Genomic DNA, 52,708 nt, shown 5'->3' with positions numbered 1-52,708 from the left:
CATGGCGCTTCATGAGGAACACCTGCAGGCCCGCGGGCGCATCACGCAGCAGTACCACGGTGGCTGCCGGACGCGGCGGGGTGGTGACGGTTTCGAGGTTGAGTTCCATGGTGGCTTTCAGGGGGAGGCGGGGCGGTCCATTACAGTACAGCCTAGGCTATCAGACTTGCCTCGGACCAGGCATCACCAACACGACAAGGACAAGCAAATGGGGATTGATTTCAAGGGCCGGGTGGCCATCGTCACAGGCGCAGGCGGCGGGCTGGGCCGGCAACATGCACTGGCCCTGGCCAGGCGCGGCGCAAAGGTGCTGGTCAATGACCTGGGCGGCGCGCGCGACGGCTCGGGCGGATCGGTCAGCGCCGCCGACGCGGTGGTGGCCGAGATCCGGGCGGCCGGCGGTGAAGCAATCGCCAACGGCGCCTCGGTGACCGACTTTGCGGCGGTGCAGGCCATGGTGCAGCAGGCCATGGATGCCTGGGGCCGGGTGGACATCCTTGTCAACAACGCCGGCATCCTGCGTGACAAGAGTTTTGCCAAGATGGACCTGGCCGACTTCGCGCTGGTCATGAATGTGCACCTGATGGGCGCCGTACATTGCACCAAAGCCGTGTGGGACATCATGGCGGCCCAGAAATACGGCCGCATCGTGATGACTACCTCGTCGTCAGGCCTGTATGGCAACTTCGGCCAGTCGAACTACGGCGCGGCCAAGATGGCGCTGGTCGGGCTGATGCAGACGTTGGCCATCGAGGGTGCGAAAAACGACATCCGCGTCAACTGCCTGGCGCCGACGGCTGCCACGCGCATGACGGAAGGGCTGATGCCCGAGGAGGTGCTCCAGGCACTGCAACCCGAAGCCGTGGTGCCGGCCATGCTGGTGCTGGCGTCCCACGAGGCGCCGACACGCACCATTCTTTGCGCGGGCGCCGGCACCTTCGAGGCGGCCAACATCACGCTGACGCAGGGGGTGTATCTGGGCAAGGGCGAGCAGGTGCCGGAGGCGCTGACCGCGCGACTGGCCGAAGTGACGGAACGCGCCGGCGAGATGGTGCCGCAAAGCGGCGCTGCGCAAGGCAGCAATGAGGTCGGCAAGGCCATGGCCGGCAGTCTGTCCGACTAGACGCAGGACAAAAATGCAGCCGGGTCCGCTGGGCAATGTTCAGACGTTTCACCGAGGGGCGGAAGTCCGATACCTGTCTTTGTAGCGCGGAGCCCGGCTGGCACGTCTTCAGTGTTTGAGCTTGACGCAGACGCGAATGCAGGCCAGTGCTGACAACGCGTGTCAGTCGTTTCCTTCGCACGAGCTGCGGCCCGCCCTGACAGGGCGCGCGCGGGTCAGCACGCGTTGCTCCGACGCCGTGCTGCCGGGCTGTCCTACAGCCACACGCGACGGCTGCTCACCGTGGCATCAGACGGGGCAAATTAAGCTGACTCGCAGTCGGCCAACCGGTCGGCGTCCACCCAGGTCCCTCACCGGATTTTTGTCTCAAGGAACTCCCCATGAATTTCAACCGCACCCTCACCTCCGCCGTTACGGCTCTCGCACTGGTCGCCGCTGGCGGTCTGGCTTATGCACAGACATCGGCACCGTCGGGCACCATGCCTGGCGCTCCGGGCGAGACCAACAAGCAAGGTGCTGCCCAGATGAAAATCCCGACCGCTCCTGCTGCGAAGGCTCAGCCGCAGGTCCAGGCTCAGCCTGCAGCCAGCACCGGCGCGACCATGGGCACCACCACCACCATGCAAGCCGACACAACCCCCCCTGTCCAGCGCACCACCGTGGCCCGCAAGCCGCGCGCTGACCGCAACTAAATCGACTTTCTGGTGCGGGTTTCTGCGCAGATCCGGGTGGGCTCCGCCCGGATTTGTGGAGCCACACCCAGACAATCACTCTTGATCTGCTATCTTTCCGGCATGAACCGCACGCTCTCTTTCCGAACCGACGCCGCCCTCCAGGGCGCGGGCCTTTTTTTCGCGCTCGTGACCTTGTGTCTGCCTGGTCAGGTGACGGCAAAAGACAGTCCGAACGCTTCCTTCCCGGCCGTGACAGAGTCGGCGCAAGCGGCCGATCTGGCGTCTGAACCGGCCGCACCGGTGGTGCGCCAGATGGCAAACTGGGTGATGGCGTCAGGTAATCACGCAGGCATGCCTTTTGTGATTCTTGACAAGCAACACGCCAAACTTTTCGTCTTTCATCCCAATGGAAAACTCAGGGGCGCCAGTGCGGCTCTGTTGGGATCCGCCAAGGGTGACGATTCCGTGCCGGGAATCGGCGAGCGTCCGATGTCAGCGATCCGTCCGCACGAGCGCACCACGCCAGCCGGACGTTTTGAATCCAGCCCCGGGGTGAACATGTCAGGCGAGGACATCGTCTGGGTGGACTATGAAGCTGCCGTTTCCATGCACCGCGTGCGTGCAAACAACAAGAAGGAACGCCGGCTGGAGCGGCTCGCGTCAGCGACGCCGGACGACAACCGCATTTCTTTCGGCTGCATCAATTTGCCGGCCATTTTTTACGACACGGTGCTCAAACCGGCTCTGGGCGCCAGCCCCGGGGTGGTGTACGTCCTGCCTGAAACGCGGTCCCTGCAGTCCGTGTTCGGCGCCAAAGCCCCAGCGTCGCGGCCCCTGTAAACCAGAGGTGTTGCGCAGCGCCGGCGGCGACGCCTGACACGTTGCCGTGACGCCCGTTGATGGGCGCGTCAATCCACACTGCTTGCCCTTCCCTGGGTGAAAGTGCTGTTCCCGTCTCCCGGATCGCTTCGGGGGAAGCCGCTTGGAAGGCTGAGGCCCGGGCCGGCTGAGGCCTAGTTCCGGGGCACCCGGTAAGGGCGGGCCCTCGGGTCCTGCATGATCGCTTCTCCCGGCCCCGCGGCATAAGCCACCCTGCCTCCCGCCGAATCCCGGATATTGCTGCGCGTCAGGTTGACCGGCGGGCAAGAAGTGTCGGTGATGGAAAACACCATGTGTCCATCGGAAAAGACCGCGGGCAGGGTCTCGTGCAACTGGTAACGCATGTCCACCGGGGCCTGCGCGGCATGGTAGATCACCTGGTTGGCGCGGTTGTAGACGGTGTAGCAAGCCAGCGCCTGGCCGCCAGACAGGGCAGGCAGCAGGGCGGCGAGGGCGTATTTCAGGGCGGTGTTCATGCGCGGGCCTTTCAAAAGGCCTATGTTGCGCCCCTCCGCCGGCCCCTGGCGCAGGCGGGTGGCCGGTTGTGGTGTCAGCCGATGCGCTGGCCAGACAGGATCTGCATGTTAGTTGCTATGAAATATATAGCTGGTTGCGCATATGCAGTAAGGGCTGGAGGTATTTTTGATGCAAAAACCCGCACGGACCGGAAGACCGGGGCTCAGGCGGCCTGCGCCGCCGCCCGGTGACCACGTACGCGGTAGAGCAGGAACAGCACAATGCCGAAGTTCAGCAGGTTCCAGGCGATGCCGTTGATGAAGGCCGCGTGGTAGGAGCCGGTCAGGTCAAACACCTTGCCCGACATCCAGCCGCCCAGCGCCATGCCGACCATGGTGGCCATGATCACCGTGCCGACCCGCGCACCGGCCTCGGCCGGCAGGAAGTACTCGCGCACGATGATGGCGTACGACGGCACGATGCCGCCCTGGAACAGGCCGAACAGCGCCGCGATCAGGTACAGCGACACCAGCCCGTCGAAGGGCAGGAACAGCAGCAGCGCGAGGCCCTGCAGGGCCGAGCCCAGCAGCAGCGTACGCAGGCCGCCAATGCGGTCGCAGACCAGTCCTGACACCAGACGGCTGACCACGCCGCAGGCCAGCATCAGCGAGAGCATTTCGGCACCGCGCGCCGCGCCGTAACCCAGATCGGTGCAATAGGAAACAATGTGCACCTGCGGCATCGCCATGGCCACGCAGCAGGCCACACCGGCCACACACAGCAGGGTTTGAGCCTTGCCGGGTGACAGGCCGAAGGGCAGGTCGCTGGGGGTGGCCGAAAGGTTCTGGCGCGTCGCCGCTGCGACGGCCACCGGCGGACGCCTGCGCATCAGCAGGGCCAGTGCCGTCATGGTGACGAAGGAGAAAAGGCCCAGGGCGAGGTAAGTGTGGCGCCAGCCCTCGGTCGCCACAAAGTGCTGCACGACGGGCGGCCAGATGGCGCCGCCAATGTAGTTGCCGCTGGCGCACACGGCAACGGCAATGCCGCGGCGGCGCACAAACCACAAGGAAGTATCGGCCAGCAGCGGCGCAAAGGTCGCGGAACTGCCAAACAGGCCGATCAGGAAGCCATGCGCCAGCGTGAAGGTCCAGATGCTGCCGGCCATGGCCGCAGCGGCATAACCCAGGCCCAGGCTGACGGCCCCCACCAGCAGCGGCACCATCACGCCGAAGCGGTCGGCGAGGCGGCCCATCAGCATGCCGCCAATTCCGAAGCCGATCATCAGCAAGGTGTAGGGCAGCGAAGCGTCGGCGCGCGCCACGCCAAATTCGGCTTGAACCGCCGGCATGACCACCGCCACCACATACATGCCGCTGGCGCCGACGGTCATCAGGGCCAGCGTGACCATCAGCCGAAGCACGGCGTAACGCGAGTCGGCCAGTGCGGAGGGAAGGTGTGAAGCGGGTGCGGCGGGCGTGGCGGGGGTGGGGCGCATCGGGGCTACGGGTGGCAAGAGGCCTCAGGCCGGGCCCTGTTTCCGGGGTGGCGGGGCAGGCCTGGCGGCGCTACCGGGAACAAGTGTCACGGCAGCCCGGAGGGCTGGGTCGGCTGGAAGTCGGCGTGGACGCCCGATGCCGCTTCCTGGTCGATGCTGGCATCGCGCGCGGCAAACATGTTTTGCAGGTCCTTCAGGTCGCGCATCACGTCATCTTCGACGTCTGCGGCTGCTGCCGCCACGACGGCAGCGGCAGCAGGCACGGGCGCAGGGACCGCAGCAGGCACTTCAACGGCTGCGCCAGCACGGGCTGGCGCAGCCCAGATGGCCGGGTCGGGCATGTCGGGGTAGGGGCAGCTGTTCCCGACCTTGAACTCCCAGGAAATACCGTGCAGCCAGGTGGAGGACTGCGGCTCGAACTGGGTGATCGCGGCGAGCAATTCATTCTGGAAAGCGAAGGCGTAGGTCATCAGGCGCGCGTCCCACTGGCGCAGCACCAGCCGAACGTACATGCCCGGGCCGCGGCTGCGGCTGTTGACCACCAGCATCTGGCATTCCACCCAGTCGGTTGCAATGCCGTGCCTGCGCAGGCAGTCGCGCAGCAGCATCTGCACAAGCTGGCGGCGGGTGCCGTTGTCGGAGTTGTCCTCGATGGTGTGCTGGCTGTCCCGGTTGGCTGCCACCGACGGACGGGAAGCCGGTTTCAGTCCGGAATCTGTATGGCCGCCGGCCTTGGCCCTCAGCCCCAGCAGTCGCTCAAACACTTGTCTCATGTGGTCAACCCTTCACCGCCGGTCCCGGCCAGAGCGCTCTGGCCGTTCGGTGCCGGCTTGTCGATGGATGGTCGTTCAACTGGCAAGTCAAGTCAAGCCTGCGGCCCGGGCGGTGGTTCCGCCTGTCCAGGGGCGGCCGCAACGTGGTGACTCTTCCCCCGGAAAAAACGCCCGGGCCGCGGCGGGGCGGGCAGGGGAAGAAGATGCCTTGATGGGTGGGGAAATCGGGCCCCAGGCCGGTCGGCCTGCCATGGTTGCCGTGTCGGACGCGCCCACCGCCCGCCTGAAGCGGCCACGTCCTACCTGAGGATCAGCCTCGGGTGTCGCTGCCATCGCCCGGCGGGTGCTAAAACAGAAAGAACACCTCCTCGCGATTTCAGCGCCAATTCCCCGAAGGATTTTCATGGACAGCAGCAGCAGCGCCGCCTGGTACGCCCAGTTGAGCAAGCCCTTTTTTGCGCCACCGGCATCGGTGTTCGGCCCGGTGTGGACGGCTCTTTACGTCGTGATTGCCATCAGCTTCGGTTTTGTCCTGTTGCAATACCTCAAGCGCCGCCTGCCGTTTCGCGTGCTGCTGCCTTTCGTTCTGAACCTGCTGTTCAACCTGGCCTACACGCCTATCCAGTTCGGCCTGAAAAACAATGCGTTGGCCAGCTTCGACATCCTGCTGGTGCTGGCCACCCTGGTGTGGGCCATGGCAGCCATCCGGTTGCGGGCGCGCTGGGTGGTCTGGGTCAACATCCCTTACCTGCTGTGGGTTCTCTTCGCGACGGTGCTGCAGCTCAGCATCACCTGGCTGAACCGGGGCGCCTGATGGCGACGCGCCGGCCTCACATGTTGGGTGCGCTTGGTGTGCTGGCGGCGCTGGCCGTGCTGGCCACCACCGGCTGCGCCGCCTGGCGCATCGGGCAATCGGTGTCCCTGGCGCGGCAAAGCGAGCCTTTTGAAGCCTCGCCCGCCCCGGCCACATCCAGCCTGCTGGTGGTGGGCGACAGCACGGCAGTGGGAACGGGCGCTTCGTCGCCGGCCACCAGCATCGCCGGCCTGATCGCACGCGACCATCCCCAACTGACCATCGTCAACCGTGCGCGCGACGGCGCGCGGTTTGCCGACATCGCTGCCCAGCTGGAAGGCCAGCAACGCTTCGACGCCATCCTCGTCCTCGGCGGCGGCAACGATGTGATCCGCTTCACCGGCGATGCGCAGCTGGAGAATGACATCGCCCGCGCCGCAGAACTGGCGCGCGTGCGCGCCCGGCTGGTGGTGTTCATGCCTTCGGGCAATGTCGGCAGCGCGCCGTTTTTCTTTGCGCCCTGGTCCTGGCTCATGACGCGCCGCTCGGAGACGCTGCACCGCTTTGTGCGGCAGGCGGCCACGGACAACGGCGCTGTGTATGTGAACCTGTTCAAGGACAAGGCCGATGATCCGTTTGCGCAGCGCCCTGACGAGCTCAACGCCAGGGACGGTCTGCACCCCAGCGACGCAGGCTACCGCCTCTGGTACGACGAGCTCAACATGCAGGCCGGTCTGTCAGCGCGGCTGGCCGCGCTCAGGCGCTGACAGCGCAGGTTCACAGACCCAGCAGTTTTTTGGCGTCGCCCAGGGCTTTCATCGATTCGTCGTGTTTGCCGGCCTTGTGAAAGGTCTCTCCTTCGGCACGCAGGGACTTGACCTTGACCATGTCGGCGGCGGGCAGCTTGGGGTTGCTGGCAAGTCTGGCGTCTATGGCCTTCATCTCGTTGGGGCAGTTGTGGGCCAGGGCGAGTGAGGATGCGGCCAGGGCCGCGGCAGCAAGGATGAGTTTCATGGCGATCTCCCATGTTCAGTACGCGTCAGAAAATGCTGACTGAAAAATGCTAGCAAAAACACCGGTCCGGGCACAAGCGCACTTGCCCGCAGAGGTCCTAAAATCACCTCTTTGAACCTGCCGCATGAACCTCCGTGCGGCAGCCACCCCTTCCGCCCTCGCCACCGTCAGGTTCACCCATGTCTCTTGAAGTTACCGAAGCCCAGACCGGCGAGCAGCCTGTCGCCACCATCCTGATCATGCATGGCCTGGGCGCCGATGGCCGCGATTTTGTACCCGTGGCCGAGCAGCTCGATCTTTCCAGCGTGGGACCCGTGCGTTTTCTGTTTCCCCACGCGCCGGTGATTCCCGTCACCATCAACGGCGGCTACCAGATGCCGGCCTGGTACGACATCCTGGGTGCCAACCTGACAGCGGGCCAGGACGAAACCGGCATGCGCCAGACCCAGGCCGCCATCAACACGCTGATAGAGCGCGAAACCTCGCGCGGCATTCCTGCCGGCCGCATCGTGGTGGCTGGGTTTTCCCAGGGTTGCGCGATGGCGTTGATGACCGGCCTGCGTTATCCCGAACGCCTGGCCGGCATCATGGGCCTGTCGGGCTACCTGCCGCTGGCGCATACTGTGGCGGCAGAGCGCAGCGGGGCCAATGAAGGTCTGCCGATTTTCCTGGCGCATGGCAAGCGTGATGGCGTGGTGCCGCTGGCTGCGGCCACCGGGACGCGCGACGCACTGGCGGCCTTGGGTTACCCGGTGGACTGGCACGAATACGACATGGAACATTCGGTCTGCATGGAAGAGATCGCCGACATGAACCGGTGGCTGCTGCGCGTACTGTCTGGTGCTAGCTTCTCGAGCGAAATCCGGCAGCCGTAAGGGCTTTCCCGTCACGCTGCCGTGCCGGGTTTCCGGTCCGGCTGCCGCGGACGGCTGTCTTTTCAAGTGAAATCATGCGCTGGCCCAATCAGGGCGGGCGCAAGAAGCTATCAAAAAGATAGTGACTCGCACGCGCAGGCCACAGCGGACCGCGCTGGCCGGCACCGTGCGGTCGGGCGCCGCTCCGCCTGGCCTGCAAACAACCCCGGCCTGTGATACCTTGCACGCCACGAAAGATACAGAGGGAAGACTTTATGAACAGCTCGCATGCGCGATCCGCCGCGCTCATGGGCGACCGCCTCCAGGCGCTCGGCCCTGCCAGGCTGAAAGGCATGCGTCGCGGCATCGAGAAGGAAAGCCTGCGCGCCCAGCCCGGCGGCGCGCTGGCCCTGACGCCGCACCCGGCGGCACTCGGCTCGGCCCTGACGCATCCCTGCATCACCACCGACTTCAGCGAGTCCCAGGTCGAACTCGTCACCGCCGCACACAAAGGTCTGGGGGACGGGGCCGACGCCGCGCTGCGCGAACTCACGCAGATTCACCAGTTCACCTACCGCGCCATGCAGGCGGTCGGCGACGAGATGCTCTGGGTCTCGAGCATGCCCTGCGGCCTGCCGACCGACGAGACCATCCCGATCGCACGTTTCGGTTCGTCCAACGTCGGGCGCGCCAAAAGTGTCTACCGCATGGGCCTGTCGCACCGTTACGGGCGGCGCATGCAGACCATCTCTGGCATCCACTACAACTGGTCGCTGCCCGAGGTGACGAGCGAGCAGTACTTTTCGCTGATCCGCAATTTCCGCCGTCATGCGTTTTTGCTGCTCTACCTGTTCGGCGCCTCGCCAGCCGTTTGTTCGACCTTTGTGGCCGGGCGCCAGCACGAGCTGCAGCAACTGTCGAGCAGCACCATGTACATGCCGCACGGCACCTCGCTGCGCATGGGGCGCTTGGGCTACCAGAGCGATGCGCAGGCCTCGCTGGCTGTCAGTTACAACAGCCTGGAAGGTTACGGCGCATCGCTTCAGGACGCGTTGACGCGGCCTTACCCGGCCTATGAAGCGGTGGGCATCCAGAACCCTGGCGGCGACTACAACCAGCTGGCCACCACCTTGCTGCAGATTGAGAACGAGTTTTACGGCACCATCCGGCCCAAACGCGTGATTTTCCCCGGCGAACGCCCGCTGCATGCCTTGCGCGAGCGCGGCGTCGAATACATCGAAGTGCGGCTGATGGACCTGGACCCGTTCGAGCCGGTCGGCATCAACGCCCAGACCATGCGTTTTCTCGATGTGTTCCTGCTGCACTGCCTGCTCAGTGACAGTCCGCCCGACACCCCGCAGGAGATCGCCGAGCTCAAGCACAACCAGCACCACACGGCGGCGCGCGGGCGCCAGGCGGGCCTGCTGCTCAAGCGCGGCGGGCGCGAGGTGTCGCTGACTGGTTGGGGTGCCGAGGTGGTGGCGCAATGCGCACCGATTGCCGCCGCGTTGGACGCGGCCAATGGGGGCACGCAGTACAGCGCCACCCTGCATGCTGCCGAGGCGGCGCTGCTCGATCCCGCCACCCTGCCGTCGGCCCGGGTGCTGGCCGCCATGCAAAAGGGCCACGAGAACTCTTTCGTGTCGTTTGTCCGCGCCCGCTCCGCCCTCACCAGGGAGGCACTGCTCGACCTGCCGTTTTCTGCCGGGCAGCAGACCGCATTCGAGGCCCTATCGCGCCAGTCCGTCGCTGAACAGAAAAAAATAGAAGCGACCGACACCATGCCGTTCGAGATCTACCGCCAGCAGTACGTGTCATCTGAACGGCTGGGTGTGTCCAGCCGCGCGGCCGCGGTCGCCCTGTAGCCGGCGCCTGTTCCAGCGCCGGCTAATGCGGGCTGCTTGGCTCAGGCCGGCTGGGGGGCCAGTTGACGCAGCAGCTCATGGGCCGCCGCTTCGGAAGAAGCCGGGTTCTGTCCGGTGATCAGGTTGGCGTCGGTCACCACATAAGACTGCCAGTCGGCGCCCTTGCTGTAGTTGCCGCCGTTGTCGCGCAGCATGTCTTCGACCAGAAAGGGCACCACATCCGTGAGCTGCGCCGCCGCTTCCTCGGTGTTGGTGAAACCAGCGACTTTTTTGCCTTCAACCAGCGGTGCCCCGCTGGCGGCTTTCACGTGGCGCAACACACCGGGCGCGTGGCAGACTGCCGCCACGGGCTTGCCGGCGGCGAACATGCGCTCAATCAGCCCGATGGAATCCCTGTCTTCGGCCAGGTCCCACAACGGGCCGTGGCCGCCGGGGTAAAACACGGCGTCAAAGTCCGCATCCTTCAGGCCGGCCAGCTGGACGGTGTGCGCCAGCGCCTGCTGCGCCTGGCTGTCGTCCTTGAAGCGGCGCGTGGCGTCGGTCTGCGCGTCCGGGGCATCGCTCTTCGGGTCCAGCGGCGGCTGCCCGCCTTGCGGTGAGGCCAGCGTGATGTCGGCACCTGCGTCCTTGAAGACGTAGTAGGGCGCTGCAAATTCTTCCAGCCAGAAGCCGGTTTTTTTGCCGGTATCGCCGAGCTGGTCGTGTGAGGTCAAAACCATCAGAATCTTCATGGGTACTCCTTGAAAGCGCGGCCGGGGCTGCGCGGTGAAAATGGGGGCAGGCCGAGATGTCGCGGCCTGAAGGTCATTGTCCTGCGCCTGGGCCGGGCGCCCCGTAGGCCAGGGGAAGGTTGGCCTGTCAGGGTTGATCGCCCGGGTCGGTCACAATCCCTGCTGGCCGGCTGCGTCGGGCTGCGGCGGCCGACGAACGACACGAAAGAGTATTCAGACAATGGCTATCCAGTGGTTCCCCGGTCACATGCACCTGACCAAGAAGGCGATCAGTGAGCGCATCAAGGAAATTGATGTGGTCATCGAATTGCTGGACGCGCGCCTGCCCGGCTCCAGCGCCAACCCCATGCTGGCCGAACTGACAGGCGCCAAGCCGGCGCTCAAGGTGCTCAACAAGCAGGACCTGGCCGACCCGGCGCGCACACTGCTCTGGCTCGCGCACTACAACAGCCTGCCCGGTACCAGCGCGATTGCGCTCGACGCCAGCGAAACCACGCCGGCGCGCCGCCTGATCGACGCCTGCCACGCGCTGGCGCCCACGCGCGGCAGCATGGTCAAGCCGATGCGGGTGCTGATCTGCGGCATTCCCAACGTCGGCAAGTCCACACTGATCAACACCCTGACCGGCAAACGCGCCACCAAGACCGGCGACGAGGCCGGCATCACCAAGCTCGAGCAGCGCATCGTGCTGGCCGACGGTTTTTACCTGTGGGACACGCCCGGCATGCTCTGGCCGCGCATCATCGTCGCCAAAAGCGGCTACAACCTGGCCGCCAGCGGCGCCATCGGCCGCAACGCCTTCAACGAGGAAGAGGTCGCGCTGGAGCTGCTGGACTACCTGATCCAGGCCTACCCGGCCCTGCTGGAGGCGCGCTACAAGCTCAAGCTGACGCCCGGCATCACCGACGAGCAACTGCTCGAAGAGATCGGCCGCAAGCGCGGTGCGGTGTTGAGCAAAGGCCGGGTGAATCTGCAGAAGGCCGCGGAGATCGTGATTTACGAATTCCGCGCCGCCACCCTGGGCCGCGTCACGCTGGAGACGCCCGAAGAGTTCGCCCAGTGGCTGGCGGCCGGGCAGTTGCTCGATGCCGAACGGCAGGTCAAGAAGGACCGGATAGAAACCGACCGCCTGGTGCGTTTCAAGAAAATCCCGCGTCCTCCGCGCGAGGACTGAAAACGTCGCAGACCGGCTGGCGGCACCGCTGGCGGTCTTTGCGTTCAAAGCCCGACCACATGCCTTCTGTGGTGCCGCGCAACATCTTCCCGGTGATCAAATGCGTCAGTGCGGGCGCGTGCAGTAGGCCAGGAACTGGTCGAGTTCGGTGGACTTGTCGAAAACCGCATCAGCACCGCACGCCAGGCAGCGCTGGCGGATGTCATCCGTGGCGTAGTTGGACAGCACCACCACGCGTTGCTGACGCGAGCGCTGCCTGCAGCCCTTGAGCACGCCCAGCCCGCTGCCCTGTTGAAGGAACAGGTCCACCACCAGCAGTTGCCAGTCACGCGGGTGAAGGGCCAGCCAGGTGCAGGCGCCTTGTTCTGTTTCCGCGTAGCCCACGGTCTGCACGCCAGCCAGCTCGGTCAGTGTTTCGACGAGGTTGTCCCGGATCACTGCGTTGTCCTCCACGATGTAGGCCTTCAACGCTGCGGGGCGCTGGGATGGGGAGGAGGGGCCGGGTCCCTTGAGTGGGTGGTTGGCGAGGTTCACGGGTGTCACGTCACAAGTCTCGCTCGATGATCGCGGGCCCGACGCAGTCGATTGCACTGCACAGGTGTAGGACAGAACCCTTCAAGGACCCAACGGATCATGAGAGCGCTTGCGCGGTTTGACGCTCTGGCCGGCTGGCCAGACTTCTATGCCCCAGCAGTCGCCAACCTCTTGCCACGCGTGCGCTTGAAGCTACAAAAATAGTAGCGCTTGCGGCGCAGCGAGATTCCGGGAAATTACAGCGGTCCCGACGGGCCGGTCTGGCCGGCGAGCCGCCGGCGCACATACGCGACGATAAAACCGAGGCCCAGCACCAGCGCAAACCAGCCCACCAGAGAGGCCTTGGCCACAATGCCCTGCATGCCTGGCGAGGTGATGAAATACGGCGACACCAGCACGGCCAGGCCGATCAGGGCGCACAGGAGTCCCTTGACCAATAGTTCGTTGTTGGCCTTGTTGCTGTGCCTGCGGATGGGAGGAGGAGGTAGTGGCATGGCCTGATTGTCGGGCAAATGCGGAGGGCAGGGTGAGCTCAGGGGCTTGCCGGCATGCCGCCGGACGGATCGCAGCAATGGATTTATAGTGGCTGTTTGCCATTGGCCTGCCCACGCTCCAGCATGCGCGCGGGCCGACTTCGCCATTTCCAGGAGCCTTTTGTGTCCATTACTCCCGCAGCAGACCTTCAACCGACCCGTTTTGGCAGCGGACAGGCCGTGCGCCGCCTCGAAGACGACGCCCTGCTGGCCGGTGCCGGCCAGTTCACCGACGACGTGACGCAGCCGGAGCAGGTGGCCCTGTTCTTTGTGCGTTCACCGTACCCGCACGCGCGCATCGTGGCGGTGGACAGCGCCGCTGCGCTGGCCATGCCGGGCGTGTTGAAGATCGTGACCGGCGCAGACCTGGTGGCCGACGGGGTCAAGCCGATTCCCGGCTCCAGCGGCTTCCCAAGGGCCGACGGATCGCCTGGGGTGTCGCCGGTGCGTCGCGTGCTGGCCCATGAACGGGTCCGTTTTGTCGGCGAGGCGGTCGCCGCCGTGGTCGCGCTCACCCTGCAGCAGGCGCGCGATGCGGCCGAAGCCGTGATGGTGGACTACGACGAGCTGCCGATGGTGGTGGACATGAACGACGCCACTGCACCGGGCGCCCCGGCGCTCGCGCCTGAAGCCCCCGACAACATCGCCTGCGAAACGCGTTATGGCAGCGTGGAGGCCACCGCTGCGGCTTTTGCCGGGGCACGCCACGTGGTGGCGCTGGACATCGTCAACCAGCGCCTGCACGCGCTGAGCCTGGAGCCGCGTTCGGTGCTGGCGGCGTTCGACAAAACCTCGCAGCGCCTGACGATACGCATGAGCACGCAGATGCCCACGGGCGTGCGCAACTCGGTGTGTGACGCTCTGGGTATGGCGCAGGAACAGGTGCGTGTGGTGGTCGGCGATGTGGGCGGCGGCTTCGGCATGAAGACCGGCGTCTACCCCGAAGACATTGCTGCCGCATATTGCGCTCGGGCCTTGGAGCGCCCGGTCAAATGGGTGGCCGAGCGCAGCGAGGAATTCATCTCGGCCTACCACGGCCGCGACGTGCAGAGCCATGCCGAACTCGCGCTTGACGAGAACGGAAAAATACTCGCCCTGCGCCTGGCCTCGCTGGCCAACGTGGGGGCCTACGCCACCGGCGCGGGCGTGGCCATCCAGCTGCTGATCGGTCCCTGGGTGCAGACCAGCGTCTACGACATCCAGACCATCGACTTTCATTTCAGCGCCGTGCTGACCAACACCGCGCCCACCAGCGCCTACCGCGGCGCGGGCCGGCCAGAGGCCATTTTCACGATGGAGCGGCTGATGGACGAGGCGGCGCGCCAGACCGGCATCGACCGCGTCGAACTGCGCCGGCGCAACTTCATCCAGCCCGCGCAGATGCCCTACAAAAACCCCATGGGTCAGGTCTACGACACCGGAAACTTTGAGTCGGTGATGGACCAGGCGCTGGTGCTGGCCGACTGGAAAGGCTTTGACGCGCGGGCGGCCGGGTCGGCCTCGCGCGGCCTGCTGCGCGGTCTCGGCATTGCCACCTTTCTCGAATGGACGGGCGGCAACGCGCTGGAAGAAACTGTCACCGTTGCGGTACAGGCTGACGGCATGATCGAAGTCTTCACCGCTGTCAACGCGATGGGGCAGGGCATTGCCACCACGCTGACCCAGCTGGTGGTGGATGCCTTTGGCGTGCCTGCTGAGCAGGTGCGTGTGGTGATGGGCGACACCGACCGCGGCAACGGTTTTGGCAGCGCCGGCTCACGTTCTCTGTTCACCGGCGGATCGGCGGTGCGCGCCGGTGCCGACAAGGCGATCGCGCTGGGCAAACAGCTGGCAGCCAGGGAGTTTGAGGCCGCCGCAGAGGACGTGATCTATGCCGGCGGCGACTTCACCGTGGCCGGCACCGACCTGCGCATCGGCCTGTTCGATCTGGCTGCGCGCCAGGGCGACCGGCAGATTTTTGTGGACTCCACCACCAAGGTGGCCGGGCCGACCTGGCCCAACGGCTGCCACATCAGCGAGGTCGAGATCGACCCGCAGACCGGCCAGGTGGCGGTGGTGGCCTACGCCTCGGTCAACGACGTCGGCCGCGTTGTCAACCCCCTGATCGTGCGCGGCCAGCTCGACGGCGGCGCCGTACAGGGCATCGGCCAGGCGCTGTGCGAGCGCATGGTCTACGACCGCGAGACCGGCCAGCCCGTGACCGGTAGCCTGATGGACTACGCCGCGCCGCGTGCCGACACCGCGCCTGACTTCAGAACCGAGATGGACGAGTCCACGCCCTGCCTGAACAACCCGCTGGGTGTCAAGGGTGTGGGTGAGCTCGGCACCATTGGGGCCGGCCCCACGGTGGTCAATGCCGTGGCTGACGCGCTGGGCCGCCGCGGTCTGGCCGACCAGGCCAGGACGCTGCAGATGCCAATCTCCCCGGCGCGGCTCTGGAGCTCGATGCAGGGCTGAGGCCCGCAGGGCGCCGGGCTGTTCCCGGCTTGCTGCCGTGCGCTGCGAGTTACCGCTGAGGCGGCAGCAGTTTCTGCACCAGTGGATGCAGCACCTTCTTGTGCGCTCCGATCGCAAAGAAGTGCTCTTCGACAGACTCGCAGCGGCCCACCTGCTTCACGCCGTATTGGGCTGTCAGCTCGTCGTGGACCAGTTCGGCCATCGGAAAAACGCCCATGCCCGCCGCGCCGAACGTCTTGAGCAGGGCACTGTCCTCGAATTCCCCCACCACGTGGGGTTTGATGGCCATGCGCTCGAACCACTGGTCGATCCGCGGCCGTACCGCGGCATGGTTGGTGGGCAGCAGCACGGGAACCTTGGCCAACGATTGGGGAAAGCCGCGCCGGGCTGCCGCGGACAGCGAGGCTGACGCAAACCAGGCCAGTGTCGATGATCCCAGCGGGTGGCTGTAGACCTTGAGGTTGGGGTTGGGCGGCGCGGCCCGGTCGGCCAGAACCACATCGAGCCGGTGCAGGGCCAGATCGCCCAGCAGATCCGGAAACTCGTCCACGTGACACAGCAGCCGCAGGTTCGGCGCCTGCATCACCGGCTGCATCAGGTGCCGAACCGCCAGCTTCGGCAGTCCATCGGAAATGCCGACGACCAGCCGCACGGCGGGTGAGCCGACCGCGTCACGCAGCGCCGCCGGCAGTTGTTCACCGAGCTGGAAGATCTGTTCGGCCTGCCGCATGGCCGCGATACCCGCTTCCGTCAACGCAACGCCGCGCCCGGCCGGCTTGAGCAGGACGTAGCCCAGCGAGCGCTCCAGCTCACGAACCTGGGTGCTCACGGTCTGCACGGCCATGCCCAGCCGGTCGGCCGCGCGGGCCATGCCGCCTTCCTTGGCGACAACCCAGAAATAGTACAGGTGCCGGTAGCTGAAGTCCTTGCTCATTGTTCGGTTATTCAGAAGTTTATTTCAATGATTATCTGCTTTTAAAGAAATTCTGCCAGCGGTATGGTCGAAACTTCCAAAGCAAAGGAGATCGACATGCAGGTTATTTTCGAATCCCGTCAGCCCTGGCTGGAGGAGCTTCGTGAGTTTGCATTGCGCCGGGTACGGCAGACCACGCGCCCGCTCGGCTGGCTGGCCCCGCGCGCCCGGGTCAGGCTCTCTCATGTGCAAGGCGCGCACAACGGTATCGACAAACGTTGCGAGGTCGAACTCACTGCCGAGGGCGCCGGAACCGTGGTCATCACCTCGATCGCCCGTGACTGGGGCTCGGCACTGCAAAGTGCGCTGGCTCGCGCCGTGCGGGCCCTGCTGCTCAAACTGCAGCCGCCGCGCCCGCCCCGGCGAACCATCGCTTACCAGCGCTGAGGCTGCGGAGATATTCCAACCTTGATGGAGAACCCTTGATGAAATGCCCCCATTGCCCCGATGCCACCCTGCTGATGTCCGAACGCCAGGGCGTGGAGATTGACTACTGCCCCCAGTGTCGTGGCGTCTGGCTGGACCGCGGTGAACTCGACAAGCTGATCACCCTGTCCGCCGCGCCACCCGAGCCGGTGCCAGTCCAGGCCAGGCAGGCGCCCCGGCAGAGCCCTCCCGATTTCGTCGATTCCGACTACCGGCAGCGCCAGCGCGCTTATCCGCGCAAGCAGAAGTCGTGGCTCAGTGAGATTTTTGACTGAGCGTCGCCTACCCAAATACAGAAAGTACTTGCCCATGAGAACTTATCCGCGTAACAGCCCGCAGGCCTGCGCGCGCATTGTTGCGCTTGCCATGCTTGCTGATGGGGGCATGTGCAAGAAGGAACTCGATACCTTTGATCGGCTGGAGGTGCATGCACGGATCGGACTGGACAAGGCCGAGTTCCATGCGATCGTCCAGGCGTTTTGTGAGGACCTGCTCATGGCGGCACATTCGAATTGGAGCGACATGTGTGGGGTTGACCCGCGAGCATTGGCTGAATTAATGGGCGAGATCGATATTCCCGAGCTTCAACGCAAGCTCATCAGCCTGTGTGTTGCCATAGTAGAGGCTGACGGACGTGTTGCTGACAGCGAGTCTGTCGTTCTCGAGGCGGCTGTTGAACACTGGGGTCTGGAGCGGAAGATGCTTGAAACCAGTGGTGCAGCATGACTGACTACTTCATTCCGCCCGCATTGCTGAGTGCTTTGATTCTGGGCTGCGCCTGGCGTGAATGGCTGGCTGACCAAAAGCGGGATGCCAAGCCCATGGCTGCATTCGGGGCGGGCCTCCTCGCTTTGGGACCGGCGGCCGACTGATGGGGCCCGATTTCCACCCGGCGGCGCAATCACGGTGTCCGGATTTCTGCGCTCGACATGGTCCGGATGCCGGACGCCGACTCCCCACTGTATGCCGCCCCCGCTGCCTCACGCTGACCCCATCGGATCTCCGGGGGGCTTGCTGGCGTCTTTCAAGCCACCTTACGACCCATGAAAAAAACAATCGCTTCGATCATGCCTTTACAGAAAACACCCACAAGCAGCTCAGGCCCAGGATGCTCCCATGAGCAATATTGAATCTTTCGCCACGGGCCCGATGTGGGCCGGCTTTATCGCCTTCGTCATTGCCATGCTTGCCCTGGACCTGTTTGTCCTGGGCGGCAACAAGGCCCACCGGGTGTCGGTCAAGGAGGCCGGGAGCTGGGTCGTGGCCTGGATGCTCCTGGCCACGACCTTCGGCGCCTTGTTGTGGTGGTATCTGGACGGCACGGCCGGCCGCGAAATCGCCAACCGCAAGGCCCTGGAGTTCTTCACCGGTTACCTGATCGAGCAGACCTTGTCGGTGGACAACATGTTTGTGTTCGTGATGATCTTCACCTACTTCGCCGTTCCGCCGGAGTTACAGCGACGCGTGTTGTTGTACGGCGTGATTGGTGCGATTGTCATGCGCGCCGGCATGATCATGGCGGGTGTCTGGCTGGTGTCGGAGTTTGCCTGGGTGCTCTACGTGTTCGGCGGGTTCCTGGTGGTGACCGGGATCAAGATGCTGGTCATGGCCGATCAAAAGCCCGATCTGGAGAAGAACCCCCTGCTGCGCTGGCTGCGCGGCCACATGCGCATCACCCCGGGCTTTCATGGCGAGGCTTTCTTTGTGCGCATCAACGGCCTGCGCTACGCGACGCCCATGTTCCTGGTGCTGATGATGATCGAAGCCAGCGACCTGGTGTTCGCGGTGGACAGCATCCCGGCCATTTTTGCGGTGACCACCGATCCGTTCATCGTGTTCACCTCCAACATCTTTGCCATCATGGGCCTGAGGGCGCTGTACTTTCTGCTGGCTGACATGGCCGAACGCTTTCACCTGCTCAAGTACGGCCTGGCGCTGGTACTCGTCTTTATCGGAGGCAAGATGCTGGCGATGCCCTGGTTCCACATGCCGGTGCAGTGGTCGCTGTTGATCGTGGGCTCCATCATCCTCATTTCCGTGGTCCTCAGCCTGAAGATGAGCGCCCGCCAACCTTCCAGGAGTGACTCATGACCGATGCTGCAACACAGGGCGCCCTGCCGGGGCCAGCCCACGAGCGGCGCGATGACCTGGGCCGGCTCGTCGCCGTGTCCTGGCACGGCGACGGGAGCGACGAAGTGTCCGGCCCTGCGCGCTGGCTGGTGGCGGTCGATGGTTCGGCGTGCTCTTTGCGCGCCGTCTCGATGGCCGCGGGGCTGGTGACACCAGAGCCGGGCGCCGGGGTCGATCTGGTGCATGTCCAGCCCTGGCTGAACAAGGAGGCTGCCGAGACCGAACTGCCGCGGCGCGGATGGCAAGCCACGGCGCAGGCGCGTCAGTTGCTCGACGCAGCGTCGGTCCCCTGGCGCCTGCATGTGCTCATGGGCGAGGGCGCGCCAGAGATTGCAAGCCTGGCCGACGTTCTGGGCAGCCGCGGCATTGCCATCGGCTCACGCGGGTTGACCGCTACCGAATCCCTCTTGCTGGGCTCGGTGGCCTACCGGGTCGTGCACCTGGCCAGGCAGCCTGTGCTGATCGTGCGGTGACGCCCGTGGCCATCCTGAATGACGCTGCTGCAGTGCCGACCACACCCTCCATGCCGCCTGCCCGATGGGGAGGTGCCGTGGCGGGTTCGTCGCGGAGGTCCCCGGGAAGTTCTGATTCTGGAAACAACAACCGAAAGTTCATGATGCAAATCGCTACCCAAGGCCGTGTGGCCGTGATCGCCATGCTTGATCTGGCCCTTCGCACAGAGCAGGGACCGATTGCGCTGGCCACGATCGGTGCACGGCAGAAGATCTCGCTGACGTATCTGGAGTCGCTGTTCGCACGGCTGCGTCGGCGAGGTCTGGTGCGCAGCACGCGCGGGCCCGGCGGCGGCTATGGCCTGGCGTACAGCGCTGTTGACATCACCGTGGCTGATATCGTCTACGCCGTCGACGAATCGAAGCCGCTGGGCGCCCGCGCCGCGCCTGAGTCGTCCAGTTCCATCCCTTCTGCGGGTCAGCGGATTGCCAGCGACTGGTGCGCCGACCTTGAACGCGAGATGGCGCAATTCCTGGCGTCGGTCTCCTTGCACGACCTGGTGCAGCAGCAGGGCCGCGCAGGCCAGGGCGCGGCTGATGGTCATTCAGACGGCGCGGTCCAGGCGGGTGATGCAAACCGGGGGATGACAACCTGAGCGTCGATCGGTCAAAGTCAAGGGTGTTCTGGCCGCACATCGGCCAACCGCGTGGCCCGTCGGTAGCTACACTTTTTAGCTACGTTGACTTTGAAGGCGATCCTTGTTCCGTCACCTTGCAGGCTGCACGGCCGTGCTGTCAGGCTGTGCCTTCGCGCAGGCCGAAAAACCAGTTTCCGCCTTCCCGTCGGTCAACCCATGCGACATCCGCCTGACCGCTGCCTGCTGGCAGCTTGACCAGCCGGCCCGGACCGGTTTGCGCTGAGCGGGTGCCGATGGTCGATCTCGCCCGACTCCTGCCGCAATCGCTGGTTGCACGGGTCTATCTTCTCTACACGGTGACACTGCTGCTGTTTGTCTGCAGCGGTTTGTGGTTGTTCTACCATTTCCAGTTCTCCGAGGCCGTGGAAAACGCACAGGACTCGGCAACCATGCTGGTCGAAGTGGCGACGCAGACCATTTCCGACAGCGCGGTGATCGGGGACTACGCCACCATCGAGCGTATTCTGGACAAGGCGGTCCTGCGCTCGCAGTTTTCGTCGGCCTTGTTCATCGACCTCGCCGGCGGTGTCATTGAGCGCGACAACGCCCAACCCGCGCTGGTGCGCCCGCCCGGCTGGCTGCGCGACGCGGTCGATGCGAACCTGGAGCCCGTCAGCCGGGTCATTTCAGTGGGAGGGCGCGACTATGGCGTGCTGCGCCTGAATTTTGCGGTGGGCCAGGTGGCCGCAGGTTTGTGGCAATCGATGCAGGCTGCCTTGGGGATGGCACTGGCCGGTCTTGCCGGAGGCTTGCTGCTGATCTGGTTTCCGCTGCGCCACTGGCTCGGTTCACTGGAGCGCGTGAACACCTTCCAGGCGAAATTTCCTCGCCACGGCGATCCTGCGGGAGCCTCGATGCTGCAGACCCTGCCCCTGGAATTTCGTTCCACGTTCGAGATTCTCGACCAGACCGCCCACCGCCTGAGAAACGAGCTGGACAACCGCGAGAAGGCCCTGGCCTCACTGCGCAGCGCGCTGGCGGAACTGCTGCCGCATGTTGCTTCTGACGGTTTCGCGGGCAGTGACGACATTGCGGTGCTGTCCCGCACGATTGCCGACCTGGTGCAGGAACGCGGCGCAAGGCGCGACGAACTGCAGCAAGCCGTCGCTGCGGCCCAGTCCGCCAACCGGGCCAAAAGCGAATTTCTTGCCAACATGAGTCACGAGATCCGTACACCCATGAACGGCATCCTGGGCATGACAGGCCTGGTGCTCAAAACCGAGCTCACGGCGCAACAGCGCCAGTTTCTCGGCATTGTGAAAACTTCGGCTGATGCCTTGCTGACCATCATTGACGACATTCTGGACCTCTCGAAAATCGAGGCAGGCATGCTCACCATGGAGTTGATTCCGTTCGATCTGCACCAGTTGGTGGACGAAGCGGTCCAGTCGCTGTCCCTGCGGGCCCAGGAAAAGGGGCTGCGGCTGAGCAGCACGATGGCGCCTGGGGTGCCGCGGCGGATGGTGGGCGAACAGGTGCGGCTGCGGCAGATTCTGCTGAACCTGCTCGGCAATGCCGTCAAGTTCACGGACCGCGGCGAGGTCAGTGTTCACTGCGCGCTGGAGCCGGGCGAATCCGGCGGCGCCATGCTGCACTTCACCGTGACAGACACCGGCATCGGCATTTCGCGTGAAAAGCAGCAGCATATTTTCCAGGCCTTCAGCCAGGAAGACACGTCGACCACGCGCCGGTTTGGCGGCTCGGGTCTGGGGCTGACGATTTCGCGCCGTCTGGCTGGCCTGATGCAGGGTGAGTTGTGGGTGGACAGCACCCCCGGTTCCGGCAGCAGTTTTCATTTCACCATGGCTTTTACCGAGGATGTGACGCCCCTGCGGGTACCGGACGCCTTGCCCGCTTTCCCGGCAATCCTTACCCCGGGGACGAAAGAGGAACTGCCGGTGCTGGTGGTTGAAGACAACCTGATCAACCAGACGCTGGTGATGACGCTGCTGCAACGTGGCGGTTACCGCGTCACCCTGGCGGGCACGGGGCGGGAAGCCGTGGAGAAATTCCTGATGCACCGCTTTTGCGTGATCCTGATGGATATCCAGATGCCCGACCTGGACGGCATTGAGGCGACCAAGGCGATTCGTCTGCTCGAACGCAAACAGGAGCGCCTGCGCACGCCGATTGTGGCCATGACGGCCAACGCCATGCGCGGCGACCGCGAGCGTTGCCTGGAGGCCGGCATGGATGACTACCTGGCCAAACCCATCAAGACCGCAGAACTGTTTGCCATCGTCGAAACCCTGACCGCGGACTGAGCGCCAGGCGCACCGCACCCGGTCCACCGGGATTTTGAATAAAAACCCCCTGCAGCCCTTGTGCAGCGGGCGCAAGCAGCTATGAATACCGTAGCGTCTCAGGCGTCTGCCCGCGCTCAGGCCGGACCGGCGGCTTCCCTGGCGCGCATCTTGGCGCCTATGTATTCGCCATGCATGACATGCAGCAGGCCGGCAATCTTGCTGATCAGGTGGTTTTCGTGGGCGTCGAGATGGGCGTCCGAATATGCCACCTGCCACATGGTTTCCACCACGTGAATCTTCTGTGCCTGCGTGAAGTGCTCGTTCATGGCGGACAAAGCAGTGTTGGTCGTGATGGGTCCTTGCCGTGTTGTTTGACCTTGATCAAAGTTCCATCGGATCCATGCCTGCGCTGCAACAGGGAGGACGCCATAATCAAAGTAATTGATTAATTACTTGGATACCCATGAATGCAGCAGCAACCAGCAAGCGCCCGAAGCAGGCCACGGAAGTCCGCCAGGCCGGCCTGGTGGAGGCTGCCCTGCAACTGGCCGCACAACGCAGCCCGGCTGACATCACCACGGGTGATCTGGCGCAGGCCGTGGGCATCAGCCAGGGCGCGGTGTTCCGGCACTTTCCCAGCAAGGAGGCCATCTGGCTGGCCGTGCTGGACGGGGCTTCCGATACGCTGATGGCCCGGCTGCAAACGGCCGCTGGCACGGCGTCCACCCCGCTGGCAGCGTTGCGGGCGGTGTTCATGGCGCATGTGGACTTTGTGGTGGCCCATCCCGGCGTTCCCCGGCTCATCTTTCAGGAACTGCAGCACGCGCAGGACACAGCACTGAAGGCCAGCGTGCGCGGCCTGATGCAGAAATACCGGAGCTTGCTCATGGGTGTGTTGCAGCAGGCGCAGGACCAGCGCCTGCTGGCGCCGGGCACCGACCTGCAGGCCGCCGCCGTCTTGTTCATCGGTTCGGTGCAGGGCCTGGTCATGCAATCGCTGCTCAGTGGCGATGTGCGCTCCGTGACCACGCATGCTCCCGGCGTGTTCATGATTTACCAGCGCGGGCTCACTGTCGGCAAAGGTCGCACACCGGCGACAGGCAGACCGGCCCCTGCCTTGAAGGAATACCCATGAAACGTTACTTCCCGTTTTCACGCCGCATCGCGCTGGGCGCCCTGGTTCTGGCCCTGGCGGGCGCACTGGCCTGGGTGGCGCTGCGCACCGGCCCGCTGGCGGCAACGCGTATCACGGTCACGCAGGTACAGGAGGGTCGTCTGGCCCCGGCGATTTTTGGCATCGGCACCGTGGAAGCGCGGCGCAGCTGGATGGTTGGCCCGACGGCGGCGGGCCGGGTGTTGGCTGTCCGGGTGGACGTGGGCGACACGGTCAAGGCCGGGCAGTTGCTGGCTGACATGGACCCGGTGGATCTCGACCAGCGCCTCGTGGCCCTGGATGCCTCGCTGGCCCGCGCGGGCAGCACGCAGGCAGCGGCGCAGGCCCAGTTGAAGGACGCTGCGGCCCGGCGGGAACTGGCCGCCATCAACGCCAGACGCAACGAGGAGCTGGCCGCGCAAAATTTCATCAGTGCCGCTGCGCTTGAATCCCGCTTGCAGGAAAAAGCCTCCGCCGACGCTGCGCTGCAGGCTGCCCAGGCCAATCTGGCCGGCACTGGCCAGGACGTGGCCCGCCAGAAGGCAGAGCGTGCGGGTCTGCAGCAGCAACGCGGCAATGTCCGTCTGCTGGCCCCGGCCGATGGGGTGGTGACCAGCCGCGACGCCGAAGCCGGCACCACCGTGGTGGCCGGCCAGCCTGTGCTGCGCCTGATCGACCCGTCCAGCCTGTGGGTGAAATTGCGGGTGGACCAGGGGCGTTCGGCCGGTCTCGCGCCGGGCCTGTCCGCCCGCATCGTGCTGCGTTCGCATCCGGGTGAGCCTGTGGCGGGGCAGGTTGCGCGCGTGGAACTGCTGGCCGACAGCGTGACCGAGGAGCGCATCGCCCAGGTGGCCTTTGCGCAGGCGCCGACCGCCAAGGTGATGGGCGCCGCCGTCGGTGAACTGGCCGAGGTCACGCTGCAGCTGCCCGAAACAGCTTCTTCATTGTTGGTGCCCAATGCCAGCATCCAGCATCGTCAGGGGGCCACCGGCGTCTGGCGCATCGAAAGCGGCAAGCCGGTGTTCGTGCCGGTGCGGCTGGGTGTTCGCAGTCTGGATGGCCAGGTGCAGGTGATTGACGGCCTCAAGGCCGGTGACGAGGTGGTGGTGTACAGCCAGAAGGCCCTCACGCCCGGCGCCCGCGTGCAGGTCGTGGACACGCTGGTCAAGGACGGACGCCAGGGGACCGCACCGTGATCAGTCTGGCCGGGCGCGACATTGCGCACAGCTGGGGCAAGTTTGTGCTCACTGGCCTGGGTCTGGGCCTGCTGATCGGGGTGACGCTGACCATGGCCGGTGTCTATCGCGGCATGGTCGATGACGCGCAAGCCCTGCTGACCAACAGCCGGGCCGACCTGTGGGTGGTGCAAAAAGACACGCAGGGGCCGTATGCCGAATCATCGAGCCTGAAAGACGATGTGGTGCGCAGCGTGCGCGGCATGCCCGGTGTGGCCCAGGCGGCCAACGTGACCTACTTCACCATGCAGGTGCAAAGCCATGACGGCGACGACACCCGGGCCATGGTGGTTGGCATGGAGCCGGGCCAGCCCGGCGAGCCGGGTTATCTGGTGGCGGGCCGCCAGCTCACACGTGGCCATTACGAGGCCGTGGCCGATGTGAAAACCGGCTTCGTCCTGGGCGAGCGCATCCGCATCCGCCGCCACGACTACACCGTGGTGGGGTTGACGCAGCGCATGGTGTCTTCGGGCGGCGACCCGATGGTGTTCATCCCGCTCAAGGACGCCCAGGAGGCGCAGTTCCTGAAAGACAACGACGCCATCGTCAATGACCGCACCCGAACCGCCGCCAACCCGGCCTTCAACCGCCCCGGCGTGCCGGGTCTGCTCGATGCGGTGCAGGCGCTGCAGACCAGCAGCCACAACGTCAATGCGGTGCTGGTGCAACTGGCACCCGGGTTCGGGGCCGACCAGGTCGCCGAACCGATTCGCCGCTGGAAACACCTGGAGGTGTTCACGCGGGACGGCATGGAGGAAATTCTGGTGGCCAAGCTGATTGCCACATCGGCCCGACAGATTGGCATGTTCCTGGTGATTCTGGCGGTGGTCAGCGCCGCCGTCGTGGCCTTCATCATCTACACCATGACACTGGGCAAGATCCGCGAGATCGCGGTGCTCAAGCTCATCGGCACGCGCAACCTGACCATCGCCAGCATGATCCTGCAGCAGGCACTGGGTCTGGGGCTGATTGGTTTTGTCGTCGGCAAGGTAAGTGCCACGCTCTGGGCGCCGGTGTTTCCCAAGTTCGTTCTGCTGCTGACGCAGGATGCCATGATGGGGCTGGGCGGCACGCTGCTGATCTGCGCGCTGGCCAGCACACTGGCCATCCGCGCCGCACTCCAGGTCGATCCCGCAGAGGCCATCGGATGACCCCGGTGATGGCCATGAGCCCGGCCACCCCGGCAAGCGCCGGCGGCATCCGCATTGAAGGCCTGCGTAAGGTCTACGGTCAGGGCGACACCGCCGTCGAGGCCCTCAGGAACGTCAACATGACCGTGGGCCCCGGCGAGGTCGTGGGACTGGTGGGCCCCTCGGGCTCGGGCAAAAGCACACTGCTCAAATGCCTGGGCGCCATCATTGAACCCACGTCCGGGCGCATGACGCTGGGCAACGATGTGATTTACGACAACGGCTGGACCACCTCCGACCTGCGCGCCCTGCGGCGCGACCGCATCGGTTTTGTGTTCCAGGCCCCGTACCTGATTCCCTTTCTGGACATCACCGACAACGTGGCCCTGCTGCCCATGCTCGCCGGGGTCCCCAATGCCCAAGCCCGGGCCCGGGCGCTGGAACTGCTGACCGCGCTGGATGTGGCTCACCGCGCCCGCGCCGAACCATCGCAACTGTCCGGCGGAGAGCAGCAGCGCGTATCCATTGCGCGGGCCCTGGCGAACCGTCCACCCGTGATCCTGGCCGACGAACCCACCGCCCCGCTGGACAGTGAACGGGCGCTCGCCGTCATGCGCATCCTGAACCAGATGGCCCGGCAGGCGCAGACCGCGATCATCGTGGTGACTCACGACGAAAAAATCATTCCGACGTTCAAGCGCATTTATCACATCCGTGATGGCCAGACCATTGAAGAAGCCGGCCAGGGGCTGAGCTTTTGATGACCGGCGGGGTGGGCGCCAGACCATGAAAGGACCTTGCATGAACACGTCCCGACTCCTCAAAATCCTCGCCGCTGCCGCCATTGTTTTTGGTGTACTCACAGTTTTCAGTGGCGGGCGTGCGCTGTTTGGTGGCACCGAGGCACGCGCCGCCGTGGGCAACGCCGTGGACTTCGTGTTGTGGTTCAACTTTCTCGCCGGCTTCGCCTATGTGATCAGTGGCTTCGGGCTTTGGCGGGGGCGTCGCTGGGCTGCCCGGGCGGCCAGCCTGCTGGCGCTGGCCACAGCCCTCGTCGCGGGCGCCTTCGCCGTGCATGTTGCGGGTGGGGGTGCCTATGAAACACGCACGGTGGCTGCGCTCGCGCTCAGGCTGCTGTTCTGGGGGGTGGTGGCCGTGGTGGCGTTGCGTGAATTGAAAGCATCCCGCTGACACGGCGCTGGAGTATGTAAAAAGTGCCTGCAGCCCTTTTGCAGCGGGCGCAGGCAGCTATCAATAGAAGAGCAAATTGGCTGCCAGCGTTCCGCTCAGGCCGGGCCGGCGGCTTCCCTGGCGCGCATTTTGGCGCCTATGTATTCGCCATGCGTGACATGCAGCAAGCCGGCAATCTTGCTGATCAGGTGGTTTTCGTGGGCGTCGAGATGGGCGTCCGAATATGCCACCTGCCACATGGTTTCCACCACATGAATCTTCTGTGCGTGTGTGAAATGCTCGTTCATGGCGGAGGTGAAGCGGTGGTAGTCGTGGCTGGTGCTGGCGGTGTCTTCGGCCAGTTCCAGCAGCCGCGCCAGCTCGTCGTCGGAGAGTGAAAATTTTGCGCGCAGCGTGTCCAGCACGGTCGCCCTTTCGGCGGCAGTGATGGCAGGGTCGGCGCGCATGACCTCCACCAGCAGCACGGCGGTGCCCAGTTGCAGTGCATGTTCGCGGTCGGCGGGGGATGGTGCCTGGGCGGGCGTCGTGAATGTGTCAAACAGGTCTTTGAGGGTTCTGAGCATGGGCTTCCTTCGGAGCTTTGCGGCCAAGCGCGCAAAGGCCTGCACGATGGAGCGGGCCGGCGCGGATTGGTTCCCGTCCCGGCAGTGAGGCAGCCGTCCCCCACAACATCAACATGGGCAAAACAGCGCGCTGCGGCAGGAACGGACAAGCTGGGCTACAACAAAAACTTCGGGGCAGACCTCCTGCGGTGCCCCCTGATCCATGTCATGGCGGGGAGGCCGCCCACGTGGAATACTGGACATCGTGCAACAGACTTTTCATGACCTGCCGGGCCCCCGATGAACTGGTTGAAAAAACTCCCGAACTCCCGGCGCAGCGCCAGCGGCCTGGAATGGACCTTGTGGCGCAAGCTGCCCTTGATTGCCGCGGTGGGCACGTTGCTGCCGTTGCTGGTCCTGGGGCTGGTGTACCTGTTCAACGATCCCGCCGCCGGAGCCGCCCAGGCCCGCTGGGAGCAGATGGTGGGCTATATGGTGCTGGGCGCCATCCTGTTTCACTGGTCCATGGTGGTCACCGTGGCCTTTGGTTGTGTGATTGTGATGATCATGAAAGGCCCGGGGTATGTGGCCGACGGGCTCTGGGTGTCGCACACCGACCGGCCGAACGAGCACATGGAAAGCGCCGAAGAAGCCGCCAGCCGCAGGCCACCGAACGGCCCGGCGCCCCAGGACTGATCCCCGCGACCGATCCCCGGGGAGGCCTGTGCCGTCGCCCGGCGACAATCGGGGAGCCATGAAAACCATACTTCCCCTGCAACTGCTGGTTGCGCCTGACAAAAACGACCCGCAACCCCTGATTCTTTACCACGGGCGCGGTTGCCCGGACGGCTTTGCCGCGGCCCTGGCTGCCTGGCTGTATTACGAAGGCCGGGCCGAGCTGGTGGGGCTGGACCACGGCGACACCCGTTCGGTCGATGACCTGCCGGCGCTCACCGGGCGCGCGGTGTACATCCTCGATTTTTCGTTTTCCGCCGACATCCTGCGCGGCATCGAGGAACGCGCCGCCAAACTCGTGATGCTGGACCACCACAAAAGCGCCGCAGAAAAACTCACCGGTTTTTCCTGCCGTTGCGGTGTGGTGCACTTCGACATGGACAAATGCGGGGCCCGTCTGGCCTGGGAATTTTTTCATCCTGCCGCACCATTGCCGGATCTGGTGCGTTTCATCGAGGACCGCGACATCTGGGTCTGGCGCTACCCCGAGAGCCCGGCCTTTCTGGCGGCGCTCGACATGGAGCCCCACGACTTTGCGCGCTGGGCGGCGATTGCCGCCTTCAGCCCCGAACAGGTGGCGGCCTTCATGGCGCGTGGCCAGGCCATGGACGAAAAATTCAGCAAGCTGGCGGCCGGCATCGCCGAGAACGCGCAGCCCGTCACCTTCAACGGCCAGCACGGCCTGATGGTCAACGCGCCCGGCGTGTTTCACAGCCTGGTGGGTGACCTGCTTTCAAAACAGAGCGGCACCTTTGCGCTGTTGTGGACGGTGGCCCCCGGCGGCGTGGTCAAGGCCGGCTTGCGCTCGCAACGCGGCTTTGATTGCATCGCGCTGGCCGAAAGCATGGGCGGTGGCGGCCACGCGCAGGCCTGCGGCTTCAAGATGGCCACCACGCGCCTGCCCGAACTGCTCGGTGGCGTGTTTGACGCGGCCGCAGCGCCGGGCACCGAAGCCCGGTAAGCACTCAACCAACCTCATCAACGGACACCCCCCCATGCCACGCCTTGCCCCCCTGTCGCCCGACACCACGCCGGCGCTCAAGCCGCATTTTGATTTCTTCCTGACCACGCTGGGGTTCACGCCCAACAGCGTGCTGACCATGCAGCGCAAGCCCAAACTCGTGCAGGCGCTGGCGCAGCTCAATGGCGCGGTGATGGACCCTGAAGGCGAGGTGGACCTGGGTTTTCGCCGTCTGATCGGCCACGTGGTGAGCAAGGTGGCAGGCTGCCTGTATTGCCAGGCGCATACCCTGCTCGGTGCCAAAAACTTTGGCATCAGCGATGCCAAGCTCGCCGATGTCTGGACCTACGCCAGCAGCCCGCTCTACAGCCAGCGCGAACGCCTGGCACTGGACTTTGCCCTGGCCGCGGCCAGCCAGCCCAACGCGGTGACCGACGAACAGTTTGCACAGCTGCAGCAGCACTGGAGCGACACCGAAATCACCGAAATCCTGGGCGTGGTCGCCATGTTTGCTTTTTTGAATCGCTGGAACGACACCATGGCCACGCCGCTCGAAACCAGCCCCGAGGCCGTGGCCACGCAGGCCCTGGGCGGCCAAGGCTGGACGGCGGGCAAACACGTCTGAGGCGGTGGCCGCCCGTGCTCAGACCTTTTTCGATTTTTGCCAGCACCCCGCCCACAGCACCAATGGCTCCATGGCCGTCAGCAGCTCCTGGCCCCAGCCCGTCAGCGAATACCCTTCACCGCTCGCATGCTCGACCAGGTTGGCTTCCCGAAGTTCGGCCAGCCGCACATTAAGTACTGACGAAGAAACCTCCGCGCAAGCTGTCTGCAAGGCGCGAAAGTTCACCGGGCCGCTGCGCAACTCCCAGAGGATGCGCATCGTCCAGCGCCGGTGGAAAAGATCAATTGCTGCGTTGATCCCGTCCTTGTAGGGGTGGGCTCCCGCCGTGGCGCTGCGTGTACTCATCGTGCCTTCCTGTCGGTTGATCAAATGGTGATGTCACCTGCATGACCAGATGCTTTGATTTTAGAAGCAATCCGGGTCAAAATCGGAATGCTTCGTTTTTAGAAGCAATAAATCCAACCCAAAAGGAATTTGTCATGCAGACCACCCGCATCCTTCCCGTGACCGAACCTCTGCAGCAGCCGCTGGCCGGTCACATGGCAAAACTGCTGCCGCCCGGCATGCCTGCGCCACAGCTCTTTCTGAGCGTTGCACGCAACGCTGGCCTCTTCGGCTTTCTTGTGGACAGCGGGCTGATTGGCCCCACAGGCTTGCTGGACCGGCGTGTGCTTCCCAAGGATCTTCGCGAGACCGTCATCCTGCGCACCTGTGTAGCAACCTGCAATGACTATGAGTTCAACCTGCATGTCCAGACCATTTCGGCGCGTATGGGGCTGAGCCCGGCGCAGATTGCGGATTTGCGTGCCGTTGAGCCTTCGGACAAACTCTGGCCGGCGTCCCTGCTCGCTGCCATCCTGTTGGTGGATGCCGTGGTGCGCCGTGCGGTGGACGACGACATCTACGCCCGGGCACGCTCGCATTTCAGCGAGGAGATCCTGATAGAAATCACGCAGCTCGCAGGTCTTTACGTGGGCGTGGCCATGCTGGTTGCCCTGATCCGTCCGCAGCTTGACAACTACCAGTTGTAGCCGGGTGTCGGTACAGCCTGACGCTGCAAGCGCATCTGCACACGATTGCAGTCGCGCGGTAAATCCCCGGTAAATCTCCGTTTTCCTTACACGGCCTTCACTAAGCCAGGCCAACAATGGCCTCACTGAATCACACACAAGCCTTCAAAAAGCAGTGCTTCAGGAGCAGCTCCCCACCGCCGCTTGCCGACCCTGGAAACCCTTCCAGCCACCGCAAGCGGCCTGACAGGCTGCTGGCTTTTCATCCGCATCGCAGGAGAACCCCATGAAATCGAAACTGTTGACCGCTTCCCTGTTGGCATCCGCCTTGTTCGCCGGTCTGGGCATGGCCCCGGCGATGGCACAAGGCAACAACAACACCCCCGGCATTGACCAGTCGCAGCAGGCAATCAGCGCCCGCATCCAGCAGGGCCTGGCGTCCGGCCACATCACCCCCTCGGAGGCGCAGGCGCTTTACCGGCGTGACCGCGAGATCGAAGCGCGTGAGATGCGCTACAAGGCCAATGGCAGTGCCAACCCGCAGGAACGCCAGCAGCTGCGCGCCGACCTGGGCGCCCTGAGCGCCGACGTGGAACGCATGATGGCCAACAACGTGTACAACGCGCCCCCCGTCGCTGGCAATACCAGCGGCATCGACCGGCAGGAGTACAAGATCAGCCAGCGTATCGACGAAGGTGTTCGTACCGGCCGCATTTCCCAACGCGAAGCGGCCAGGCTGCACAAGCGTGAGCGGACCATCGAGCGCCATGAGGTCTCCTTCAAGGCCGACGGCGTCGTGACTCCGCAGGAGCGCCGCCAGCTGCGTAACGAACTGACTGCGCTGCGCAAGGAAGTCGATCGCATGATCCACAACGGCCGCGGTTAAGTCAGGTCCCGGGCGTTCACAGCGCCCGCGCAAAAAAGCCAGGCAGTGCCTGGCTTTTTTTGTGTCTCATGATAAAAATGGCATCCAGCCCAATGGTGACGGGCGCAGACAGCTATCAAAAACGGAGTGGTATTTCCGCCGGTGTATCCGGCAGGGGGCTCAGGCCACGTATTTGCGTTCACGCAGCCACGCGGCCAGGCGTTCGGCAAACACCTTGTAGCCCTCGGCATTGGCGTGGATCTGGTCCGAGCGCAACTCGGGCCGCGACAACACATGTGACCAGCCACCCGCAAACAGCGGCACCCCGGTGGCGCTGGCAACCTCGGCATACATCTCATGGTCTTTCAGCGCACCGGTGGCCAGCGCCATGAGCGCCGGCTCGGGCTGCGCAATCAGCACCACCTGCGCGCTGGCCGCTGCCACCTGCACGATGGACGTGAGCGCGGCACGTGTGCGCTCTGGCGGCAGTCTGCGCAAGAAGTCGTTGCCGCCAATCGACACCAGCACCAGGCCCGGCGTGTTGGCCTGCAGCAGCGCCGGCAGCCGCGCCAGCGCTCCTTCAGCCGTGTCGCCATTGACACCGGCGTTCTGCGCCACATGGCCGGTCAACTGCTCCAGCATGGGCGGATAGGCGGTACCCGCCGGCGCGCCATAACCAAAGGTCAGCGAATCACCGAGGCACAGCAAGGTGGCGTCCTTCGGCAATGCCCTGGCTGTGGTCTTGGCCGATTTCGAGCAGCCGGTGGCCAGCAGCAGGGTGCCGGCCAGGCTGCCGAGCAGCCATTGGCGCCGCGTGGTGGCGGCCGGGTGGGGCAAGGGATGCATGAAGCTGACGAAGTGAAAGAAAACTTTGGTGGAGAGGAGGAGGATCGAACTCCCGACCTCTGCATTGCGAACGCAGCGCTCTCCCAGCTGAGCTACCCCCCCACGCAAGCCGATTCTAGTGCAGTGTGGCCTGCCTGAGGGAGCCAATAAATCGCCCTGGAGATTGGTGCAGGGCAGGGCGCAAAGCAGGTGTTTTTTATGTGCCGGTGAGCGGGCAACACCGAGTGAGATGCCGCGTGGCTGGTCGCCTCGGTTGCGCAGCTCTGGCCAGGCGGCAGCCTCTGTCGAGCGCTTCCCGGCCCCAACCTGGCTGCCCCCCGGCCGGTCGCTGTGGTAGGCTGACTGGCCCCGTGTCGGCGCTTCTCTGGCGCTGCGATCGACTCAAGGAGAGCCCTGTTTTGAACCTGTCCTGGATACGCGGCAAGACTTCCGTGGCGCTGCCGGGCGCCTTGGGTGTGTTGGCCCTGCTGGCTGGCTGCGCCGCCCCGATCAAGCAGTTTCCCCTGCAGGAACAATTCGCATCCACCGCCACCTACTCGCGCCTGTTTGACGCCACGCCCGCGCAGACCTGCGAGGCCTCACGGCGCGCCCTGCTGAGTCAGGGTTACCTCGTCAACACCGCCAGAAAAGACCTGGTGGATGCCCAGAAAAGTTTCCAGCCCGAGCCCGAATCGCATCTGCAGATCGCGATTCGCGTGGTGTGTGCGCCGGAAAGCGTCGATGGCAAGGTCAGCCTGGGTTTTGTCACCGCCCTGCAGGACACCTACGCCCTGAAAAAGAGCAACAACTCGGCCAGCCTCGGGGTGGGGGCGATCGGGTCGGTCTCGCTGCCCTTCAGCGCCAGCAACGACTCGCTGGTCAAGGTCAGCAGCGAAACCATCACCTCCGATGGGTTTTATGACAGCTTCTTTGACCTGGTCAGGCGTTACCTGGTGATGGGCGACACCGAGTAAAACGCCGGGGCAGCCCGCAGGCCGTGCTCAGGCGGGCAGGGCTTCGCCCCAGTAGTGGAAGGTGAAGGGCCGCGGACCGGGCAGGTAACGTGTGTGCAGGTCGGGCAGCACAAAGCCGGCCTCCTGCAGCAGCGCCGGGATGTCGCGGCCCAGGTGGCAGCCGCCGGCCACCGTGCCCCACAGCGGCTGCAGGCGCTCCTGCCAGCGCCGCACCGATGCATCGGGCGCGCGGCCATGTTCGCAATACAGAAGCCGGCCACCGGGTGCCAGCACGCGTCGCATTTCCCTCAGCGCGGCCAGCGGGTCGGGGATGGTGCACAGGGTGTAGGTCATCAGCACCGTGTCGATGCTCGCGTCGGGCAAGGGAATTTTTTCGGCCGACAGGGCCAGCAGCTCCACGTCCAGCCCGGCCTGCGCAATACGCTCGCGCGCCAGCGGGTGCAGTTCCAGCGCCGGGTCCAGCGCGATGATGCTGCTGACGCGGGCCTTGTCGTAATAGGGCATGTTCAGTCCCGTGCCCACGCCGACTTCCAGCACGCGGCCGCGCGCCAGCGGTACCACCAGCTGGCGCTGGCGGCCCAGCATCGGCAGGCCGCAGGCAAAGTCCAGCGCGCGCGGCAGGATGTGACGGTCGTACCAGGACGCGCCGGCTGTTGGCTTTACCGTTTCTTCCTCAGGCCTCGTCATGGTTGGTCTCCGGTTTCAGTTCACGCCAGCTTCCCGGCGCCAGGCCGTCCAGGCGGTAGGGGCCGATGGCGGCGCGGATCAGGCGCAGCGTCGGAAAACCGGTGGCCGCCGTCATGCGCCGCACCTGGCGGTTGCGGCCCTCGCGTATCACCAGCTCGATCCACGCCGTGGGAATGGCTTGCCGCGTGCGTATCGGCGGCTCGCGTTCCCACACGTCGGGCGGCGGCGCCAGCAGGCGGGCTCTGGCCGGCAGGGTGAGGCCGTCCTTGAGCTGAACGCCCGCGCGCAGTGCCTGCAGCACGGCCTCGTCGGGTACGCCTTCCACCTGCACCCAGTAGGTTTTTTCCATCTTGAAGCGTGGGTCGCTGATGCGGGCCTGCAGCCGGCCGTTGTCGGTCAGCAGAAGCAGGCCTTCGCTGTCGGCGTCGAGCCGGCCGGCCACGTACACGTCCGGGATGGCGATGAAGTCCTTCAGTCCGCGCCAGCGCCCTTCCGGCGTGAACTGGCTCAGCACGCCATAGGGCTTGTTGAAAAGGATCAGGCGGGCCGGGCTGTCTTTCACTTGGCCCGCAGCCCTTGCACCAGCGCGCCCAGCGTTATGCCGGCCAGCGCCCACAACAGGTCCCAGTTGCCCGCGCCCAGGCCCGCAATGGCCGGGCCGGGGCACACGCCGCACAGGCCCCAGCCCACGCCGAACAGCGCCGCGCCCACGGCGGTGTCGCGGTTCCAGGCGCTGGGGTGGGTGTGGAAATGGTCGCCCAGCAGCGGCCGGGCCAGCAGCCGGGGTGCCAGCTTGTAAACCAGCGCCACGACCACGACGGCGCCGCCCATCACCAGCATCAGCCCGAAGTCTTCAAAGCGCAGAAAGCTCAGCACCACCTCGGGCCGGATCATGGTCGAGTACGACAGGCCAAAGCCAAACAGGGCGCCCGCCGCGAGCGTGGCGAGCATGCGGGGGAGTTTCATGCCGGCGTCCTTCATGCGAGCCACCTTGCAGCCAGATTGGCCGTCAGGAAGGCGGTGGCCATGAAAGTCAGTACCGCCATCAGCGAGGGCCGCTGCAGCGAGCCCAGCCCGCAGATGCCGTGACCCGAGGTGCAGCCGTTGCCCAGCCGCGCGCCGTAACCCACGAAGAAACCGCCCACCAGCAACTGCCACACCGGCACCGCCGTGGCTTCCGGCTTGCCGCCGGCAAAACCCAGCCACCAGACCAGCGCGCCGAGAATCAGCCCGGCCGCATACACCAGCCGCCAGCCGCGCGAGTCGACAAAACGCGCCTGCTGGAAAAACGGCCGGCGCAGCACAAACGACCAGGTGCTGGAGAACACCGTGCTCATGCCGCCAATGCGGCCGGTCAGCACGAACAGCAGCGCCGTGCCCAGGCCAATGATGAGACCGCCGAGCAGGTAGTGCTGCCAGCCCAGGGGGAAGAGGGAAAGTGAAAGGGAAAGATTCATGGGTCCAATCCGGTTTTCGGTTTTCTAATAGGGAAGCTTATCAAGGACCGTCTGGTTTGTCGCGCTGGACGCCCCGGGGGTTCAGGTGTTCGATGATCGACAAGGGGAACGCGGGTCTCAACGTTTGCGTGAATGCCTCCGTCACCGGACTCAGAGCTTGCGCGGCACGGTGGAGAACTGGCGCCGGTAAGCGGAGGGCGACACACGGAACGCAGCCGCGAAATGCTGACGCAGCGAGACGGCCGACCCGAAGCCAGCGTCGGCCGCGACGGCCTCGACGGGCCGGTCGGTGGTTTCCAGTAGACGTTGTGCCAGGGCCAGGCGCTGGTTCTGCAGCCAGCGGCCCACGGTGGTACCCGTGGCTTCGCGAAAACGCCGCGTGAACGTGCGCCGGCTCATCAGCGCACGCTGGGCGAGGTCGTCGAGCTGGTGCGGGCGCTGCGGCTGCTGGCCCAGCCATTCCAGCAGCGGCATCAGGCGATCGCGCTCGGGAGCCACGGGCACCGGCTGGCGAATGTATTGGGCTTGCCCGCCTTGACGGAGTGGCGCCACCACCATTCGGCGGGCGGCCTGGTTGGCGGCCTCGGCCCCGTGGCGCACCCGCAGCAGATGAAGGCAGCAGTCGATGGCGGCCGCCGTGCCGGCTGAGGTGAGCACGTCGCCGTTGTCCACATACAGTACTTCGGGCTGCAGCTTGACGGACGGATAACGTCTGGCGAACTCGGCGGCCAAATGCCAGTGTGTCGTGGCGGGGCGGCCGTCGAGCAGGCCGGCTTCTGCCAGCACAAAAGCGCCCAGGCACAGCCCCACCACCGTTGCGCCACGGCGGTGGGCATCCCGCAGCGCTTTGAGCAGGGCCGGGGGCGCGGGAAGCCCGTCGTCGTGCCACGAGGGGACCACCACCATCTGGGCCCGGCGGATGGCTTCCAGTCCGTGAGAAGCCTCGATGGAAAAGCCGGCGTTGGTGCGCAGGGGGCCGGATTCGAGCGAACACACGAGCACACGAAAGCGCGGCACGCCCGACTCCGTGCGGTCCTCGCCGAACACCAGGCACGGCACGGAGAGATGAAAGGGGCTGATGCCGTCAAAGGCGACGACGGCGACGGTTTCGGGCGACGGTGTGCGCATGGCCCGATTCTATCGGTATATGGCTATCGGGCCACTTTTCAGCCACCGGCTGTGGACGAACAATAAGCTTGTCCCAACTGAAAAGGAGCTACCCATGAATAAACCCGCACCGCGCCGCGCCCTGGTGGTGATCGACGTACAAAACGAATATTTCGAGGGCGGCGGTTTACCCATCGAATACCCGCCGATTGAGCAGACATTGCCCAACGTGACGCAGGCCATGGATGCAGCCAGCGCAGCCGGCATTCCCGTGGTCGTGGTGCGCCATCACGCCGCAAAAGGCGCGCCGCTGTTTCAGGCAGATGCACACAATGGACAGCTGCATCCCGAGATCGCCAGGCGCCCGCATGACCACCTGGTCACCAAGACCTTTCCCAGCGTTTTCACCGGGACAGACTTCGCGGACTGGATTGCGCGTCATCGGATCGACACGCTCAGTCTGACCGGCTACATGACCCACAACTGTGTCGCCTCCACAGCGTTTGAGGCCATGCATCGTGGCCTGAAAGCGGAGTTTCTCTCTGATGCGAGCGGCGCCTTGCCCTATGCCAATGCCGCGGGTCGGGCCAGCGCGGAAGAAATTCACCGCGTATTCAGCGTGGTGTTCCACAGCAACTTCGCGGCAGTGACAGGGACCAGCGACTGGATAGCAGCCATGCAGGCGGGTCAGGAGATCGCCATGGACAACGTGCTGCTGTCGAACAGACGCGGGCGCGCCAGCGAGTTGGCCTCAGCCTGAGCCGCGCCAAACCCGCTGGGGGTTGTCAGGCGCTGACTGTCAAGCGTGGCAGTCCTGGCTGCGGCGGCGCCCTCAGCAGCCCAGCTGCTCCGCCAGCGCCCGCAGGTCTTTGGCGTGGCGAGTGTTGGCGGGGTCGGGCGACACGTCCTTGGGCTGCGCCGCGCCGAACTCGGCCGGCCGCTCGATGTAGGCGGTCTGCAGGCCGCAGGCGCGGGCGGCGGCCAGGTCATCCTGGTGGGCGGCGACCAGCATCACGTCGGCGGGGGCCAGGTCAAACACCTTGGCCACGCCCAGGTAGGTGGCCGGGTCGGGCTTGTAGGCGCGAAAGACTTCGGCCGACAGGATGCAGTCCCACGGCAGGCCCGCGCGTTTGGCCATGTGGGTGAGCAGGCCGATGTTGCCGTTGGACAGCGTGCAGATCGTGAAGCGCGACTTGAGCCGCGTCAGGCCTTCCACCACATCGGGCCACGGGTCGAGCCGGTGCCAGGCCTTGTTCAGGTGCTGCTTCTGCGCCTCGCTCAAATTGCCCAGCCCGAACTGGTCGAGGAGGCCGTCGAGGATCAGCCGGTGCAGGTCGTCAATCAGCGTCCAGCCCAACTCACCGGCCATCACGCGGCGCATGGCCGGCTGGTAGCCGGCGCGCCAGGCCAGCGCAAACGCGGCGCCGTCCACAGCGGGGCGCAGGGCCTGCACTTCGCGCGCGATGCCGCTGTGCCAGTCCACCACGGTGCCAAAAACATCAAAAGCCAGAACCTGGGGGAGAGCGGGGGCGGGTGGGGTGGTCATTTGCGCATTATCCGCACGCGGGCTGCCGGCGACGCAGCATCAAATCATGCAACAAAATGGTTGCATGACAGGTCAAAGCGATGCAGAATATAAACGCAACAAAATGGTTGCCTATTTATCTACAAGGAGCTTTTTCATGGACACCTACCACCGCCAGCTTCTGCTGGCCGCTTCCCCTGCCGCCGTTTACCAGGCCGTGGCCACACAGCACGGCCTGCGCAGCTGGTGGACGCAGAGCTGCGACGTCGCCACCACCGTGGGTGGCAAGGCCACCTTCCGTTTTGGCGAACACCACAAGGTCATGCAGATCAACAGCCTGGAGCCCGGGCGTGAAGTGCGCTGGCATTGTGTGGAGGCCCTGATCAACGTCGACGCTTTCAAACGCAAGGACGAATGGGTGGGCACCGACATCGTTTTCCGGCTCACGCCACAGCCGGGCGGCCAAACCCTGCTGGACTTTGAACATATGGGCCTCACGCCGGACTTTGAATGTTTTGCGGTCTGCGAACGCGGCTGGAACCAGTACCTTGGCAGCCTGCAAAGCCTGGTCGAGACCGGGCAGGGTGCGCCTTTCATTCCGGAAGTCACGGACTGCTCCGCCTGAAGCGCTGCTCCGCCTGAACACAAGCCCACAGACCCCGCTAACATTCACCGACAGGAGTTCACTCATGACCACCGACAGCAGCACCGACCGCGTCGAACGCAGCATTCACATCCAGGCCCCGCGCAACAAGGTGTGGCATTCACTCACCCACGCCGAGGAATACGGCAAATGGTTTGGCGCCAGGCTCACCGGCCAGCGTTTCGAGCCCGGCCAGCGTGTGCAGGGGCCCATCACCATCCAGGGGTATGAACATGTGGTGTTCGACGTGGTGATCGACCGCGTCGAGCCCGAAACCCTGATGAGTTACCGCTGGCACCCCCATGCGGTTGACGCGGGGGTGGACTACTCAAAAGAAGAACGCACCCTGGTGACCTTCACCCTGAAAGACGCCCCCGACGGCACGCTGCTGACGGTGACCGAAACCGGCTTTGACAAGGTGCCGCCGGCGCGCCGCATGGAAGCCTTCCGCGGCGTCAGCAACGGCTGGCCGCATCAGCTCGACAACATTGCCCGCCATGTCACCAGCCCAACCGCGCGCTGACAGGGGGGCAGCACCCGCACCCGACATGGCGCCGGTTTTTTTTGCGCTGGGCGACAAGACACGCCTGCAGCTCGTTGCCGCGCTGTGTGTGGGCGGCGTGTTTTCGATTGCGCAGCTCACCGCCAACACCGCGCTCACGCGCCAGGCCGTCACCAAGCACCTGCAGGTGCTGGCCGATGCCGGGCTGGTGAAAGACCTGAAGATTGGCCGCGAACGCCTGTGGCAGTTTGAGCCGCAGCAGCTGGACGAGGCGCGCCGCACGCTGGAACTCATTGCCCGGCAGTGGGATCAGGCGCTGGGCCGCTTCAAACTGGCGATGGAGACGGGCCAGAAGGACTGACGCCCAGGAAAGCGGCTGCTTTCCCGGGCGTCAAATGCTATATCTTTGATAGCTGGTGGCGCCCGCCCATCAAGGGCTGGTGCCACTTTTCTTATATAAAAACCGGATCAGGCGGCTTTGGCGGCGCGGCGCTGGCTGAAGGCCGAGCTGCGCTTGGCCTTGACCGTGGTGGCCTCGTCGCCGGCAATCTTGTCGGCCAGGCTGGCGGTTTTCTGCTCGATCTGCGCGGCCAGCTTGCTCAGTGCCAGCGCGCCGGGTGCCGTGACGGCGGCAAGGGTGGTCAGCGTGTTTGCGCCGGTTTTTTCTTCAAACATCGCGGCGTTGGCGGCGGCGCGCTCGACGCCGGTTTCAGCCAGCTTCACCAGCTGGCTCACCACCTGCTGGGCGCCGTCGGAGCTCAGGGTCAGGCCCTTGCTGTACAGCGCGCTGAAGGCCAGCTGCGCAGCGCGGGCGTTTTTTGCGGTTTCGTTGCTCAGTTCCGAGCGCGACTGTTTCAGCGCGCGGTTCCAGCGCTGCTCCAGCTCGCTGACCACACGCTCGCCGCCGGCGCGGTAGGCATCAATCACGTTTCTGGCGGTGTTGCCGTAAGACTCGATCAGGTCGGCAGCAACGGTAGACAGGTTTTTGGCGCTCATGGGGTTTCCTTGGGAAGTTTGGAAGTGGTTCAACAATGGCCCAATTTTGAGGGTTTCCCCTAGTGTTGGCGACCTAATGGGCTAGGGGCGGGCGTCCAGAACCAGCGGCGACGGGCTTCAGGAGGGGAAGTTGCTATGCTTTTGAGAGCTGCTGCCGCACGCCAGTATTGGGCTGAAGGCACATTTGACTGGTGAATTTGTGCCTTGCCGTTCGGGCTGAGCCTGTGAAGCCTGTTGGCATGGTGGCTACCCTTCGACAAGCTCAGGGCGAACGGGGGTGGCTGCGCCGCGCCTCAGGCGGGCAGAAACAGCGCCGGGTCCACCATGGTTCGGTTCAGCATCACGCCCCAGTGCAGGTGCGGCCCCGTCACGCGGCCGGTGGCACCCACGGCGCCCACGCGTTCGCCGGTTTTCAGCACATCGCCCGGCTGCACGTCGATGGCGCTCAGGTGGCAGACCATGCTCAGCAGGCCGCCGCCGTGGTCCAGCCAGACGGTGTTGCCGTTGAAAAAGTAGTCGCCGATGTCGATCACCCGGCTTGGCAGCGGCGCCAGCACGGGGGTGCCCGTGCCGGCCGCAATGTCCATGCCGCTGTGCGGGCTGCGTGCCTGCCCGTTGAACACGCGCCGCAAGCCGAAGGAGCTGGAGCGCCGCCCCGGCGTGGGCACCTGCATGCGCAGGGTCTGCGGCAGGGGCTGGCTGAAGGTGGCCATCACCAACGCCTGGTGCGCGCGCTCGCGCTCGTAACGCGCCAGGTCCTCCGGCGACAGGTCCACCGTGCGCGGCGAGACCTTGAGTTGCTGCTCGCTGTAGCGTTTGGCCGCCACCGCATAACTCAGCGCGTGCTGGCCGCCCTCGGGCGCCTGCACGGCAATGCTGGCTTCGCCGGGCGCAGCCGACAGCGCAATGCCCACCAGCGCCGTCCACTCGATCACGTCGCCCACCACCAGCAGCGGCACGTCGCCATCAGCGAGCCGCAGATGCGCCACCGGCCGCACCCCTGCCGGACCCAGCGAGAGCCGGGCCACACCGCCGGGCACGGCCAGCGCACGCGGCCAGACGCCAGAAGATGACGGCGATGGCGATGGCGAGGCAGGTGCCGCGGCAAGGCGGGCCGCCGGCCACGCCAGCAAACCCGCGCCGGCCAGCAGGGCACAGCGGCGGGTGAGAGGCGTGTCGGAAAGCGTGTGGGAGGGCGCGGGAGAAGGCGCGGAGGTGGGCTGAAAAAAGCGGGTGGTCACGGTACGGGAGGCAGGGCTTGCTTGCTGGTTTATTCCGGTATCCAGGTGATCTTTCCGTCTGTCACATAGTCATCAAACTGCGTGATGGGAATGGCCGTCAGGCCGACGATGCCCGGGGCGTCTTCCCAGCTCAGGGTGGCGCTGTCGAAAGACAGCGCTACTTCAACGCGAACCTGCGGAATCGTGATGGGTGCACCGTCACCCGGTGTGTAAGTCACGTCACCGGTAATCATGGCGAACTGGGGCATGGCAATCTCCTGGATGAATTGAATGGGTGGCTTGAGCTGCCGTGTGTGACGCGGCCTTGAAACATGTTACCTGTCCGCTGCGGCCTTGTATGTCGGCGAAGGACGCCAACTTGTAATTGGCCTGCGCGTGGAGGCAGTGCGCGGCTGCCAGGCGCTGCTGTGCGATAGCATCGCCGCATGAGTACCTATTACGAAAGCGTTCAAACCGCGCTTTACCCCGACGCCTTCCATGTGCCCGCCCCGCTTGTGCCTGTGGGGCGTGCCGTGTGGCCGCGCCAGCCGGGTGTTTTTATCCGCGCGGCCCTGGCCGCCGAGGCGCAGGAAGCCGCAGAGGCCACAGAAGCCACAGAAGCCACAGAAGCTGCAAAGAGCGAAGAGGGCGCAGACGCAGACCAGCCTGCGCGTGAGGCGCCGGTGCGTGAGCTGGTCGCCGGGCAGTTTGGCCTGGTGCCGCGCTGGGTCAAGTCGGCGTCAGACGCCAAGCTGCGTTCGACCAAGCTGGTCAATGCCCGTTCGGAAACCGTGACCACCTCCAACAACTTCCGCGACGCCTGGCTGGCCGGTCAGCGCTGCATCGTGCCCCTGATGGCGTTTATGGAAGACGACTGGCGCAGCGGCAAGGCCGTGTCCACCCGCATCGCGCGGGTAGACGGCAAACCCATGGGGGTGGCGGGCCTGTGGGAAAGCTGGACGGGGGCAAACGGCGACGTGATCATCAGCTACACCCTGCTCACCGTCAACGCCAACAGCCACGCGCTGATGAGCCGCTACCAGCAGCCCGGCAACGAAAAACGCATGGTCGCGATATTGAACGAAGGCGCTTACGACGCCTGGCTGGGCGCCCGCCCGGAGAAAGCCCGGGAGTTCATGCGGGCTTATCCGGCGAATTGGCTGACGGCCAACCCGGTTGAGAAAAAAGGCTGATCTTTCTTCCGGCGAAAGGCACAACCGCCGCGCCGCGCCGTGCCACGCCGGGTGGGGGCGTTGCGGGTTTCCCAGCCTGCAGCGAAGCGCTTAAAACGTTTCCCAGCTCCCTTGCGCGGTCGCCAGACCACCCGCATGGCTTAACTGCCGCTGCACCGGGGCAGCCACGGCCTGTTTGGCGCGGGGCGGCTGCCTGGGGTTCTCACGCGGGCGGCTGTGGCTTGTGCGGCGTGCTGAATCGCCCTGTCCGGGTTGTTGTTGATGTTGCTGGTTCAGCCGAAAGGCGCTCACCACCTGGCTGAGCCCGCTGGCCTGCTCCTGCAGCGAAGACGCTGCGGCGGCGGCTTCTTCGACCAGCGCAGCGTTTTGCTGCGTCACCTGGTCCATCTGCGTGATCGCCTGGTTGATCTGCTCGATGCCCTGGGTCTGCTCCTGGCTGGCCGCCGTGATCTCGGCCATGATGTCGGTCACGCGTTTGACGCTGTCCACAATCTCGTCCATGGTCTTGCCGGCCTCGGCCACCTGTTTGCTGCCTTCTTCGACTTTGTCGACGGAGTCGCCTATCAGGGTCTTGATCTCTTTGGCCGCTGCGGCACTTCTCTGGGCGAGGTTTCTGACTTCTGCGGCAACCACGGCAAAGCCTCTTCCCTGCTCGCCGGCCCGAGCCGCTTCAACGGCGGCGTTCAGGGCGAGGATGTTGGTCTGGAAGGCGATGCCGTCGATGACGCCGATGATGTCGACGATCTTTCTGGAGGAGGCGTTGATGGCGCCCATGGTGCCGACCACTTCGGCGACCACGCTGCCGCCCTTGACGGCAACGCTGGAGGCGGTGACGGCCAGCTGGTTGGCCTGGCGGGCGTTGTCGGCGTTTTGTTTGACGGTGGACGTCAGCTCTTCCATCGACGCTGCGGTCTCTTCCAGGGAGCTGGCCTGCTCTTCGGTGCGGGACGAGAGGTCGTGGTTGCCGGCGGCGATCTGGCTGCTTGCCGTGGCGATGGTGTCGGTGCCGCTGCGGACTTCGCCGACCACCCGGGCCAGGCTGTTGCACATCTGTTTCATCGCAAACAACAGGCTGGTTTGATCACCCGCGCGGGTCTGCACATCCACCGTCAGGTCGCCGGCTGCAATGCTGCTGGCAATCGCCACCGCGTAGTCGGGCTCGCCGCCCAGTTGTTTCATCACATCGCGGGTCAGCCAGAAGGTGATTCCGACACCCAGCAGAATGGCAACACACGCCATGACCACACTGATCAGCAGCATCTGCTGCGTGAACCGGCTCAGTTCTGCTTCGGTGGTTTTGGCCGCCTCGTTTTTTACCTTGATGAACTCCAGCAGATGCCCGCGCATGCCCCGCCAGACCGGCGTCTCTGCGGTGTTCAGCAGGCTGCTGGCGGCACTGGCATCACTCTGGGCGAGCCCGGCAATCTGCTTCTGGAGCAGCGCCTGCTTCTCACGCAAATCGCCGACTTTCTGCAGGATGCTCAAGGTGTCCGCATCCTGCCGTGAAAGGGCCATCGCCGCTAGGTAAGAGGTCTTGAATTCGTCGCTGGCAGCGTCCAGGTTTTCCTGGGCCTTCTTGTTCGCCGGGTCGAGCACGATGTTGCGCAAGGCCTGCCCCATCTGCAAACCCTGGGCGTACAAATTGCTGCCGGCTTGAAGCAGGGCCTGGTCCTGCTGCAGAAAGGTCTCGAACTGGCTTTTCGCGTTCTGCATGCCCACCAGCGCCACACCAATGGCCAAGGTGAAACAGGCGCAGACCAGCGCCATCACGGAAATCATCTTGGTTCTGAGTTTCATGGTGTTTTTCTCTTTTGAATTTCACAAAAAAAGCGGTGACGGACCTGCCGCGGTCAATGCCGCCCAGCCAGTGCCAGTCCGCGGAAGCGGGCCACGCTGGACTTCAACAGCTTCCCCCCGCACTGGCCCCCACGGCTGGGCGCAGAAGCCCGCCAGCGCGCCGGCAGCCCGGGCTGCGGCCTGGCCGGTACCTCCCTGTACATATCGGCAGGTTTCACCCAAAACTTGAGGGCAGGCCCTTGGGGGCGGGTGGGGTTGTGCGAAGGTATGTGAACAGAATCAGGTTGCAGCCCGCGTGGAACAAGCGCAACCAGCTATCAATGTAGTAGCAAAATTACAGCCGGGCTTCCAGCCACTTAGCTCCCGTCTTGTCCGCCAACCCCGCCTTGTGCGCACTGGCCTTGGCTTTCTCCACCAGCGACGGGTCAATCTCGACACCCAGGCCGGTCGCTTCAAAACGTTTGGCCGCCAGGATCACGATGCGCCCGTCGCCCGAGCCGAGGTCAATCACATGGTCGCCGCGCTTCACGCCTGCGATAGTCAACATCTCCAGAGTGACGTTGTCGGGGAGGTGATGAAGGGGACTTCTTCGAGGGGTTGGGCTTGGGCGGAGACGGCCACACCGGCGCCGATCGCCATCTGCAAAAATCGGGCTGCAATTTTTGGGGAAGGGTTGGATTTCAGCATCATCGGGATATTGTGCTGCCGATTGGCTGGCGCCGCAGCCGGCCTTCGGCAAGGCGAGGTCTGACGGGGTCGTGCTCTGCGCTGTCATGCTCAGCGCGGTCGCTTTGGCTATCATTTTTCATGGCACAGGGGGGTGCCAACAACGCTTCCGCTTTCTTGATACAGGCGACCGATATGAATACATGCGATGCCAAGGCCGAGATGCTCATCCGCAGTTCAGCTCAGCGCTGTTTTGACGCTTTCGTGAACCCCGACACCATTGTCAAATTCTGGCTGGCCAAAACGTCGGGCCCGCTCAGGCAGGGCGCAACGGTGACTTGGCACTTCATGGTGCCCGGCGCTGAACACACCGTCACTGTCACGGCATTTTGAAGCAGCGCACCAGCTTGGGTTCGACTGGTCCGACGGCATCCACGTCGAGATGACTTTCAAGCCACAGGGGGCAGGTGCTACCGTGGTGAGCGTGGTCGCTAGCGGGTTCATGGAAGCGGCAGAAGCGGTCGGTGCGACCGAAGGTTTCAGCATCGTGCTGTGTGACCTCAAGACCCTGCTGGAGTCGGGTATCTCTGCGAACCTGGTGCGGGACAAGGCGGAGCTGATTTCTCAGAAGAAGTGACTCTATGGCAGGGTGCTTGGCTTTGGCCGCTCGGTGGTTACGTCACCATGCGCCTGTCAGCCGAGGGAGGTCGATCGTGACCGTCGCGCTTGACACCGGCGTAGCTGAGCATCTTCGGCGTGACGTAGTCTGAGGATGCGACGAAGGCGACTTCTTCGAGGAAGTCGAGCATCGGCTGTGTCCGGCGTGCTCATCATCGGACAAAAAAATCTAAAAATGAGCTGCCTAGCTTCCATAAACGCAGGTGGCAAACGTGAAACCTCGTCGAGCGCCCCCATTAGCCTTGATTGCGATGCTTCAAAAAACCTTCAACGAAAGTATTTAGCTTAGGCGTTAGATCGCTTTTGTTAATCGAAGCCCAGTTAATACCAGCCTTCTCCGCTTGATGGGGATCTACGATGAACCACGGTCTCCTGTGACTCAGTACTCCCTGAGCCAGCAGATAGTTAAGCAATTCTGATCGGAGGTCGTTTTTCTTGGAAATATGACTTTTAACTAGTTCTTCAAAGCAAGCCAGTTCCCCGGTACTTTCAGTATTCTTGAACCAATGAACAATTCTCGCCAAGGTATGAAATGCATCCTGAACAGTGATAGATCCACCGGTTCCACTCGGAGACTTCGCTTTGTAAAGCTCCCATGGATATGGAAGTGAGTTAGGGCATCGAATCTCCAGTGTTCCTTTTAAGCCTAGAAACACATTTCCGCCGGACGGTACGACTGTCAAGGTCTCCCGGGCGTCAATAAAACAGTTGCTTTCGTTGCCATGTGCAGTGGCCAGAATCCTAAATGTTTCAGACACGATATCAATGTTGGCTCCCGAGATGTCGCATTCCCCAATCTGAAGTTCTGCGCCATGCCTTCCCAAGTAAATGGTGCCACTGTCATTAATCAGCAATTTTTGAAACCGAGTTCCGAGGCGTATGGGTTGGTCAGAGTCTTCAGCCCTAATCAGAAATCCGCCGTCTTCCTCTGAAAATTGATTTGCGATCAAAAGAGAAGTCGATTTTTCGTCAGTAACGATTGCGACACTAGGGTTCGCTTGGCGGCTGGCAGATTGCTCGGCTTCAATCAAATATCCAAAATGGCTACGCGACCCATTGCCCTTGAATGCTTTGTACATACGACTCAATACTTGACTCGGAACAAATTTTGCGTCGTCGAGATACCTCTCGGCATCCTGCGAAAGCAGTTCGTGTTTTAGCGACCAAGCGAGAACATAGTCTCTAAATGCGGGACCTACAAACTGACGTCCATCCAGGAAGACGTGCTCCCCTAAAAATTCTGTCGTAGCTGCCATGTACTTTTCTTTTAACCAGACTGGGAATGAATCTACGCAGTCTGGGACAAACCCCTCTTCTCTTGTAAGTACTAGGGCGGCCAAGCGCTCCAGTTGTTCATCCCGAGCGTACACCGCTTCCCAGTTGAAAGCCTTCGCCTCATCAGTTTGAAATTTAGGTTTCAGGGCTTCAATGGCTTTATTTTGTTCACGACTTAGAAGAGCTTCAAAGACTGACTCCAATGGGCTGGTTTTCAGGCTGGAGTGTGGAAGAAGCGAGTGTGAGTTTTTGACTAGGTTAGGGGTTCTCGCGATATACCGAATAATTGTTTGTAAAACCGGTGCGTAACCCATAAATGAGCGAAAACCATCGTCATTCCATGGGTCTCCCAAAATTCCCATGGATGATGCAAACCCAGTCTCAAGCTCGGTAAAGGTTTCCCGGATAGCACCCGTGCCATGCGCTGGACCGACACCGTTCAAAACAAACTTTAAAGAACGCTGACGGTCAAAGTGTTGGATTTCATAAAGCGGAACATTTGATGGAAAAGAATCCAACTCGTCGAGGTAATTCACAAGTTGATCGGCAGTATCACCTCGGGCAAAAAATAATACGACCAAGTTTGGCGATTCTGAAGTTCGTTGAGCAATTTTGGCTATGAACGTTTCTATTTTTGAAATTCCTGAGCGAATATTCGCCTCGTCGAACGCATCGAATATGAGAGCCACTTTCCCGGTCCGAAGCGCTTCCAGCGTAGCGCTAACGTGTGTATCTCCGACTGTTTCTAACAAAGTCCCTACGAAGGCGTTTGAGCCTAACTCCAGCTCGCTCACATTCCAATAGAGACTTTTTGTGCGGTATGCAATCTCTTTTGCTAGAGACGTTTTTCCGACTGCCCCCGGTGCTCTGATGACGGCAATTGGGGAGCGCTCCGTACCAGCTCTTAAAGTGGAGAGAGCTGGGTCAACGTAGTTTTGTACAGGGTCAGTTAGATGGACTGCGCTCGAGGTAACAATGTCAGGTAGCTCATATGCACCATTCTTGCTCAAGCGGTTAATCAGGTCAGAAAGTACCAGTTGATCTTCCACGACTGTGTCCCCTATCACTGTTTCTTTTTTAGTCCAAGAATCTTTGAGTGAAACGATTCGTGAAAGGGTAGTTTTCCCGTCATCGTTGTCTAATAAAAAATACCCATGCCGTTCAACTTGAACGGCTTTGGAAGTTCTTAACTTAGAAGAAAATCCGGCTTCGATAAATCCACGAACAATGGAGAGCGATCTTGGGTTCAGTGCGTCTATAAAGTTCTCGACGCTGGATTCTGGTTTTTCTGAGATGAACAGTCGGTCATACAACTTGACCTCAACTTCCTCCCCATCCTTTGCGTTAACCCAACTCAAAGTGCTTTTGACTTTCACTTTGTCTGCGCCGCTAGTTCCACTTTTCGTATCAGGCACCAACTCAACCTGCACTTCGGAAACTCTTTGATTGGAGTCGACTGTAAATCCGGTGCACTTTACAACGTGTCCATATTTCAGCCTAACTGTGTTGCCTGGGAAGAGTCTGAAGAAACCCTTCTCTTGTACTTTTCTAAAGTCATCACGTTCTATCCAAAGATTTTTTCCAAAGCTGAAAGTCCGTGGTAACGCCGTTGGATCGTGGGGGTTCCTTGGTGCCACGCAAACGTCGCTCCAGTCGTCGGGTAGGTTTGTAACAACAATTTTGAGGGGATCGAAAACAGCCATAACCCGGTCGGTTTTGGCCTCCAAGTCATCGCGGACTGCTTGTTCAAGTACTGCATAGTCAATCCAAGAATCACTTTTGGTCACACCAATGCGCTGACAGAATAGGTTAATTGCCTCGGCCGTGTAGCCTCGCTTGCGCATTCCAACAATCGTGGGCATCCTAGGGTCATCCCATCCGCTAACGTGCCCGTCCTCAACCAATAGTCGAAGCTTGCGTTTGCTGGTCAGCACATAGGTGAGGTTGAGCCGTGCAAATTCATACTGGCGCGGATGCGGGCTGGCGATCAGTTGGCCTTCAGCCAGCTTGTCGAGCAGCCAGTCGTAAAACGGGCGCTGGTCTTCAAACTCCAGCGTGCAGATGCTGTGGGTGATCTGCTCCAGTGCGTCTTCGATCGGGTGCGCATAGGTGTACATCGGGTAGATGCACCATTTGTCGCCGGTGTTGTGGTGGTGCGCGCGGCGTATGCGGTAGATGGCCGGGTCGCGCAGGTTGATGTTGGGGCTGGCCATGTCGATCTTTGCGCGCAGCACGGCGGCGCCGTCGGCCAGCTGGCCGTCACGCATCTCGCGAAAGCGCGCCAGATTCTCGGCCGGGGTACGGCCGCGGAAGGGGCTGTTGGTGCCGGGTTTGACGAAGTCGCCGCGGTTGTGGCGCATCTCGTCGGCGCTTTGTTCGTCCACATAGGCGTTGCCGGACTCGATCAGATATTCGGCGGCGCGGTACATGAAGTCGAAGTAGTCGCTGGCCTGGTAGAGGTTGTTTTCGCTGCCGTTGTGCCAGTCAAAACCCAGCCACTGCACGGCGTCCTTGATGGAGTCAACGTATTCGGTGTCTTCCTTTTCGGGGTTGGTGTCGTCAAAACGCAGGTGGCAGACGCCGCCGTAGTCGCGCGCCAGGCCAAAGTTCAGGCAGATGCTTTTGGCGTGGCCGACGTGCAGGTAGCCGTTGGGCTCGGGCGGAAAACGCAGGCGGATTTTGGCCGGGTCGGGCTGGCCGGCGGCGTGGTGGGCCGCGTCGCCGGGGCTGCCGCCCCATTTGCGGCCGGAATAGGTGCCGGCGGCCAGGTCATGTTCGATGATCTGGCGCAGGAAATTGCTGGGTTTGTGGGTTTCTTTGTCTGCAGGGGCGTTCATGAGGCTGATTCTAGGGTGTTGCCACTGGTCGCCCCTTCGTGGGCGTTACTTTTGGCTACGCTCTTCACTGTGCGTGCGGTAGCCCGTTACCCGGCTGGCGCGTTTAATACCTTCATGGGCTTTTTCTGCCCAGTTCAAGGAGAAAGCAATGCTTAAGACAACCTTTCAAGCCGCACCGTCCCGCAAGCCGATGTTGATGGCCGGCGCAGCCGCCGCCCTGGCCGTTGCGGCCATGGGTTTTGCCGGCGGTGCGCACGCCCGCAGCGACGTGCAGTTTTCCGTTGGTGTGGTGCTTCCGGGCGCGCAGATCGGCGTGACCAATGCCTACCCGGTGTACTCGCAGCCGGTTTATGTGCAGCCCCGCCCTGTGTATGTGCAACCGGCACCGGTGTATTACCAGCCGGCGCCGGTGTACTACCAGCCGCGCCCTGTCTACGTGCAGCCCGCACCGGTGTATTACGGCCGCCCCCATGGCTGGAACAAGCGGCATGGCCATCACGGCCGTGACGACGACCGCCGCGGTGGCTATCGCCAGGGTGGTTACTACGTGCAGAACCAGGCGCCAGGTTATTACTACGGCCGCTGAACCCGCCACTTGCCACCCCCCATCAAAAAAGCCCGCAGGCTCAGATCTGCGGGCTTTTTTGTGGGCGGCTTGGCCCCGCGCTGGCGGCGGCGTTTCAGGAGCCTTTGGCGCGCCAGAAAATGTAGTCGGCCTCGTAAGGCACGGTCATGCGCATGCCCAGCTGCGCCGAGGTGCAAGGGGTGGTCGATATCCAGCCGCCCACGGTGCGCAGGCGCTGGACGTAGGTGATGTTGTGCAACACCCCGGGCACGCCGGACGACTGGGCGGTGTAGCGCTGCAGCGGCAGGCTGCTGATGCCGTTGGGCACTTCTGAAAATTCACGGGCCGTAACGCTGGAGCCATCCCGGTGGACCCAGCTGGCGCGTGCCCCGGGCTTGTGCATGATGGCCGCGCCGTAGGTGTCGGTCAGGTCCACGCTGCCGTTTCGCATGAGCCACTCGTATTCATACGGTGCGCGTTTGACGGCCTGGCATTCGTACAGCAGCGTGCCATTGCTGGTGGCTTCCAGCACGGGCTGGTAACCGTCTGGCACCCGAACCGCCTCGGGCAGATCCTGCTGGGTGTTGTAGGGCTGGAGCGGGCGGTGGCTGCAGGCCCCCAGCAGGGCTGCGCTGCCGACGAGCACAAGCAGGCCGAAACGGCGCGACAGGCGGCCGCGGGGGACATGGCTGGGGGAAGTTGTTTGCACGAACGCTCCGGAGTATGGGTTTGCCCTAGTACACCCCATGATCATGGGGGACGCCGTACGGGGAAACCCCCGCACGCCAGCCTGGTTGTCCTGTCCGCGACCGGCGCAGGCGTCTTTTTAGCCGAGGCTCGCGCAGGAAATGTCATACGCGCCCATGGTTTTGAGCTTGGCGCCCTGGCCGATCACGGCGTGGGTGCAGCTTTTCAGGGCCTTGCTGAAGCCGGCAGGTTTGGCCTGCAGGCTGTAGCTGACGCGGCTGAAGCCCGGGTCATCAAAGGTGGGGCGCATGGCCACGACGGCCTTGCTGCGGTTGTCGGTTGCTTCGGTGGTTTGCGGGGCTGGCGTCAGTTCCCATGCCTGGGTTCCGTCGGCGCGGGCCACGCGCTGGTACAACACGTGGTCGTCACCGGCGGGTGACAGGGCTTGACCTGAGGCTTGAGCGGCCTCAGGCAGGGGAGCGAGCACCATCTGGCCATAAGCGCGGGGCGCCGAGGCAGGACCTGAAGAAAAGGCGGCCATCATGGCGGCCGTGCCGGTGACCACCAGAAGGGCCAGACCGATGGTCAGGCTGATCGCGCGAAACAAATGGTACGTGTTTCTCATGACAGGTTACTCCTTGCTGATGATTCGGCTATCAGACCGCAGGCCCGCGCCGGGCCCTGTAGGAAGCCGCCGCTTTCGCGGTACGGCGCACAGCGCGGCGTGGAACAGGGGCTTCCATGGAACAAGGCTTTTCCGGGCGGATGGGCGGGAAGGCGTTTCATGGCAGGTCTGATGGATGCTTGGGTGGGGCTGATCACCAGTTTCGGCTGCAACAGGTGTAAGCGTCTGTAGGACGCCGCGCCCGGGGCCTGCGGTCCAACAACGCAATGTCACGCAGGCACCAAAAAAGCCTGCAGGCCACCACGCTTGTGATGGCCTGCAGGCTGTCAAAGCCGACCCCGCAAAACGCGAAGGCCGGCCGCTCACCATTCAGGGCGTGTTCCCACTGTGGATGCCAGTGAGAAGCTGGTTAAAAGAACATGGTGAAAACATGGCCGGTCCAGGCGCGCGATGACGCTCAGCTTGCGGCACCGCGGGGCTTACATGGCCTTGTAGAAGATGTAGTCGGCCTGGTACTTGACGACTTGCCTGGCGCCCAGGTTGCCGGCGGCGCACGGTGTGGCCGGTGCAACGCCGCCCATCGTGGCCACGCGCTGGATGTAGGTGACGCCCTGCATGGCGCCGTTGCCCATGGCGGGGTTGCCCTTGACGAGCTGCAGCGGGATGCTGCCGGCCATGTTGGGCGCGACGGCGAGTTGCGTGGCGGTCAGTTTGGAGCCGTC

Annotated in this window: 64 protein-coding genes, 1 tRNA gene and 1 pseudogene (1 of these 66 cut by a window edge); 36 read left to right on the top strand and 30 right to left on the bottom strand. The window is 63.8% G+C overall.

The genetic code is table 11. The features are described 5' to 3' along the window. A protein-coding gene (locus PSV33_RS11740) for an NUDIX hydrolase (protein WP_300561948.1) crosses the window boundary here: on the bottom strand, positions 1–109 show its 5' end (the start). 779 nt of this gene lie to the left of the window's left edge; the window shows 109 of its 888 coding nt (coding positions 1–109); it begins with the start codon at positions 107–109; the stop codon falls past the left edge of the window. Between the two features lie 99 nt (positions 110–208). Here PSV33_RS11740 and PSV33_RS11735 point away from each other — a divergent pair, with 99 nt between their 5' ends. The 3 genes from PSV33_RS11735 to PSV33_RS11725 all read left to right on the top strand — a co-directional run bounded on the left by PSV33_RS11735 (position 209) and on the right by PSV33_RS11725 (position 2,637). Then, complete coding sequence (locus tag PSV33_RS11735) at positions 209–1,123, top strand: SDR family NAD(P)-dependent oxidoreductase (RefSeq protein WP_300561946.1); 915 nt, start codon at positions 209–211, stop codon at positions 1,121–1,123. 380 nt (positions 1,124–1,503) lie between these two features. Then, positions 1,504–1,815 (top strand): hypothetical protein, encoded by a 312-nt coding sequence (locus PSV33_RS11730; protein ID WP_300561943.1) that lies wholly within the window; start codon positions 1,504–1,506, stop codon positions 1,813–1,815. Between the two features lie 12 nt (positions 1,816–1,827). Then, complete coding sequence (locus PSV33_RS11725; protein WP_300561940.1) at positions 1,828–2,637, top strand: hypothetical protein; 810 nt, start codon at positions 1,828–1,830, stop codon at positions 2,635–2,637. 173 nt (positions 2,638–2,810) lie between these two features. Here the strand turns inward: PSV33_RS11725 and PSV33_RS11720 are convergent, their stop codons facing one another. The 3 genes from PSV33_RS11720 to PSV33_RS11710 form a co-directional block, all read right to left on the bottom strand. Beyond that, complete coding sequence (locus tag PSV33_RS11720; RefSeq protein ID WP_300561937.1) at positions 2,811–3,152, bottom strand: hypothetical protein; 342 nt, start codon at positions 3,150–3,152, stop codon at positions 2,811–2,813. A gap of 203 nt (positions 3,153–3,355) precedes the next feature. Then, positions 3,356–4,627, bottom strand: coding sequence for an MFS transporter (locus tag PSV33_RS11715; RefSeq protein WP_300561934.1), 1,272 nt, complete (start codon positions 4,625–4,627; stop codon positions 3,356–3,358). Positions 4,628–4,713: 86 nt separating this feature from the next. Next, entirely contained in the window at positions 4,714–5,400 is a 687-nt protein-coding gene (locus tag PSV33_RS11710) for a hypothetical protein (RefSeq protein ID WP_300561931.1), read from the bottom strand. Between the two features lie 403 nt (positions 5,401–5,803). On the opposite strand from PSV33_RS11710, the gene PSV33_RS11705 reads away from it, so the two are divergent. After that, positions 5,804–6,214, top strand: a complete 411-nt coding sequence (locus PSV33_RS11705) for a TspO/MBR family protein (RefSeq protein ID WP_300561928.1) — start codon at positions 5,804–5,806, stop codon at positions 6,212–6,214. A gap of 20 nt (positions 6,215–6,234) precedes the next feature. Next, positions 6,235–6,960, top strand: coding sequence for a GDSL-type esterase/lipase family protein (locus tag PSV33_RS11700; RefSeq protein WP_300561926.1), 726 nt, complete (start codon positions 6,235–6,237; stop codon positions 6,958–6,960). Positions 6,961–6,970: 10 nt separating this feature from the next. On the opposite strand, the gene PSV33_RS11695 is transcribed toward PSV33_RS11700, so the two are convergent. After that, a complete protein-coding gene (locus PSV33_RS11695) occupies positions 6,971–7,207 on the bottom strand; it encodes a hypothetical protein (RefSeq protein WP_300561923.1) in 237 nt (78 codons plus the stop codon). Between the two features lie 179 nt (positions 7,208–7,386). On the opposite strand from PSV33_RS11695, the gene PSV33_RS11690 reads away from it, so the two are divergent. Both PSV33_RS11690 and gshA read left to right on the top strand, forming a co-directional pair. Continuing rightward, positions 7,387–8,082 (top strand): alpha/beta hydrolase, encoded by a 696-nt coding sequence (locus PSV33_RS11690; protein ID WP_300561921.1) that lies wholly within the window; start codon positions 7,387–7,389, stop codon positions 8,080–8,082. A gap of 254 nt (positions 8,083–8,336) precedes the next feature. Then, positions 8,337–9,926 (top strand): glutamate--cysteine ligase, encoded by a 1,590-nt coding sequence (gene gshA, locus PSV33_RS11685; protein WP_300561918.1) that lies wholly within the window; start codon positions 8,337–8,339, stop codon positions 9,924–9,926. Between the two features lie 41 nt (positions 9,927–9,967). Here the strand turns inward: gshA and PSV33_RS11680 are convergent, their stop codons facing one another. Further along, the gene (locus PSV33_RS11680; protein WP_300561915.1) at positions 9,968–10,657 is read right to left on the bottom strand and encodes a type 1 glutamine amidotransferase domain-containing protein; all 690 of its coding nucleotides are present in this window, start codon (positions 10,655–10,657) and stop codon (positions 9,968–9,970) included. Between the two features lie 220 nt (positions 10,658–10,877). On the opposite strand from PSV33_RS11680, the gene ylqF reads away from it, so the two are divergent. Beyond that, positions 10,878–11,831, top strand: a complete 954-nt coding sequence (ylqF, locus tag PSV33_RS11675; RefSeq protein ID WP_300561912.1) for a ribosome biogenesis GTPase YlqF — start codon at positions 10,878–10,880, stop codon at positions 11,829–11,831. Positions 11,832–11,936: 105 nt separating this feature from the next. On the opposite strand, the gene PSV33_RS11670 is transcribed toward ylqF, so the two are convergent. Next, positions 11,937–12,299 (bottom strand): response regulator, encoded by a 363-nt coding sequence (locus PSV33_RS11670; protein ID WP_300562158.1) that lies wholly within the window; start codon positions 12,297–12,299, stop codon positions 11,937–11,939. Between the two features lie 302 nt (positions 12,300–12,601). Further along, a complete protein-coding gene (locus tag PSV33_RS11665) occupies positions 12,602–12,859 on the bottom strand; it encodes a hypothetical protein (protein ID WP_300561909.1) in 258 nt (85 codons plus the stop codon). A gap of 162 nt (positions 12,860–13,021) precedes the next feature. Between PSV33_RS11665 and PSV33_RS11660 the strand changes: the two genes are divergently transcribed. After that, positions 13,022–15,355, top strand: coding sequence for a xanthine dehydrogenase family protein molybdopterin-binding subunit (locus PSV33_RS11660; protein ID WP_300561906.1), 2,334 nt, complete (start codon positions 13,022–13,024; stop codon positions 15,353–15,355). Between the two features lie 49 nt (positions 15,356–15,404). On the opposite strand, the gene PSV33_RS11655 is transcribed toward PSV33_RS11660, so the two are convergent. Continuing rightward, positions 15,405–16,289, bottom strand: a complete 885-nt coding sequence (locus PSV33_RS11655) for a LysR family transcriptional regulator (protein WP_300561905.1) — start codon at positions 16,287–16,289, stop codon at positions 15,405–15,407. 96 nt (positions 16,290–16,385) lie between these two features. Here PSV33_RS11655 and PSV33_RS11650 point away from each other — a divergent pair, with 96 nt between their 5' ends. The 8 genes from PSV33_RS11650 (at position 16,386) to PSV33_RS11615 (ending at position 22,298) form a co-directional block, all read left to right on the top strand. Further along, a complete protein-coding gene (locus tag PSV33_RS11650) occupies positions 16,386–16,715 on the top strand; it encodes an HPF/RaiA family ribosome-associated protein (RefSeq protein ID WP_300561903.1) in 330 nt (109 codons plus the stop codon). 38 nt (positions 16,716–16,753) lie between these two features. Beyond that, a complete protein-coding gene (locus PSV33_RS11645; RefSeq protein ID WP_300561902.1) occupies positions 16,754–17,029 on the top strand; it encodes a zf-TFIIB domain-containing protein in 276 nt (91 codons plus the stop codon). Between the two features lie 34 nt (positions 17,030–17,063). Next, positions 17,064–17,480 (top strand): TerB family tellurite resistance protein, encoded by a 417-nt coding sequence (locus tag PSV33_RS11640; protein ID WP_300561900.1) that lies wholly within the window; start codon positions 17,064–17,066, stop codon positions 17,478–17,480. Next, entirely contained in the window at positions 17,477–17,626 is a 150-nt protein-coding gene (locus tag PSV33_RS11635; protein ID WP_300561899.1) for a hypothetical protein, read from the top strand. Before PSV33_RS11640 ends, PSV33_RS11635 begins: the two co-directional genes overlap by 4 nt. 244 nt (positions 17,627–17,870) lie before the next feature. Next, the gene (locus PSV33_RS11630) at positions 17,871–18,845 is read left to right on the top strand and encodes a TerC family protein (protein WP_300561897.1); all 975 of its coding nucleotides are present in this window, start codon (positions 17,871–17,873) and stop codon (positions 18,843–18,845) included. Then, a complete protein-coding gene (locus PSV33_RS11625; RefSeq protein ID WP_300561895.1) occupies positions 18,842–19,357 on the top strand; it encodes a universal stress protein in 516 nt (171 codons plus the stop codon). The genes PSV33_RS11630 and PSV33_RS11625 overlap by 4 nt, the downstream gene beginning before the upstream one ends. Before the next feature lie 143 nt (positions 19,358–19,500). Continuing rightward, entirely contained in the window at positions 19,501–19,992 is a 492-nt protein-coding gene (locus PSV33_RS11620) for an Rrf2 family transcriptional regulator (protein ID WP_300561893.1), read from the top strand. Positions 19,993–20,267: 275 nt separating this feature from the next. Next, positions 20,268–22,298: an ATP-binding protein gene (locus PSV33_RS11615; protein ID WP_300561891.1), complete on the top strand. Its 2,031-nt coding sequence runs from the start codon at positions 20,268–20,270 to the stop codon at positions 22,296–22,298. 116 nt (positions 22,299–22,414) lie between these two features. On the opposite strand, the gene PSV33_RS11610 is transcribed toward PSV33_RS11615, so the two are convergent. Then, complete coding sequence (locus tag PSV33_RS11610; protein ID WP_366945598.1) at positions 22,415–22,606, bottom strand: TerB family tellurite resistance protein; 192 nt, start codon at positions 22,604–22,606, stop codon at positions 22,415–22,417. A gap of 137 nt (positions 22,607–22,743) precedes the next feature. Here PSV33_RS11610 and PSV33_RS11605 point away from each other — a divergent pair, with 137 nt between their 5' ends. From PSV33_RS11605 to PSV33_RS11585, 5 genes are read left to right on the top strand one after another with little or no spacing between them, the layout of a single operon-like run. Continuing rightward, positions 22,744–23,415: a TetR family transcriptional regulator gene (locus PSV33_RS11605; RefSeq protein ID WP_300561889.1), complete on the top strand. Its 672-nt coding sequence runs from the start codon at positions 22,744–22,746 to the stop codon at positions 23,413–23,415. Continuing rightward, positions 23,412–24,629 carry an efflux RND transporter periplasmic adaptor subunit gene (locus tag PSV33_RS11600; RefSeq protein ID WP_300561887.1) on the top strand — a complete coding sequence of 406 codons (1,218 nt, stop codon included), beginning with the start codon at positions 23,412–23,414 and terminating at the stop codon, positions 24,627–24,629. The genes PSV33_RS11605 and PSV33_RS11600 overlap by 4 nt, the downstream gene beginning before the upstream one ends. Continuing rightward, positions 24,626–25,819 (top strand): ABC transporter permease, encoded by a 1,194-nt coding sequence (locus PSV33_RS11595; protein WP_300561885.1) that lies wholly within the window; start codon positions 24,626–24,628, stop codon positions 25,817–25,819. The genes PSV33_RS11600 and PSV33_RS11595 overlap by 4 nt, the downstream gene beginning before the upstream one ends. Positions 25,820–25,833: 14 nt before the next feature. Beyond that, positions 25,834–26,559 carry an ABC transporter ATP-binding protein gene (locus tag PSV33_RS11590; protein WP_300561882.1) on the top strand — a complete coding sequence of 242 codons (726 nt, stop codon included), beginning with the start codon at positions 25,834–25,836 and terminating at the stop codon, positions 26,557–26,559. Between the two features lie 40 nt (positions 26,560–26,599). Continuing rightward, entirely contained in the window at positions 26,600–26,989 is a 390-nt protein-coding gene (locus PSV33_RS11585; RefSeq protein WP_300561879.1) for a hypothetical protein, read from the top strand. 95 nt (positions 26,990–27,084) lie between these two features. On the opposite strand, the gene PSV33_RS11580 is transcribed toward PSV33_RS11585, so the two are convergent. Continuing rightward, on the bottom strand, positions 27,085–27,552 hold the full coding sequence (locus tag PSV33_RS11580) for a TerB family tellurite resistance protein (protein WP_300561876.1): 468 nt from the start codon (positions 27,550–27,552) through the stop codon (positions 27,085–27,087). 279 nt (positions 27,553–27,831) lie between these two features. Between PSV33_RS11580 and PSV33_RS11575 the strand changes: the two genes are divergently transcribed. Genes PSV33_RS11575 through PSV33_RS11565 form a run of 3 tightly spaced genes read left to right on the top strand, consistent with a single transcriptional unit; the run spans position 27,832 to position 29,852 of the window. Then, positions 27,832–28,227: a hypothetical protein gene (locus tag PSV33_RS11575; protein WP_300561874.1), complete on the top strand. Its 396-nt coding sequence runs from the start codon at positions 27,832–27,834 to the stop codon at positions 28,225–28,227. A 58-nt stretch (positions 28,228–28,285) separates the two neighbouring features. Further along, entirely contained in the window at positions 28,286–29,227 is a 942-nt protein-coding gene (locus PSV33_RS11570; RefSeq protein WP_300561871.1) for a DHHA1 domain-containing protein, read from the top strand. Positions 29,228–29,261: 34 nt separating this feature from the next. Beyond that, positions 29,262–29,852, top strand: coding sequence for a carboxymuconolactone decarboxylase family protein (locus PSV33_RS11565; RefSeq protein WP_300561868.1), 591 nt, complete (start codon positions 29,262–29,264; stop codon positions 29,850–29,852). 18 nt (positions 29,853–29,870) lie between these two features. Here PSV33_RS11565 and PSV33_RS11560 read toward each other — a convergent pair whose 3' ends face one another. Further along, entirely contained in the window at positions 29,871–30,197 is a 327-nt protein-coding gene (locus PSV33_RS11560; protein ID WP_300561863.1) for a helix-turn-helix domain-containing protein, read from the bottom strand. A gap of 134 nt (positions 30,198–30,331) precedes the next feature. Between PSV33_RS11560 and PSV33_RS11555 the strand changes: the two genes are divergently transcribed. After that, positions 30,332–30,883: a carboxymuconolactone decarboxylase family protein gene (locus PSV33_RS11555; RefSeq protein WP_300561861.1), complete on the top strand. Its 552-nt coding sequence runs from the start codon at positions 30,332–30,334 to the stop codon at positions 30,881–30,883. Positions 30,884–31,148: 265 nt separating this feature from the next. Beyond that, positions 31,149–31,748: a hypothetical protein gene (locus PSV33_RS11550; protein ID WP_300561858.1), complete on the top strand. Its 600-nt coding sequence runs from the start codon at positions 31,149–31,151 to the stop codon at positions 31,746–31,748. 159 nt (positions 31,749–31,907) lie between these two features. Here the strand turns inward: PSV33_RS11550 and PSV33_RS11545 are convergent, their stop codons facing one another. Together PSV33_RS11545 and PSV33_RS11540 are read right to left on the bottom strand one after the other, a co-directional pair. Beyond that, the gene (locus PSV33_RS11545; protein WP_300561856.1) at positions 31,908–32,573 is read right to left on the bottom strand and encodes a GDSL-type esterase/lipase family protein; all 666 of its coding nucleotides are present in this window, start codon (positions 32,571–32,573) and stop codon (positions 31,908–31,910) included. A 26-nt stretch (positions 32,574–32,599) separates the two neighbouring features. Next, positions 32,600–32,675 (bottom strand) — tRNA-Ala (locus tag PSV33_RS11540). Between the two features lie 296 nt (positions 32,676–32,971). Between PSV33_RS11540 and PSV33_RS11535 the strand changes: the two genes are divergently transcribed. Beyond that, positions 32,972–33,526 (top strand): DUF2242 domain-containing protein, encoded by a 555-nt coding sequence (locus tag PSV33_RS11535; RefSeq protein WP_300561854.1) that lies wholly within the window; start codon positions 32,972–32,974, stop codon positions 33,524–33,526. Positions 33,527–33,553: 27 nt separating this feature from the next. On the opposite strand, the gene PSV33_RS11530 is transcribed toward PSV33_RS11535, so the two are convergent. From PSV33_RS11530 to PSV33_RS11510, 5 genes are all read right to left on the bottom strand, one after another. Next, complete coding sequence (locus PSV33_RS11530) at positions 33,554–34,213, bottom strand: class I SAM-dependent methyltransferase (RefSeq protein ID WP_300561852.1); 660 nt, start codon at positions 34,211–34,213, stop codon at positions 33,554–33,556. Continuing rightward, positions 34,200–34,775 carry a pseudouridine synthase gene (locus PSV33_RS11525; RefSeq protein ID WP_300561850.1) on the bottom strand — a complete coding sequence of 192 codons (576 nt, stop codon included), beginning with the start codon at positions 34,773–34,775 and terminating at the stop codon, positions 34,200–34,202. The genes PSV33_RS11530 and PSV33_RS11525 overlap by 14 nt, the downstream gene beginning before the upstream one ends. After that, positions 34,772–35,179, bottom strand: coding sequence for a DUF6691 family protein (locus PSV33_RS11520; protein ID WP_300561847.1), 408 nt, complete (start codon positions 35,177–35,179; stop codon positions 34,772–34,774). The genes PSV33_RS11525 and PSV33_RS11520 overlap by 4 nt, the downstream gene beginning before the upstream one ends. An 11-nt stretch (positions 35,180–35,190) precedes the next feature. After that, positions 35,191–35,670: a YeeE/YedE thiosulfate transporter family protein gene (locus PSV33_RS11515; protein WP_300561845.1), complete on the bottom strand. Its 480-nt coding sequence runs from the start codon at positions 35,668–35,670 to the stop codon at positions 35,191–35,193. Between the two features lie 150 nt (positions 35,671–35,820). Then, a complete protein-coding gene (locus PSV33_RS11510) occupies positions 35,821–36,798 on the bottom strand; it encodes a helix-turn-helix domain-containing protein (RefSeq protein WP_300561843.1) in 978 nt (325 codons plus the stop codon). Positions 36,799–36,892: 94 nt separating this feature from the next. Between PSV33_RS11510 and PSV33_RS11505 the strand changes: the two genes are divergently transcribed. Beyond that, the gene (locus PSV33_RS11505) at positions 36,893–37,537 is read left to right on the top strand and encodes a cysteine hydrolase family protein (RefSeq protein ID WP_300561840.1); all 645 of its coding nucleotides are present in this window, start codon (positions 36,893–36,895) and stop codon (positions 37,535–37,537) included. Between the two features lie 72 nt (positions 37,538–37,609). Here PSV33_RS11505 and PSV33_RS11500 read toward each other — a convergent pair whose 3' ends face one another. Further along, on the bottom strand, positions 37,610–38,323 hold the full coding sequence (locus tag PSV33_RS11500; protein WP_300561837.1) for a haloacid dehalogenase type II: 714 nt from the start codon (positions 38,321–38,323) through the stop codon (positions 37,610–37,612). A 136-nt stretch (positions 38,324–38,459) separates the two neighbouring features. Here PSV33_RS11500 and PSV33_RS11495 point away from each other — a divergent pair, with 136 nt between their 5' ends. From PSV33_RS11495 to PSV33_RS11485, 3 genes are all read left to right on the top strand, one after another. Continuing rightward, positions 38,460–38,927, top strand: coding sequence for an SRPBCC domain-containing protein (locus tag PSV33_RS11495; protein ID WP_300561835.1), 468 nt, complete (start codon positions 38,460–38,462; stop codon positions 38,925–38,927). 64 nt (positions 38,928–38,991) lie between these two features. Next, complete coding sequence (locus tag PSV33_RS11490) at positions 38,992–39,468, top strand: SRPBCC family protein (RefSeq protein WP_300561832.1); 477 nt, start codon at positions 38,992–38,994, stop codon at positions 39,466–39,468. Continuing rightward, positions 39,443–39,808, top strand: a complete 366-nt coding sequence (locus PSV33_RS11485; protein WP_300561830.1) for a helix-turn-helix transcriptional regulator — start codon at positions 39,443–39,445, stop codon at positions 39,806–39,808. The genes PSV33_RS11490 and PSV33_RS11485 overlap by 26 nt, the downstream gene beginning before the upstream one ends. 107 nt (positions 39,809–39,915) lie before the next feature. Here PSV33_RS11485 and PSV33_RS11480 read toward each other — a convergent pair whose 3' ends face one another. The 3 genes from PSV33_RS11480 to PSV33_RS11470 form a co-directional block, all read right to left on the bottom strand. Beyond that, positions 39,916–40,443 (bottom strand): hypothetical protein, encoded by a 528-nt coding sequence (locus PSV33_RS11480; RefSeq protein ID WP_300561827.1) that lies wholly within the window; start codon positions 40,441–40,443, stop codon positions 39,916–39,918. Positions 40,444–40,736: 293 nt separating this feature from the next. Further along, positions 40,737–41,594 carry a M23 family metallopeptidase gene (locus tag PSV33_RS11475; protein ID WP_300562155.1) on the bottom strand — a complete coding sequence of 286 codons (858 nt, stop codon included), beginning with the start codon at positions 41,592–41,594 and terminating at the stop codon, positions 40,737–40,739. 119 nt (positions 41,595–41,713) lie between these two features. Continuing rightward, on the bottom strand, positions 41,714–41,932 hold the full coding sequence (locus tag PSV33_RS11470) for a hypothetical protein (protein WP_300561825.1): 219 nt from the start codon (positions 41,930–41,932) through the stop codon (positions 41,714–41,716). A 177-nt stretch (positions 41,933–42,109) separates the two neighbouring features. On the opposite strand from PSV33_RS11470, the gene PSV33_RS11465 reads away from it, so the two are divergent. Next, a complete protein-coding gene (locus tag PSV33_RS11465) occupies positions 42,110–42,856 on the top strand; it encodes an SOS response-associated peptidase family protein (RefSeq protein WP_300561822.1) in 747 nt (248 codons plus the stop codon). Between the two features lie 90 nt (positions 42,857–42,946). On the opposite strand, the gene PSV33_RS11460 is transcribed toward PSV33_RS11465, so the two are convergent. After that, entirely contained in the window at positions 42,947–44,653 is a 1,707-nt protein-coding gene (locus PSV33_RS11460; RefSeq protein ID WP_300561818.1) for a methyl-accepting chemotaxis protein, read from the bottom strand. A gap of 334 nt (positions 44,654–44,987) precedes the next feature. After that, complete coding sequence (locus tag PSV33_RS11455) at positions 44,988–45,200, bottom strand: methyltransferase domain-containing protein (protein ID WP_300561815.1); 213 nt, start codon at positions 45,198–45,200, stop codon at positions 44,988–44,990. A 314-nt stretch (positions 45,201–45,514) separates the two neighbouring features. On the opposite strand from PSV33_RS11455, the gene PSV33_RS11450 reads away from it, so the two are divergent. Together PSV33_RS11450 and PSV33_RS11445 are read left to right on the top strand one after the other, a co-directional pair. Further along, entirely contained in the window at positions 45,515–45,712 is a 198-nt protein-coding gene (locus PSV33_RS11450) for a hypothetical protein (RefSeq protein ID WP_300561813.1), read from the top strand. A 49-nt stretch (positions 45,713–45,761) separates the two neighbouring features. Next, positions 45,762–45,956 (top strand): hypothetical protein, encoded by a 195-nt coding sequence (locus PSV33_RS11445; protein ID WP_300561810.1) that lies wholly within the window; start codon positions 45,762–45,764, stop codon positions 45,954–45,956. A gap of 37 nt (positions 45,957–45,993) precedes the next feature. On the opposite strand, the gene PSV33_RS11440 is transcribed toward PSV33_RS11445, so the two are convergent. Together PSV33_RS11440 and PSV33_RS11435 are read right to left on the bottom strand one after the other, a co-directional pair. Next, complete coding sequence (locus tag PSV33_RS11440) at positions 45,994–46,128, bottom strand: hypothetical protein (RefSeq protein ID WP_300561807.1); 135 nt, start codon at positions 46,126–46,128, stop codon at positions 45,994–45,996. 2,220 nt (positions 46,129–48,348) lie between these two features. Further along, positions 48,349–50,109 (bottom strand): annotated as a pseudogene (locus tag PSV33_RS11435) (glutamine--tRNA ligase/YqeY domain fusion protein); the annotation flags it as partial. Between the two features lie 148 nt (positions 50,110–50,257). Here PSV33_RS11435 and PSV33_RS11430 point away from each other — a divergent pair. Further along, positions 50,258–50,695 carry a hypothetical protein gene (locus PSV33_RS11430; protein WP_366945597.1) on the top strand — a complete coding sequence of 146 codons (438 nt, stop codon included), beginning with the start codon at positions 50,258–50,260 and terminating at the stop codon, positions 50,693–50,695. Between the two features lie 94 nt (positions 50,696–50,789). On the opposite strand, the gene PSV33_RS11425 is transcribed toward PSV33_RS11430, so the two are convergent. The 3 genes from PSV33_RS11425 to PSV33_RS11415 all read right to left on the bottom strand — a co-directional run. Further along, the gene (locus tag PSV33_RS11425) at positions 50,790–51,383 is read right to left on the bottom strand and encodes a DUF3455 domain-containing protein (protein ID WP_300561804.1); all 594 of its coding nucleotides are present in this window, start codon (positions 51,381–51,383) and stop codon (positions 50,790–50,792) included. A gap of 117 nt (positions 51,384–51,500) precedes the next feature. After that, on the bottom strand, positions 51,501–51,986 hold the full coding sequence (locus tag PSV33_RS11420) for a hypothetical protein (RefSeq protein WP_300561801.1): 486 nt from the start codon (positions 51,984–51,986) through the stop codon (positions 51,501–51,503). A 479-nt stretch (positions 51,987–52,465) separates the two neighbouring features. Next, a partial coding sequence (locus tag PSV33_RS11415) for a DUF3455 domain-containing protein (RefSeq protein ID WP_300561798.1) occupies positions 52,466–52,708 on the bottom strand: 243 nt, incomplete at its 5' end.

Source organism: Polaromonas sp., from assembly GCF_029945895.1.
Taxonomy (GTDB): domain Bacteria; phylum Pseudomonadota; class Gammaproteobacteria; order Burkholderiales; family Burkholderiaceae_C; genus Polaromonas.
Note: the sequence above shows the minus strand (reverse complement) of the source record. Positions and strands in the feature narration are given on the sequence as shown.

What these genes read in the sequence shown, in the direction of transcription:
- PSV33_RS11735 (WP_300561946.1), top strand. Translation starts at nt 209, where the DNA reads ATGGGGATTGATTTCAAGGGCCGGGTGGCCATCGTCACAGGCGCAGGC.
- PSV33_RS11730 (WP_300561943.1), top strand. Translation starts at nt 1,504, where the DNA reads ATGAATTTCAACCGCACCCTCACCTCCGCCGTTACGGCTCTCGCACTG.
- PSV33_RS11720 (WP_300561937.1), bottom strand. Translation starts at nt 3,152, where the DNA reads ATGAACACCGCCCTGAAATACGCCCTCGCCGCCCTGCTGCCTGCCCTG.
- PSV33_RS11715 (WP_300561934.1), bottom strand. Translation starts at nt 4,627, where the DNA reads ATGCGCCCCACCCCCGCCACGCCCGCCGCACCCGCTTCACACCTTCCC.
- PSV33_RS11710 (WP_300561931.1), bottom strand. Translation starts at nt 5,400, where the DNA reads ATGAGACAAGTGTTTGAGCGACTGCTGGGGCTGAGGGCCAAGGCCGGC.
- PSV33_RS11705 (WP_300561928.1), top strand. Translation starts at nt 5,804, where the DNA reads ATGGACAGCAGCAGCAGCGCCGCCTGGTACGCCCAGTTGAGCAAGCCC.
- PSV33_RS11700 (WP_300561926.1), top strand. Translation starts at nt 6,235, where the DNA reads ATGTTGGGTGCGCTTGGTGTGCTGGCGGCGCTGGCCGTGCTGGCCACC.
- PSV33_RS11695 (WP_300561923.1), bottom strand. Translation starts at nt 7,207, where the DNA reads ATGAAACTCATCCTTGCTGCCGCGGCCCTGGCCGCATCCTCACTCGCC.
- PSV33_RS11690 (WP_300561921.1), top strand. Translation starts at nt 7,387, where the DNA reads ATGTCTCTTGAAGTTACCGAAGCCCAGACCGGCGAGCAGCCTGTCGCC.
- gshA (WP_300561918.1), top strand. Translation starts at nt 8,337, where the DNA reads ATGAACAGCTCGCATGCGCGATCCGCCGCGCTCATGGGCGACCGCCTC.
- PSV33_RS11680 (WP_300561915.1), bottom strand. Translation starts at nt 10,657, where the DNA reads ATGAAGATTCTGATGGTTTTGACCTCACACGACCAGCTCGGCGATACC.
- ylqF (WP_300561912.1), top strand. Translation starts at nt 10,878, where the DNA reads ATGGCTATCCAGTGGTTCCCCGGTCACATGCACCTGACCAAGAAGGCG.
- PSV33_RS11665 (WP_300561909.1), bottom strand. Translation starts at nt 12,859, where the DNA reads ATGCCACTACCTCCTCCTCCCATCCGCAGGCACAGCAACAAGGCCAAC.
- PSV33_RS11655 (WP_300561905.1), bottom strand. Translation starts at nt 16,289, where the DNA reads ATGAGCAAGGACTTCAGCTACCGGCACCTGTACTATTTCTGGGTTGTC.
- PSV33_RS11650 (WP_300561903.1), top strand. Translation starts at nt 16,386, where the DNA reads ATGCAGGTTATTTTCGAATCCCGTCAGCCCTGGCTGGAGGAGCTTCGT.
- PSV33_RS11645 (WP_300561902.1), top strand. Translation starts at nt 16,754, where the DNA reads ATGAAATGCCCCCATTGCCCCGATGCCACCCTGCTGATGTCCGAACGC.
- PSV33_RS11640 (WP_300561900.1), top strand. Translation starts at nt 17,064, where the DNA reads ATGAGAACTTATCCGCGTAACAGCCCGCAGGCCTGCGCGCGCATTGTT.
- PSV33_RS11635 (WP_300561899.1), top strand. Translation starts at nt 17,477, where the DNA reads ATGACTGACTACTTCATTCCGCCCGCATTGCTGAGTGCTTTGATTCTG.
- PSV33_RS11630 (WP_300561897.1), top strand. Translation starts at nt 17,871, where the DNA reads ATGAGCAATATTGAATCTTTCGCCACGGGCCCGATGTGGGCCGGCTTT.
- PSV33_RS11625 (WP_300561895.1), top strand. Translation starts at nt 18,842, where the DNA reads ATGACCGATGCTGCAACACAGGGCGCCCTGCCGGGGCCAGCCCACGAG.
- PSV33_RS11620 (WP_300561893.1), top strand. Translation starts at nt 19,501, where the DNA reads ATGCAAATCGCTACCCAAGGCCGTGTGGCCGTGATCGCCATGCTTGAT.
- PSV33_RS11615 (WP_300561891.1), top strand. Translation starts at nt 20,268, where the DNA reads ATGGTCGATCTCGCCCGACTCCTGCCGCAATCGCTGGTTGCACGGGTC.
- PSV33_RS11610 (WP_366945598.1), bottom strand. Translation starts at nt 22,606, where the DNA reads ATGAACGAGCACTTCACGCAGGCACAGAAGATTCACGTGGTGGAAACC.
- PSV33_RS11605 (WP_300561889.1), top strand. Translation starts at nt 22,744, where the DNA reads ATGAATGCAGCAGCAACCAGCAAGCGCCCGAAGCAGGCCACGGAAGTC.
- PSV33_RS11600 (WP_300561887.1), top strand. Translation starts at nt 23,412, where the DNA reads ATGAAACGTTACTTCCCGTTTTCACGCCGCATCGCGCTGGGCGCCCTG.
- PSV33_RS11590 (WP_300561882.1), top strand. Translation starts at nt 25,834, where the DNA reads ATGAGCCCGGCCACCCCGGCAAGCGCCGGCGGCATCCGCATTGAAGGC.
- PSV33_RS11585 (WP_300561879.1), top strand. Translation starts at nt 26,600, where the DNA reads ATGAACACGTCCCGACTCCTCAAAATCCTCGCCGCTGCCGCCATTGTT.
- PSV33_RS11580 (WP_300561876.1), bottom strand. Translation starts at nt 27,552, where the DNA reads ATGCTCAGAACCCTCAAAGACCTGTTTGACACATTCACGACGCCCGCC.
- PSV33_RS11575 (WP_300561874.1), top strand. Translation starts at nt 27,832, where the DNA reads ATGAACTGGTTGAAAAAACTCCCGAACTCCCGGCGCAGCGCCAGCGGC.
- PSV33_RS11570 (WP_300561871.1), top strand. Translation starts at nt 28,286, where the DNA reads ATGAAAACCATACTTCCCCTGCAACTGCTGGTTGCGCCTGACAAAAAC.
- PSV33_RS11565 (WP_300561868.1), top strand. Translation starts at nt 29,262, where the DNA reads ATGCCACGCCTTGCCCCCCTGTCGCCCGACACCACGCCGGCGCTCAAG.
- PSV33_RS11560 (WP_300561863.1), bottom strand. Translation starts at nt 30,197, where the DNA reads ATGAGTACACGCAGCGCCACGGCGGGAGCCCACCCCTACAAGGACGGG.
- PSV33_RS11555 (WP_300561861.1), top strand. Translation starts at nt 30,332, where the DNA reads ATGCAGACCACCCGCATCCTTCCCGTGACCGAACCTCTGCAGCAGCCG.
- PSV33_RS11550 (WP_300561858.1), top strand. Translation starts at nt 31,149, where the DNA reads ATGAAATCGAAACTGTTGACCGCTTCCCTGTTGGCATCCGCCTTGTTC.
- PSV33_RS11545 (WP_300561856.1), bottom strand. Translation starts at nt 32,573, where the DNA reads ATGCATCCCTTGCCCCACCCGGCCGCCACCACGCGGCGCCAATGGCTG.
- PSV33_RS11530 (WP_300561852.1), bottom strand. Translation starts at nt 34,213, where the DNA reads ATGACGAGGCCTGAGGAAGAAACGGTAAAGCCAACAGCCGGCGCGTCC.
- PSV33_RS11520 (WP_300561847.1), bottom strand. Translation starts at nt 35,179, where the DNA reads ATGAAACTCCCCCGCATGCTCGCCACGCTCGCGGCGGGCGCCCTGTTT.
- PSV33_RS11515 (WP_300561845.1), bottom strand. Translation starts at nt 35,670, where the DNA reads ATGAATCTTTCCCTTTCACTTTCCCTCTTCCCCCTGGGCTGGCAGCAC.
- PSV33_RS11510 (WP_300561843.1), bottom strand. Translation starts at nt 36,798, where the DNA reads ATGCGCACACCGTCGCCCGAAACCGTCGCCGTCGTCGCCTTTGACGGC.
- PSV33_RS11505 (WP_300561840.1), top strand. Translation starts at nt 36,893, where the DNA reads ATGAATAAACCCGCACCGCGCCGCGCCCTGGTGGTGATCGACGTACAA.
- PSV33_RS11500 (WP_300561837.1), bottom strand. Translation starts at nt 38,323, where the DNA reads ATGACCACCCCACCCGCCCCCGCTCTCCCCCAGGTTCTGGCTTTTGAT.
- PSV33_RS11495 (WP_300561835.1), top strand. Translation starts at nt 38,460, where the DNA reads ATGGACACCTACCACCGCCAGCTTCTGCTGGCCGCTTCCCCTGCCGCC.
- PSV33_RS11490 (WP_300561832.1), top strand. Translation starts at nt 38,992, where the DNA reads ATGACCACCGACAGCAGCACCGACCGCGTCGAACGCAGCATTCACATC.
- PSV33_RS11485 (WP_300561830.1), top strand. Translation starts at nt 39,443, where the DNA reads ATGTCACCAGCCCAACCGCGCGCTGACAGGGGGGCAGCACCCGCACCC.
- PSV33_RS11480 (WP_300561827.1), bottom strand. Translation starts at nt 40,443, where the DNA reads ATGAGCGCCAAAAACCTGTCTACCGTTGCTGCCGACCTGATCGAGTCT.
- PSV33_RS11470 (WP_300561825.1), bottom strand. Translation starts at nt 41,932, where the DNA reads ATGCCCCAGTTCGCCATGATTACCGGTGACGTGACTTACACACCGGGT.
- PSV33_RS11465 (WP_300561822.1), top strand. Translation starts at nt 42,110, where the DNA reads ATGAGTACCTATTACGAAAGCGTTCAAACCGCGCTTTACCCCGACGCC.
- PSV33_RS11460 (WP_300561818.1), bottom strand. Translation starts at nt 44,653, where the DNA reads ATGAAACTCAGAACCAAGATGATTTCCGTGATGGCGCTGGTCTGCGCC.
- PSV33_RS11455 (WP_300561815.1), bottom strand. Translation starts at nt 45,200, where the DNA reads ATGTTGACTATCGCAGGCGTGAAGCGCGGCGACCATGTGATTGACCTC.
- PSV33_RS11450 (WP_300561813.1), top strand. Translation starts at nt 45,515, where the DNA reads ATGAATACATGCGATGCCAAGGCCGAGATGCTCATCCGCAGTTCAGCT.
- PSV33_RS11445 (WP_300561810.1), top strand. Translation starts at nt 45,762, where the DNA reads ATGACTTTCAAGCCACAGGGGGCAGGTGCTACCGTGGTGAGCGTGGTC.
- PSV33_RS11440 (WP_300561807.1), bottom strand. Translation starts at nt 46,128, where the DNA reads ATGCTCGACTTCCTCGAAGAAGTCGCCTTCGTCGCATCCTCAGACTAC.
- PSV33_RS11430 (WP_366945597.1), top strand. Translation starts at nt 50,258, where the DNA reads ATGCTTAAGACAACCTTTCAAGCCGCACCGTCCCGCAAGCCGATGTTG.
- PSV33_RS11420 (WP_300561801.1), bottom strand. Translation starts at nt 51,986, where the DNA reads ATGAGAAACACGTACCATTTGTTTCGCGCGATCAGCCTGACCATCGGT.